The 57671-nt window shown below is 39.8% G+C and carries 42 protein-coding genes, 2 pseudogenes and 1 riboswitch (1 of these 45 running past the window's edge); of the genes and pseudogenes, 19 read left to right on the top strand and 25 right to left on the bottom strand.

Annotation, left to right across the window (positions count from 1 at the left end; genetic code table 11):
* On the bottom strand, positions 1-1196 hold the start of the coding sequence (gene fadE, locus FNZ24_RS11105; protein WP_153914551.1) for an acyl-CoA dehydrogenase FadE. It extends 1252 nt beyond the left edge of the window; the window shows 1196 of its 2448 coding nt (coding positions 1-1196); it begins with the start codon at positions 1194-1196; its stop codon lies off the left edge, out of view.
* 241 nt (positions 1197-1437) lie between these two features.
* Between fadE and FNZ24_RS11100 the strand changes: the two genes are divergently transcribed.
* Positions 1438-2223: a class II glutamine amidotransferase gene (locus FNZ24_RS11100; RefSeq protein WP_153914550.1), complete on the top strand. Its 786-nt coding sequence runs from the start codon at positions 1438-1440 to the stop codon at positions 2221-2223.
* A 159-nt stretch (positions 2224-2382) separates the two neighbouring features.
* On the opposite strand, the gene FNZ24_RS11095 is transcribed toward FNZ24_RS11100, so the two are convergent.
* The 3 genes from FNZ24_RS11095 to trhA all read right to left on the bottom strand — a co-directional run bounded on the left by FNZ24_RS11095 (position 2383) and on the right by trhA (position 4376).
* Entirely contained in the window at positions 2383-3231 is an 849-nt protein-coding gene (locus tag FNZ24_RS11095) for a DUF3108 domain-containing protein (RefSeq protein WP_228768452.1), read from the bottom strand.
* A gap of 23 nt (positions 3232-3254) precedes the next feature.
* Positions 3255-3599 carry an MGMT family protein gene (locus FNZ24_RS11090; RefSeq protein ID WP_153914549.1) on the bottom strand — a complete coding sequence of 115 codons (345 nt, stop codon included), beginning with the start codon at positions 3597-3599 and terminating at the stop codon, positions 3255-3257.
* A 96-nt stretch (positions 3600-3695) separates the two neighbouring features.
* Positions 3696-4376, bottom strand: coding sequence for a PAQR family membrane homeostasis protein TrhA (gene trhA, locus FNZ24_RS11085; protein ID WP_153914548.1), 681 nt, complete (start codon positions 4374-4376; stop codon positions 3696-3698).
* Between the two features lie 455 nt (positions 4377-4831).
* Here trhA and FNZ24_RS11080 point away from each other — a divergent pair, with 455 nt between their 5' ends.
* The 9 genes from FNZ24_RS11080 to FNZ24_RS11040 all read left to right on the top strand — a co-directional run bounded on the left by FNZ24_RS11080 (position 4832) and on the right by FNZ24_RS11040 (position 15112).
* Positions 4832-6127: a hypothetical protein gene (locus tag FNZ24_RS11080; RefSeq protein ID WP_153914547.1), complete on the top strand. Its 1296-nt coding sequence runs from the start codon at positions 4832-4834 to the stop codon at positions 6125-6127.
* A gap of 204 nt (positions 6128-6331) precedes the next feature.
* Positions 6332-6430: riboswitch (TPP riboswitch) on the top strand.
* 241 nt (positions 6431-6671) lie between these two features.
* Complete coding sequence (thiC, locus tag FNZ24_RS11075) at positions 6672-8702, top strand: phosphomethylpyrimidine synthase ThiC (protein ID WP_153914546.1); 2031 nt, start codon at positions 6672-6674, stop codon at positions 8700-8702.
* 2 nt (positions 8703-8704) lie between these two features.
* Positions 8705-10384: a thiamine phosphate synthase gene (gene thiE, locus FNZ24_RS11070; RefSeq protein WP_153914545.1), complete on the top strand. Its 1680-nt coding sequence runs from the start codon at positions 8705-8707 to the stop codon at positions 10382-10384.
* Positions 10377-11231 carry a HesA/MoeB/ThiF family protein gene (locus tag FNZ24_RS11065; protein ID WP_194945045.1) on the top strand — a complete coding sequence of 285 codons (855 nt, stop codon included), beginning with the start codon at positions 10377-10379 and terminating at the stop codon, positions 11229-11231. Before thiE ends, FNZ24_RS11065 begins: the two co-directional genes overlap by 8 nt.
* Before the next feature lie 42 nt (positions 11232-11273).
* Positions 11274-11477, top strand: coding sequence for a sulfur carrier protein ThiS (thiS, locus tag FNZ24_RS11060; RefSeq protein ID WP_153914543.1), 204 nt, complete (start codon positions 11274-11276; stop codon positions 11475-11477).
* Position 11478: 1 nt separating this feature from the next.
* A complete protein-coding gene (locus FNZ24_RS11055) occupies positions 11479-12243 on the top strand; it encodes a thiazole synthase (protein ID WP_153914542.1) in 765 nt (254 codons plus the stop codon).
* A gap of 19 nt (positions 12244-12262) precedes the next feature.
* Positions 12263-13372 (top strand): 2-iminoacetate synthase ThiH, encoded by a 1110-nt coding sequence (gene thiH, locus FNZ24_RS11050; RefSeq protein ID WP_153914541.1) that lies wholly within the window; start codon positions 12263-12265, stop codon positions 13370-13372.
* Between the two features lie 126 nt (positions 13373-13498).
* Positions 13499-13783: a chemotaxis protein gene (locus tag FNZ24_RS11045; RefSeq protein WP_153914540.1), complete on the top strand. Its 285-nt coding sequence runs from the start codon at positions 13499-13501 to the stop codon at positions 13781-13783.
* A gap of 63 nt (positions 13784-13846) precedes the next feature.
* On the top strand, positions 13847-15112 hold the full coding sequence (locus FNZ24_RS11040) for a putative metalloprotease CJM1_0395 family protein (protein WP_153914539.1): 1266 nt from the start codon (positions 13847-13849) through the stop codon (positions 15110-15112).
* A gap of 130 nt (positions 15113-15242) precedes the next feature.
* Here the strand turns inward: FNZ24_RS11040 and FNZ24_RS11035 are convergent, their stop codons facing one another.
* From FNZ24_RS11035 to cmoA, 8 genes are all read right to left on the bottom strand, one after another.
* A complete protein-coding gene (locus FNZ24_RS11035) occupies positions 15243-16166 on the bottom strand; it encodes a LysR family transcriptional regulator (RefSeq protein WP_153914538.1) in 924 nt (307 codons plus the stop codon).
* A gap of 72 nt (positions 16167-16238) precedes the next feature.
* The gene (locus tag FNZ24_RS11030) at positions 16239-17360 is read right to left on the bottom strand and encodes a DUF3541 domain-containing protein (RefSeq protein ID WP_153914537.1); all 1122 of its coding nucleotides are present in this window, start codon (positions 17358-17360) and stop codon (positions 16239-16241) included.
* On the bottom strand, positions 17338-19167 hold the full coding sequence (locus FNZ24_RS11025) for a hypothetical protein (RefSeq protein ID WP_153914536.1): 1830 nt from the start codon (positions 19165-19167) through the stop codon (positions 17338-17340). The genes FNZ24_RS11030 and FNZ24_RS11025 overlap by 23 nt, the downstream gene beginning before the upstream one ends.
* Positions 19130-20089 carry an alpha-L-glutamate ligase-like protein gene (locus FNZ24_RS11020; protein WP_153914535.1) on the bottom strand — a complete coding sequence of 320 codons (960 nt, stop codon included), beginning with the start codon at positions 20087-20089 and terminating at the stop codon, positions 19130-19132. The genes FNZ24_RS11025 and FNZ24_RS11020 overlap by 38 nt, the downstream gene beginning before the upstream one ends.
* Positions 20089-21594 carry an inactive transglutaminase family protein gene (locus FNZ24_RS11015; protein WP_153914534.1) on the bottom strand — a complete coding sequence of 502 codons (1506 nt, stop codon included), beginning with the start codon at positions 21592-21594 and terminating at the stop codon, positions 20089-20091. The genes FNZ24_RS11020 and FNZ24_RS11015 overlap by 1 nt, the downstream gene beginning before the upstream one ends.
* Before the next feature lie 8 nt (positions 21595-21602).
* Complete coding sequence (locus tag FNZ24_RS11010; protein ID WP_153914533.1) at positions 21603-22370, bottom strand: ATP-dependent zinc protease; 768 nt, start codon at positions 22368-22370, stop codon at positions 21603-21605.
* Between the two features lie 72 nt (positions 22371-22442).
* On the bottom strand, positions 22443-23435 hold the full coding sequence (cmoB, locus tag FNZ24_RS11005; protein ID WP_153914532.1) for a tRNA 5-methoxyuridine(34)/uridine 5-oxyacetic acid(34) synthase CmoB: 993 nt from the start codon (positions 23433-23435) through the stop codon (positions 22443-22445).
* Positions 23432-24163, bottom strand: coding sequence for a carboxy-S-adenosyl-L-methionine synthase CmoA (gene cmoA / locus FNZ24_RS11000; protein ID WP_153914531.1), 732 nt, complete (start codon positions 24161-24163; stop codon positions 23432-23434). Before cmoA ends, cmoB begins: the two co-directional genes overlap by 4 nt.
* Before the next feature lie 345 nt (positions 24164-24508).
* On the opposite strand from cmoA, the gene FNZ24_RS10995 reads away from it, so the two are divergent.
* The 7 genes and pseudogenes from FNZ24_RS10995 to FNZ24_RS10965 form a co-directional block, all read left to right on the top strand.
* Positions 24509-27340: a diguanylate cyclase domain-containing protein gene (locus FNZ24_RS10995; RefSeq protein WP_153914530.1), complete on the top strand. Its 2832-nt coding sequence runs from the start codon at positions 24509-24511 to the stop codon at positions 27338-27340.
* 259 nt (positions 27341-27599) lie between these two features.
* Entirely contained in the window at positions 27600-29381 is a 1782-nt protein-coding gene (gene aspS, locus FNZ24_RS10990) for an aspartate--tRNA ligase (protein ID WP_153914529.1), read from the top strand.
* 129 nt (positions 29382-29510) lie between these two features.
* Positions 29511-30257: a YebC/PmpR family DNA-binding transcriptional regulator gene (locus tag FNZ24_RS10985; protein WP_153914528.1), complete on the top strand. Its 747-nt coding sequence runs from the start codon at positions 29511-29513 to the stop codon at positions 30255-30257.
* Positions 30258-30281: 24 nt separating this feature from the next.
* Entirely contained in the window at positions 30282-30803 is a 522-nt protein-coding gene (ruvC, locus tag FNZ24_RS10980) for a crossover junction endodeoxyribonuclease RuvC (protein ID WP_153914527.1), read from the top strand.
* The gene (gene ruvA, locus FNZ24_RS10975; protein WP_153914526.1) at positions 30800-31417 is read left to right on the top strand and encodes a Holliday junction branch migration protein RuvA; all 618 of its coding nucleotides are present in this window, start codon (positions 30800-30802) and stop codon (positions 31415-31417) included. Before ruvC ends, ruvA begins: the two co-directional genes overlap by 4 nt.
* Positions 31418-31427: 10 nt before the next feature.
* On the top strand, positions 31428-32435 hold the full coding sequence (ruvB, locus tag FNZ24_RS10970; RefSeq protein WP_153914525.1) for a Holliday junction branch migration DNA helicase RuvB: 1008 nt from the start codon (positions 31428-31430) through the stop codon (positions 32433-32435).
* A 735-nt stretch (positions 32436-33170) separates the two neighbouring features.
* A pseudogene (locus FNZ24_RS10965) lies at positions 33171-34988 on the top strand (TonB-dependent receptor plug domain-containing protein); the annotation flags it as partial.
* Here FNZ24_RS10965 and FNZ24_RS10960 read toward each other — a convergent pair.
* A pseudogene (locus FNZ24_RS10960) lies at positions 34986-35629 on the bottom strand (IS110 family transposase); the annotation flags it as partial. The pseudogenes FNZ24_RS10965 and FNZ24_RS10960 sit on opposite strands and share 3 nt — an antisense overlap.
* A gap of 556 nt (positions 35630-36185) precedes the next feature.
* Here FNZ24_RS10960 and FNZ24_RS10955 point away from each other — a divergent pair.
* The gene (locus FNZ24_RS10955) at positions 36186-37082 is read left to right on the top strand and encodes a hypothetical protein (protein WP_153914522.1); all 897 of its coding nucleotides are present in this window, start codon (positions 36186-36188) and stop codon (positions 37080-37082) included.
* A gap of 380 nt (positions 37083-37462) precedes the next feature.
* Here FNZ24_RS10955 and FNZ24_RS10950 read toward each other — a convergent pair whose 3' ends face one another.
* The 12 genes from FNZ24_RS10950 to FNZ24_RS10895 form a co-directional block, all read right to left on the bottom strand.
* Positions 37463-37954 (bottom strand): tyrosine-protein phosphatase, encoded by a 492-nt coding sequence (locus FNZ24_RS10950; RefSeq protein ID WP_153914521.1) that lies wholly within the window; start codon positions 37952-37954, stop codon positions 37463-37465.
* Positions 37955-38398: 444 nt separating this feature from the next.
* Positions 38399-40135, bottom strand: coding sequence for a sensor domain-containing diguanylate cyclase (locus FNZ24_RS10945; protein WP_153914520.1), 1737 nt, complete (start codon positions 40133-40135; stop codon positions 38399-38401).
* A 183-nt stretch (positions 40136-40318) separates the two neighbouring features.
* Positions 40319-42502: an OsmC domain/YcaO domain-containing protein gene (locus FNZ24_RS10940; protein ID WP_153914519.1), complete on the bottom strand. Its 2184-nt coding sequence runs from the start codon at positions 42500-42502 to the stop codon at positions 40319-40321.
* 166 nt (positions 42503-42668) lie between these two features.
* The gene (locus FNZ24_RS10935) at positions 42669-44213 is read right to left on the bottom strand and encodes a response regulator (protein WP_153914518.1); all 1545 of its coding nucleotides are present in this window, start codon (positions 44211-44213) and stop codon (positions 42669-42671) included.
* A 131-nt stretch (positions 44214-44344) separates the two neighbouring features.
* Positions 44345-45436: a response regulator gene (locus tag FNZ24_RS10930; protein ID WP_153914517.1), complete on the bottom strand. Its 1092-nt coding sequence runs from the start codon at positions 45434-45436 to the stop codon at positions 44345-44347.
* Between the two features lie 11 nt (positions 45437-45447).
* Complete coding sequence (locus FNZ24_RS10925) at positions 45448-51348, bottom strand: response regulator (RefSeq protein ID WP_153914516.1); 5901 nt, start codon at positions 51346-51348, stop codon at positions 45448-45450.
* A 236-nt stretch (positions 51349-51584) separates the two neighbouring features.
* Positions 51585-52277, bottom strand: a complete 693-nt coding sequence (locus tag FNZ24_RS10920; RefSeq protein WP_153914515.1) for a flavin reductase family protein — start codon at positions 52275-52277, stop codon at positions 51585-51587.
* A gap of 73 nt (positions 52278-52350) precedes the next feature.
* Positions 52351-53943 (bottom strand): cryptochrome/photolyase family protein, encoded by a 1593-nt coding sequence (locus tag FNZ24_RS10915; RefSeq protein WP_153914514.1) that lies wholly within the window; start codon positions 53941-53943, stop codon positions 52351-52353.
* A complete protein-coding gene (locus FNZ24_RS10910; protein ID WP_153914513.1) occupies positions 53936-54109 on the bottom strand; it encodes a DUF2256 domain-containing protein in 174 nt (57 codons plus the stop codon). The genes FNZ24_RS10915 and FNZ24_RS10910 overlap by 8 nt, the downstream gene beginning before the upstream one ends.
* Complete coding sequence (locus tag FNZ24_RS10905) at positions 54102-55565, bottom strand: DASH family cryptochrome (protein ID WP_153914512.1); 1464 nt, start codon at positions 55563-55565, stop codon at positions 54102-54104. The genes FNZ24_RS10910 and FNZ24_RS10905 overlap by 8 nt, the downstream gene beginning before the upstream one ends.
* Before the next feature lie 57 nt (positions 55566-55622).
* Positions 55623-55913, bottom strand: coding sequence for a hypothetical protein (locus tag FNZ24_RS10900; protein WP_416384833.1), 291 nt, complete (start codon positions 55911-55913; stop codon positions 55623-55625).
* A 130-nt stretch (positions 55914-56043) separates the two neighbouring features.
* Entirely contained in the window at positions 56044-56544 is a 501-nt protein-coding gene (locus FNZ24_RS10895) for a VF530 family DNA-binding protein (protein ID WP_153914511.1), read from the bottom strand.
* Between the two features lie 209 nt (positions 56545-56753).
* On the opposite strand from FNZ24_RS10895, the gene FNZ24_RS10890 reads away from it, so the two are divergent.
* Positions 56754-57611: a PA4780 family RIO1-like protein kinase gene (locus tag FNZ24_RS10890; protein ID WP_153914553.1), complete on the top strand. Its 858-nt coding sequence runs from the start codon at positions 56754-56756 to the stop codon at positions 57609-57611.
* The last annotated feature ends 60 nt before the right edge of the window (positions 57612-57671 follow it).

The raw sequence follows: 57671 nt of genomic DNA, 5'->3' as shown, positions 1-57671 counted from the left end.
CGTGCATAAGCTCCTGTTGCTAAAGCTGCAGTTTTAATTCCACCTGCCGAGTTTGAAGGTAGGGTAATACCACGACCAACTGATAAACATTCAACCAGCATACGCCAGCCTTGACCGGCCATTTCAGGGCCACCAATAATAAAGCTAAGTGGTACAAATACTTCATTACCGCGAGTTGGACCATTTTGGAACATACAGTTAAGCGGGAAATGACGGCGACCTGTTTCAACACCTGGAATGTCCGTTGGGATAAGTGCACAAGTAATACCTAAATCTTCAGTATCACCTAGTAAGCTATCAGGGTCGCGAAGTTTAAATGCTAAACCTAATACTGTGGCAACAGGTGCTAGGGTAATGTAGCGCTTGTTCCATGTTAGTTTCATACCTAACACTTCTTCGCCTTCAAATTCACCTTTACACACAATACCAAAGTCAGGTATTGCACCAGCGTCGCTACCAGCTTCTGGACTGGTTAAAGCGAAACAAGGGACTTCTAGCCCTTTTGCTAAACGCGGCAGATAGTGATCTTGCTGCTCTGGTGTACCGTAATGCTGAAGTAGCTCCCCAGGACCTAATGAGTTAGGTACACCAACAGTTGATGCTAATTCACTGCTTAATCCTGCAAGTTTTTGTAAAACGCGTGATTGGGCATAAGCTGAATATTCAAGACCACCATATTTTTTCTTGATGATCATGGCAAAGAAACCTTCATCTTTAAGGTATTGCCATACTTCTTGTGGTAAATCAGCCAGCTCGTGAGAAACTTGATGTTGGTTAACCATTTTACAAACTGTTTCAACAGGACCATCAAGGAAGGCTTGCTCTTCAGCAGTTAAACGACCTTTTGGGTAGTTGTGTAATTTGTTCCAGTTTGGGTTACCTGCGAATAAATCGGCTTCCCACCATGTGGTACCTGCTTCAATCGCTTCTTTTTCTGTTGAAGACATTTCAGGCATGATGCCTTGATATACTTTAAGCAGTAGACGTGAAATGAAGTTTTGGCGGAATGACTTCACATTTAGCGGTAGTGCTAACACTAAAAATACAATCCATGCCACGCTACCAACAATATCTAATACGCTGCCAATCAGCATAACGGCGGCAGCGGCAATAGTTGCCGTTAATAACGACACTCGCATGTAGGTTGCTGCGCCGAGTACTGCGATCATGGCGATGATCCAAGTCAGGGTAGTCAATGTCTTTCTCCTTAAAGCATTCAAAAATTGAGCACTTACAAATTAATGATCCTATTCACAGAACTAACGGTGGTCAGACCTGTATCACATAAAATTAAACCTTACTGACCACGATTACAAGTTTTTTCAAACAATTGTTTAAAATAATTTCTACAATAAAATATCCCAAAAACGATTTGCACTAGGTACAATAGACATTAGATAAAATTTTGACTTTTAAAACTTTTTAAGGCGTTTCCCCATGTGTGAGTTATTAGCGATGAGCGCTAACGTACCAACTGATATTGTGTTTAGTTTCACAGGCTTAGCAGAAAGAGGCGGGGTGACTGGTCCTCATGTAGATGGTTGGGGAATTACTTTTTACGAAGGGAAAGGAAGCCGAACGTTTAAGGATGCGACTCCAAGTAGCGAATCCCATATCGCAAAGCTAATTAAATCTTATCCGATAAAAAGCGAGATAGTTGTAAGCCATATTCGCCAAGCAAATCGTGGCTGTGTTTCACTTGAAAACACACATCCATTCACTAGAGAATTATGGGGCAAATATTGGACCTACGCTCATAATGGGCAGTTATCAGACTACCAAGAAAAATTTTTGGTGAATCGATTTCAACCTGTTGGTGATACAGATAGCGAACTCGCATTTTGTTGGATAATGGAACAGGTGTTAGCTAAGTTCGGCCATAAACAGCCTGATGACATGACTCAAGTGTTTAGTTATATTTCCAGCCTTGCAGATGAAATTCGTGAATTGGGCGTTTTTAACATGATCTTAAGTGATGGTGTTGATTTAATGAGTTATTGTAGCAACAACTTATGCTTTATTACCCGCCGAGCTCCGTTTGGTAAAGCGACACTAATAGACACAGATGTGGTAATCGATTTCAATAAAGAAACCTCACCGAATGATGTAGTTACAGTTATTGCGACTAGGCCTCTTACTAATAATGAGCAATGGCACATACTTAAACCTGGGGAGTGGAAATTGTTCAGGCAGGGTGAACTACTAGCAACTGAGTCAATTTAATTAGTCTCCTTGTAAGTTAAACAGTAAAGTCTATCAAATGATAAAGCCGACTCGTTGATGAAACGCGTCGGCTTTTTAATAGTGATTTATAACTACATTAATTTAATCGATGAGTTAGAGGCATTATTTTGTTGTTTGAAAATTAATCTATAAATTAGCCTAATTTGTTTGTGTCGCAGTTTTTGGTATAGCAGCGGCGTTATCTTCGCTATTAAATATTTGATAGTTGTCTATTTGAATATCGAGTTGTTTACTGCCTTTAGAAAAATGACTTAACCTAACAGGAAGGTAATTTAGCTCTGGTGCCATCCAAAAAAAAGTTTGGCGCTTTTTACTGCTGCGTACCACTTCAATTTTAATCGTTTGGTAGGTACCGCTATCTAAAATCATTTGCTCTTTACCTATGATTCTAAATTTATAATCATCAAACTCTTTTTCTTTTACCATCTCATATTCTAGGGTTTCAGGGTTGGTGTACATATCCATTCTAAATTGCAGTTGTACCATTAAAGGGTCGAAGATGTTTTCTTCGTAGTCGAGTTTCTCTCGTTCATCTTTATATATGGTGTGAATCACCCCTTGAGAAGCAGCAAAAGCCGTTTGTTCACTGTAATCGCTACCAGTCCCTGAACGTTCACTTAAATAACGAATAGGTTTTAGTTTGCCATCGACTAATTGAAACTCACTTTTGATATTTCTTACATCTGACAACATAAGTAAGCTGACATCACTGTCAAAACGATAATTGTAATAACCGTTATTACTGACTGGCAATTGATAACGCGCTTTGCCCAACTCAATACTGCCGTAAAAGACTTTATATTCGGCATTGTGAGGTATCAATGGTTTAAGAAAGTCTTGATTAGTCTTAGTTACTTTAGTCTCAAGTGCTTTGGCTTCAGATACTTTGGCTTCAGATACTTTGACTTCATATGCGTTGGCTTCACTTGCCTGGGTAAAGTTTGAAAAAGCTAACATACCTGTGAAGAGTAAGAAAAATAATTTCACCAAAATAGGTCCTTTGTCAGGAGTTAAAAAGGTAACGATAAAACCAATGTCGCCATATCGGGTTTCCATTCAAATTTTGACAGTGAAATTTTACCTTTGTTCACTTCAATTCCTTCTGATCTTAGACGTTCTTGCTGATTTTGGTAATTAATCGTGTTAAGTTTAAAAGATATTTTACCTTGGCTATTGATAACTCTATGCCAAGCTAAGTTTAAATGTGGTGGTGCTTCTTGCAATGCTCGAGATACATAGCGAGCACGACCAGGAAGTCCTGCTAAATCTGCAACTTTGCCATAGGCAAGTACATTTCCTTCAGGGATCATGTTGACGATAAACCAGATTCTTTGTTTAGGTGATAGCTCGTTCATTCAATAATCATCACATTAAAAACAACAGCATAATCTATCAGTTGCTTGATAGGAATCTTTACAAAGTTAAAGTGACGCTTTATTTGAACAGAGCATTTAAATTACGGCTAAATAGATACACAGAAAGTGAGACAATGCACCAGCGAGTACAAACAAATGCCAAATAGCGTGGTTATACGGAATGCGCTTATTAATGTAGAAAATAACACCTATGCTGTAAAAGGCGCCGCCTGCTAATAGCAGATTAAAACCTAAATCTGTCATACCTTTGATGAGATCATTCATAACGGTAACGCATAACCAACCCATAACGAGATATAGGATGACACTAAAGGCTTTGAAGCGGCCGATAAAAAGTGTTTTGAATATGATGCCACCCAGTGCAAGTATCCAAATAGCAGCCAAAACAATATTTGCCTGTTCCCCGTCTAAGCTAATCAGCATTAGGGGAGTGTAAGTGCCGGCAATTAATGTATAAATGGCACAATGATCGGCCATTTTGAAACGTTTTCGCCAAAGTTGAGATTTACTTGAATGGTATAAAGTTGATGCTAGAAATAATAAAACGATACTGAGACCGTAAATCCCGATGCCAAACATCTCAGTGGTATTTAAATGTGTCGATCCTTTAACTAACATTGCAACCATGGCTGCGAGGCCTGCGAGCACTCCAATTCCATGGGTGACACTGTTTGCTAGCTCTTCAGTCGCACAATAGTCAGACTGAGAGCATGAGTTAGTTTCAATTTTTGGGGCCACATTTAACTCAACAGACATCTTGGTATACAACTTAATAAACTAATTGGAAAATTAGAGTAACAGCTTAAATTGTAAAACACTAGATTTTTAGCGTACATGTGTAAGCTAAATTTAAAAGTGTATTATTTCAGTTTGTTAGCAAAGTATTATGTGTTTTATGGTCTCTGCGATGCTTTATTGAACTAATTTAAAGATTGAGTATCAGATAATATTCATCGATTAATACTGTTGTGAGTGCTTGTAGTGAATGCCTGTAGCAAATGCCTGTAGCTAATGCCTGTAGGAATAGCCTGTAGAGACAGCAGCTGTATGTAGAGTTGAGGTTTAACCAAGACTAGAAGATCAAACCAATGCTTTATTCATCGTTTGATAAATTGTTTTAATACGGACATTTTTTAACACTAATTTTTTAACACTATATGCGATAAAGCGTTATAGCGCTTTATAATCACCAAGGCGATAGGATGCGCTAAATGACCCACAAGCATGAACCTAAGCTTTCAACACGGGAGCTATCTACTTCGTCGTTAGCTGCTGAAATGGATAATGCTTCCTCAAAACAAGACTCGCCCTATGCAAATTTTAATCAATCTTGTTCAGAAGATATTCAAAGTAATATTATTGCTAGCGATGCCGTTTCTCAATTTGTAAATGATAGCGATAATATTGAGTTTTCTGAATTAAACTTGTCTCTAGCCTTAGCCATAGCAAGCCAAAACCATAACGAATCATTAAGTTTTGATGAGCCTTTTCAACTTGATGAATCCTTTAAGTTAGATAGTGAAATAACTCGAGCAAATTATTCATTCGCAAAAGATATTGGTACCATTTCTAAATTTAAAACGATAGGGAAAGCGTTAACTCCAACCGTGTTTATGGTCGCTATTGCTCATGTTTTAGCTTTTGTCATATTGCTGGTTCTTGCTGAACAGACTGTCAACATTTTCGTAGAAATCGCCACTTCGAAACAAGAAAATCAAACTGAAACGAAAGAGATCAATGCTTATTTCATTACTGCTGAACAGTTAGATAGCCTAATCAATCAAGATACGTCAGCCTCAGACGTGAATGAAACCCAAATTATTCACACAGTTAATGAACCACAAGATAACGCCAATACAATACAAGATGCAGTTAAAGAGAAAGTCATAGAGGAACAAGTTGATGATGCAACAAGTGTAGAAACTAAAATCAATGCTGTTAATTTACCTGAAAAGGATTCACCTGATAACCAATTATCTGAAGTTAAAGAAATTCATGAAATCAATACCATAATTGAAACCAATGCAGATTTTAATTGGGCAAATGTAGACAGCATGTATTTACAGCAAGAAAAAGATGATGATTTAAGTTCTCATTTGTTTAAAGACACAAAGTTAAATCAAAACTTATTTACAGGAACAAATGCAGTTAAGCATCAAGTATTGAAAAACTTAAATGAGCAAGCGCTTAATACTTTAATTTCACAGCAAGCTCATTTAGCGACCTCAAAGAGTGGGGCAAGTTTAAGTGAGCTCACACCTGAGATGTTTGATATTGAAATTATTGAGATTGAAGACAAGCGACAAGCAACCACACTTGACCATAGATTAGACCCCAATAGAATTATGAAACATGGGGAGACATGCTATCGTATTGTGCCATTACCTACGCAAATTAATCCTCATGCAGAAGGTCTAGGTTTTGCTGAGCCCTGTGATAGTGCAAAAATGAAGAAAGCCTTGAGCAAGGCAATTCAAAATAGATTATCTAAAGTGCAATTACCTTAAACATTTGCTGACTATTTATCCGTTTTTGTAACCAATCATTGTTTTTACTCTTAATAATAATTCACTCAACATAATAATTTGATATTTATAGTTGTTATTACTACATAATATCAATAATTTATCGCGTGAATTAATTTGATTGGTACTTGTGTTCGCCTGACTTTATTTCACTTGTATTCTATTTGATTAGCTGAGTATACTGCTTGCATCTTGTCGGAGTGCCTTATGGCTGAGACCGTTTATTCGGGATCCGTTGAACCTGATCAGGTTAAAACCTGCGAAGGAAACAAGCAGTTAATTTGCTATTTCTTCTTATTGTTTATGTTCAATTTAATTGAACAAACGTTGAAATTTATGTTGAAACATATAGTGTGATTTTGATTGTTCTTTATCTTTAGAATGACCAAAAATATAAAAAGAGTATCCAAAATTTATGGATGTTTTTTAAACATTAAATGCAAATTACAGAGTTATGTATAACTCGCTCGTCATCAACACTAGTCTCCAGACAAGCAACTCTATTTAATTAATTTTGAGGTTGCTAATGTCAAATCGTCGCCAAACCCGTGAACAAGCGCAAGCTTTCATCGATACACTAAAACCGTTACAACACCCAAATTCAGAGAAGATTTATTTAACAGGTTCCCGCGATGATTTATTGGTGGGAATGCGTCAAATTCATCAAACTGACACCATTGTCGGTGGCAGCGATGATGCCCCTGTTACCGAACAAAACTTACCGATTAAAGTCTATGACTGTGCTGGAGCATACTCAGACCCAGATGCACAAATTAATGTGCGTCTAGGTTTAAACAAGTTCCGTGAAACTTGGATTGATGAGCGAAATGATACTGAGCAACTTGATGGTGTTAGCTCGGACTTTACTCAACAACGTTTAGCGGATGATGGCTTGGATCATTTACGTTTTGAAGCGTTAGTCCCCCCAAGGCGTGCTAAAACAGGTAAGTGTGTCACTCAAATGCACTATGCTCGCCAAGGTATTATCACACCAGAAATGGAATACATTGCCATTCGTGAAAATATGGCCCGTGAGCAAGTAACCGATGAGATCCTTACGCAAAAAGCACCAGGTGAAGCGTTTGGCGCTGTGATTGGACAGCCAATTACTGCTGAGTTTGTTCGTGATGAAGTGGCTCGTGGTCGTGCAATTATTCCATTAAATATCAACCACCCTGAAGCAGAACCTATGATTATCGGGCGCAACTTTTTGGTTAAAGTTAACGCCAATATCGGTAACTCTGCAGTGACATCTTCAATTGAAGAAGAAGTAGAAAAGCTCGTTTGGTCGACGCGCTGGGGCGCTGATACTGTTATGGATCTTTCTACTGGTCGTTACATTCATGAGACCCGAGAGTGGATCATTCGTAATTCACCAGTGCCAATCGGTACTGTGCCTATTTACCAGGCTTTAGAGAAAGTAAACGGCGTTGCAGAAGATCTTACTTGGGAAGTGTTTCGCGATACGCTAATCGAGCAAGCAGAGCAAGGTGTGGATTACTTTACTATTCATGCTGGTGTGTTACTGCGTTATGTACCAATGACAGCTAAACGGCTTACGGGTATCGTGTCTCGCGGTGGTTCCATCATGGCTAAATGGTGTTTAAGTCATCATAAAGAAAGCTTTTTATACGAACACTTTGATGAAATCTGCGAAATTTGTGCAGCCTATGATGTATCACTGTCGCTTGGTGATGGTATGCGTCCAGGCAGTATCGCTGATGCCAACGATGAAGCGCAATTTGCAGAACTCGAAACATTAGGCGAGTTGGTTAAAGTTGCTTGGAAATATGATGTTCAAACTATTATCGAAGGCCCTGGCCATGTACCAATGCAGTTGATTAAAGTGAATATGGAGAAGCAACTAGCCCACTGTGATGAGGCGCCATTTTATACATTAGGCCCACAAACAACTGATATCGCACCTGGTTATGATCACTTTACTTCCGGTATTGGCGCAGCACAAATGGCTTGGTACGGAGTCGCGATGTTATGTTATGTGACGCCGAAAGAGCATCTTGGGCTACCAAACAAAGAAGATGTTAAACAAGGCTTAATTGCTTATAAGATTGCTGCCCATGCAGCTGATGTTGCCAAAGGGCATCCTGGAGCTCAAATTCGTGACAACGCTTTGTCGAAAGCGCGTTTTGAATTTCGCTGGGAAGATCAATATAACCTTGGTTTAGATCCTGATACAGCACGTGCCTATCACGATGAATCGTTACCACAAGAGTCAGCAAAAGTTGCGCACTTTTGTTCAATGTGTGGCCCTAAGTTCTGTTCGATGAAGATCACTCAGGAAGTCAGGGAGTATGCAGCAAAACAAGAAAAGCTGACCTCTGCAACGGGTGTCGAACAATCTGTATCAGTTGTTGATGCAAGTGAGTTTCAAGCAACACAAACTAACGCTCCTCAATTAGATGTTGATGCCGCTATGGCGCAAAAGTCGGCTGAATTTAAAGCAACAGGCTCAGCACTTTACCATCCCGTGACTGACAAGGTGAGAAGCGGATCTGAAACCGTTAAAGCTGCTGACCTTGAAGAAGTTGAGGGCTAATCATGTCTCAGCAAGAGCATAAAAAACCAATTATCTGGACCATTGCTGGTTCAGATAGTGGTGGAGGTGCGGGTATTCAAACTGATATAGCAACCATCAATGATTTAGGTGGTTTTGCTTGTAGTGTGATTACCACAATAACAGCGCAAAATTCAGTTGAAGTAAAATTAGTTGAGCCGGTTTCTGAGGAGATGTTAAGCGCTCAATTAGCGGCACTAAGCGAAGATTTAAAACCTGCCGCAATCAAAATAGGATTAATTGCCAACCAGCAACAATTAAATCTTATCGCTGAATGGCTTATGGTTTTTAGAAATCAAAATTTAGCCAACAAAGTCATTCCTGTTATTGTCGATCCTGTGATGGTCGCAAGCTGTGGTGATGGTTTAAACCAAGTTTCTGACCTAGATTTCTCGCCATTTAAAGGGTTAATCACGTTAATTACGCCTAATGCGCAAGAGCTATTTAGGTTAGGTTCAGATAAACAATTCAATGATCAATTAGCGCAACAAAAAACTAAGCAAGACGTTTATGAAGCTGCGGTCATTGTTAATCAACAATTAAAGTCACATGTTATTGCAAAAGGTGGTGATGCGGGTCAATGGCAAGGTGAAACGGCCAGTGACTTGTTTGTTTGTCAGCAAGTTAATGGTGTGAGTGAATCACATCAGTATCAAAGTTTTTGGTTAACTTCACAGCGTATCAACACTCAAAATAATCATGGAAGTGGTTGTACGTTATCGTCTGCAATTGCCAGCTTTATGGCCCATGGTTATGTGCTTCATGATGCTATTGTCATGGCTAAAGCTTATGTATCTAAAGGCTTAATTGAAAGCACTCAACACGGTAAAGGCTCTGGTCCTTTAGCTAAAACAGCTTGGCCTGAAGATATCAGTTTGTATCCTAACATTTCAACTTATTATGGCAGCAATATAGCCGGTAACTCATTAGTTAACGGTGCATTACCTGAAGATAGCTTTACCAAAGAAACTAACAGTTCCTTAAGTGAAACCTCTGGTTTTGCTCGACTAGAGCAAGCAATTGGGGTTTACCCCGTCGTCAATGATGTCGATATGCTGGAGTCATTACTCAAAGCTGACTGTACAACAATACAGCTTAGAGTAAAGCAGTCAGACGATTTGCCACTTGATCAAATCGAGCAGCAAATTCAGCAAGCAATAACATTAGGGCGCGACTATAACGCTCAAGTGTTCATCAATGATCATTGGCAGCTAGCGTTAAAGCATGGCGCTTTTGGGATTCATTTAGGACAAGAGGATGTTGAAGTTGCTGATCTTGTGGCGATAAGAGACGCGGGTATTGCTATTGGGCTTTCAAGTCACAGCATATTTGAGATATTGCTCGCTCATCAACTTAAACCTTCATATATCGCACTTGGGCATATTTTTCCAACGACAACCAAAGTGATGCCTTCTAAACCCCAAGGCTTGCTCAAGCTAGCACGCTATGCTGCGCTACTTCAGCCTGTATACCCAACTGTTGCTATAGGGGGAATAGATGAACAGGTACTTGATGCAATTAAAGCAACTAAGGTGAGCAGTGTTGCCGTTGTAAGAGCTGTTACTGAATCAAATTGCCCAACAACGGCTTTCAAAAGGCTAGTGAATCAGTGGCAGCATGATAGTGCAGACAGTTCATTCCAAATTGGGCCAAGTTATGAGTGAATTAACTGATACACAATTTATGCGGTATTCAAGTCATGTACTGCTTGAGGATATGGGCGAGGCTGGCCAGCTCAAACTAATGAGCAGTTCAGTGCTTATTATTGGTGTCGGTGGTTTAGGCCACGCGGTGGCCCATCAATTGGCTGCTGCAGGTGTAAAACACATTCGCTTAATGGATGATGATTGTGTCGAACTATCAAACCTACCAAGGCAATTATTGTTTAATGAGGATGATATTGGTCAGCCTAAAGTGGACATTGCTGCAACCAAACTAGCAAATGCCTACCCTGAATGCGAGATAACCGCATTGCGACAACACTTTGCAAAAGATGAGCAAGCATTATTCAACACTGTTGATTTAGTGTTTGATTGTACAGATAACTTTTCATCACGGTTAGTCATCAACCAATCAGCAGTTTCTAGTAAAACGGCGTTAATAAGTGCAGCAATTAGTGCTGCAAACGGTCAATTGTTTTGCTTGGATTTTTCACTGAACAAAATTGGTAACACTGATCAATCAAGTTCAATTGCCCAGAGCGTTACTGATGATAAAGGCAGCATTGAGTTAGTTGATAAACAACTGCAAGTCACTTCAGGCTGCTATCAATGTCTTTATCCAGATGACTCTCAAGTAAATCAATCTTGCAGCCAAGTAGGGGTGTTGACTTCTGCGCTGTTATCTATTGCATCAATGCAGGCTTTGCTTGGTCTTAACTGGCTTAAAAGTAATCCTAGCCAACGGCAACAAATGCAAGGAAAACTGCATTTATTTAACGCGCAAAACTTACAGTGGCGTCAAGTCGTCATGTCTCAAGATCCTAACTGTTGTATCTGCGCAACAAGGTAAATGATGCAGTTAAATCACTCTAATAAATAATTAGGAATAAACATGATTACTATTGAATTTAATGGTTTAGTTGAGCACCTAAATAGCAATGCCAATTTACTGCAATTAATTGAATTGAAGAATTTAAATCCCAAATCATTAGCGTTAGTGCTTAATGACCAAGTTGTACCAAGAAGCCGCTGGGGTCAGATTGAATGCCAGCAGAGTGATAAAATTGATGTTTTTTCAGCTGTAGCGGGTGGGTAATATGTTATCAATTGGCAACCACAGTTTTGAATCAAGATTATTTACTGGAACCGGTAAATTTTCAGATGCGAAAACTATGCTAGCGGCAATTTCAGCAACTGAGTCGCAACTCGTGACTTTAGCTATGAAGCGGATAGATTCAAGTAAAGACTTCGATGATTTACTGACACCATTACAACAAATGGGAGTTAAGTTATTGCCAAATACCGCGGGTGCTCGCAATGCTAAAGAGGCTATTTTTGCAGCTGAATTAGCGAGCGAAATGCTGGGCACTAAGCTTATCAAACTTGAGATCCATCCTGATCCTAAGTATTTAATGCCTGATGCCATTGAAACATTACAAGCTGCTGAAACGCTATGCAATAAGGGTTTTACGGTTTTGCCTTATGTACATGCCGACCCTGTTTTATGTTATCGGCTCGAAGAAGTGGGCTGCGCTGCAGTAATGCCACTGGGTAGTCCCATAGGTAGTAATCAAGGTTTAGCGACAGAACCATTTCTAGAAATCATTATTGAACAAGCTAACATTCCTGTTGTGGTTGATGCTGGTATTGGCGCGCCATCACAAGCTTGTAGAGCGATGGAAATGGGCGCTGATGCAGTATTAGTGAATACGGCCATTGCCAGTAGTGCTAACCCCGTATTAATGGCTGAATGTTTTAATCAAGCAGTTAAAACTGGACGGCAAGCCTATTTAGCAGGCTTAGGCAATGTGACTAAGCAAGCTGAACATACCAGTCCGTTAACTAATTTTCTTAATTTGTGATTAAAGGTTTAGGCCACTAATGAGTTTTGTCGAACAATTTAAACAGCTAAACCTTGATGATTTGTCCATGCGCCTATATGCATCTAAAGCCGTAGATGTTGAACGTGCGATTAATCTTCCTAGCGGTAACCTTGATAGTTTAATGGCATTATTATCGCCAGCTGCAAAGCCATATATTGAACAAATGGCTCAAAAGGCTTATCAGATTACTAGGCAGCGTTTTGGTGCAAATATTGGCTTATATTTGCCGCTTTATCTTTCAAACTTATGCGCCAATGAATGTGATTATTGCGGCTTTTCTATGAGTAATAAACTGAAGCGTAAAACCCTTTCAGATGCTGAATTACTAGCTGAAATGAACATTATTAAACAACGGGGATTTGATTCGATATTACTGGTGTCTGGAGAGCATGAAACCAAAGTGGGCATCGAATACTTTAAACATGTTTTACCTTTGGTAAAACAGCAATTCAGTTATGTTGCGATTGAAGTTCAGCCTTTATCTCAGTCAGAGTATCAAACGCTGGTTGAATTAGGGTTAGATGCTGTGATGGTGTATCAAGAAACCTATCAACCAAGCACTTATAAAAAGCACCATACACGAGGTAAGAAACAAGATTTTAGTTATCGTTTAGCAACACCAGATCGTGTTGCCGCCGCAGGTGTTGATAAAATTGGTTTGGGTGTGCTGTTGGGGCTTGATGATTGGCGACTTGATGCGCTCATTATGGGTTATCATTTAGCTTATCTTGAAAAACGCTACTGGCGCACTCGTTACAGTATTTCTCTTCCAAGATTAAGACCATGTACGGGTGGTGTGAGCCCAAAAGTCGAATTAACTGATGAAGGTCTAGTACAAATGATTTGTGCGTTTAGGTTGTTTAATGCGCAATTGGAAATCAGTTTGTCTACCAGAGAAACCCCTGAGTTTCGTGATAATTTGATGCCACTAGGTGTAACTAATATCAGTGCAGGTAGCTCAACCGAGCCTGGAGGTTATCAAAACCCAAATTCGCAATTAGATCAATTTGAAATCAGTGATGATAGAAGTGTGAATCAAGTGATTGATAAAATGAAACTAAAAGGTTTAAGCCCTGTTTGGAAGGATTGGGAAAGCGCTTGGTATTAATGACGCTGTAAACTCCTGATTGAATTACTGTACAAAATACAGAACTTGGATGATAATTAATCGATTAGAAGTAGCTAGCTAAGGGGTCATTTATTAGGTTAGCTTTACTTACCAAGGAGTGATGAAATGCAAATACCAACTGCGGCAAACTCGGGAGTGCAAGGCTTACAAAGTGCTCAAAATGACTTAGCACAAGCAACAACAGCAGTAGCTGCGCCAGAACCTACAACTTCAACTCCGGTCAAGGTTGAGCAGGACACGGTTACACTGAGCTCTCAAGCGAGTGGGATTAGTGATAAAGTCTCTGCGTTAATTGATGCAGAACAAGCTGTAACACAAGCTCAAGCATCAGCTGAGGTCATCGATGTTGCCTCTGAAAATATAGGTACGATTATCGATTTATCAGTTTGATATTCGATTGAAACTGATTTCGATTAAAGCCTCTTATCATTTAAATATGAACATCACTTAAATATGAATATTCATGGCCAGACAGCATCTCAAGGACTAGGTTCTTCACCTAGCCTTAGTGTTGATCGCGCTATTGGTCAGTCGAATAATCATAATATCAGTACTAAAACTCAAACCAACACTAATACTCAAGCCAACACTAATACTCAAGCCAACACTAATACTCAATCTAAAGCTAATACTAATAGCCATATTTCAAATTCACAGGCTCAAAAAGCCTCTCGGCCATTATCCAGTCATAACGCACAACTTTTAAACTCCCAATCCAGTCTACTTGCAAATAATCAAAGCGTTGCTAAAAAAGTGACTGTAAACAGCTCAAACCAAATGTCAGCTCAGTTTAATATGAAAACTGGTGCAGCTTCTGTATTGGGTTTATCAGCATCGATGCAGCATAGCTCAGTTAGCGTGGCCTTAAATGGTGCAAGTGCAAGTGCAAGTGCAAGTGCAAGTGCAAGTTCAGTTACTAGTGAGCGCGTTAACCATTCTCTTAATGGGGCTAATCAAAGCGTTTCAACAAATATGAGTTTACCAGAGGCAAAAACCACTGAAGCCAGTTTGAGTGAGCAAATAGTCCCTAAACAAGAAAATGCCGGTGCTGAAGACACTAACGGCATTAATGAAGCAGAAAATGCAGATCAGGCTGAAGCAAAAGTTGACGAGCAAGTTAACAATCAACAGATAACTGAACAAGAGAAACAAGCACAGCAAGAACAACAAAAGTCGCAACAAGAGCAAGAGGCAAAGCATCAAGCTGAGGTTGACGCAGAAATTGTTAAAGAGTTATCAGCTAGAGATGCTGAAGTTAAAACTCATGAACAAGCTCATAAAGCTGTCGGTGGTAGTTATGCCCAATCGCCTCAGTATACTTATGAGAAAGGGCCCGATGGTAAACGCTATGCGGTAGAAGGGGAAGTGAGCATCGATGTTGGTGTGATTGAAGGTGATGCGCAGGCAACCTTCAACAAAATGCAAAAAGTTTATGCAGCAGCTATGGCGCCAGTTCAACCTTCTATGGCAGACATACAAGTAGCAAACGAAGCTGTGCAAAAAATGAATGAGGCAAAGAAAGAATTAACTACAGAAAGACAAGAAAAAATTATCAGTACCGAAGATACCAAGCAGATTAATGATTTAGCTCAGCACTTAGCGCTTTTTGAAGATCAAGGCTTTACCCCAAGCTATCCTTTTAACCAAACTAATGAATCAAGTGGTGAAACCGAATCACAGCAAGGACAACTATACACTCCGATAAATATTGCCGTTTAATTTATCTTCTCTACTGCCGAAACTAAAGCCAAACTCGATCCTAAAACCCAAACCTCAACTCAAACCTCGACTCGAACCCAATAAGTTTTTCCTAACTCATTTACTCCTGAGCTTCTTAGACTTTAAATATTCAAATATGAGACTCTTCTATTGATTCCACGCAATGGTTTATATCGTGCTGCTTTAAGATAAGCGATTCTAGCAGTTTAGATGCAGGTCCCTGTTTATCTCGATTAGGGACAAGTAAGGAAAGTTGGATCATACGACTCTTACTGCCTTTTAAGATTAACCTTTGTAATTCACCTTTCGCAATATCATCTGCAACTAGATATGCCGGAGCCCAACAAAAACCAATACCAGTTTTTAAGATATTTTTTGCTTCGTGAAAATTTGAAACTGTCCAACGTTGCTCAGCTTTAAGCCAGCCTGTATCAGCAGTTTTGTGAGTTGCGGTATCCTTGATAACAACTTGAAGGTATTGAGCCAGTGCTTGCTCGTCAGCGATGACTTTCTGCTTTGCTAATGAATGCGAAGGGCTGCAAACCAAAAATAATTCAGACTCACAAATAGGCTCTGCAATATGCCCTTTGGCAGGGATCCCGCATATAGCAATATCAGCAGCATTATTTAAGATTAACTCATGGGTACCCGTCATAACCGAGTCGATAATAGTCACTCGAGTGCCACGGCTATGGGGTAAAAATGCTTTTAATGCATCAACCAAATAGTGCATTGGGTAAATAATTTCACGAGCAATCGTTAAATTAGGTTCCCATCCTTCACCTAAATTATTGGCTAATTGTTCAAGCTCATCAACGGTTTGAGTTAAATGACGAGAACGGCGGAGTAAGACTTCACCTTGCTCAGTAAGGTATGCTTTACGACCTTTAACCTCAAGAAGCTGAATGCCTAATTGTGTTTGTAATTTAGCCACAGCATGATTAAGGGAAGATTGACTTTTATTGAGCTTTTCTGCGGCTTGTGCATAACCGCCAAAATCGACTACTGACTGAATGATGCGCCATTGTTCTAAAGTTGATTTTGCTCTGCTCATATTAAATTCATGTACCTTAGTCACTTAGAGAGGAAGATTGAAAAGGGCGTAAGTCATTACGCCCCTTATTAGTTAGTTTTTCTCGAGTTTCTTAGGCGTTACCTGTACTGGTAAGTATTTTTTTGTCGCCTTAGTTTCAGCAAGGTATGGACCTTGATGCAGTGTTTCTGGCCAGTCTAAAAGCATCATAGCTAGCACGTTTCGATGCTCACCCATTACCATATCAGGGTTTCCTCGAGGAGAAGGAATTAGCTGATACTCAGGGCTAAACGATGCTGCAATATGATTTTGGGTCTTTTTAATCACTTGATGATCGCGTTGGCCTGTTAAATAAAAGCTAATACCAACTTCGGCGATGATATCGTCAGTGGCATCTTTGAGAATGCGATCAATGTTGTTATCAAAATAGTCTAAGATCCATTTGAACTCTTTAGCACTCACTTCTTGTTGGTAATAACCACTTGCTGCAAAGATAAAGTGAGTCATGCCGTATAGCTTGTTTTGGAATTGTTTTTTATCAAGCTCACTATCTTCATCATCCGGGTAAGCAGCGATAAAGGCCTTTTTGTAATCTTCAACATAATTACCGACTTCAAGCTGCTCTGCCCAATATGCGTAGTTTATTAATTGTGCGGCCCAAGATTTAATCATTTTTGGATCAGTAAGGGCAGGTTTAAGATCATAAGCTTTTAATGCTTTAACCATCTGCTCGTGACAAGGACCCATAAAGCCTAATTCGTCTATGCGGCTTGAATATCGTAATAAAATATCGCTATAGAATATAAACTCTGGGAAGGGCTTTAAGGCTTTTTTACGCGCTTTGGCACGTGGACCTTTTCCTAAAACACTAATGGCTTTATCCGCTTGTTGTTCAATAAATTTAGGTTCATCAATATTACAAGCAAAGTAATTTTGTCGTTCGGTAATGGTAATTAGATCGATAAGTGCTGCATTTGTGTATTTTTCCTCTCCAGTCATGCGATACATTCTTAAGCCATAATGGCCTTGGATCCGAGGTGGAAGAGAATACATATTTTGTTCAAGGTTAACCTGAATCGCGCTTCTTACTTCTTGATGTGTTAATGGAGTCGACGAAGATGTTTGACTCTTTTCAGCAGCGATGCTTGCTGATGACATCATTAACGATAACCCTACGAGACACGATAATGATTTAATTTTGCGAATGGCCAACATTGAAGGCTCTCCTGATGATTGATGATGGATCATTGGGTGCACTAAGTATAATGATCATTTGTTCAATTAGGGTTAAATTATCTTCATTAACTACAAAAATATCAAAAACTTGACGTTCTGTTACTGAAGGTTTACTTGCATCAAAAATGATACTAACAAGACTTTGATGCCAAAGCGGCAAATAATAATCTATGCCTTCATTTGCAATGCCGTTAAAGCTAAAAGCAAAATCAGCAGCATTTTGCCATTGTTGATCAAAACTATTTTCAAATGCTAATGCAAGTTTCTGATGATTGTTAGATTCATTAAGGTAAAAGTCTAAAATGACTTTAGCACGGAATATCCGTAACTGTTGGCGGTAAGCATTGGCAACTTGTTCACGCTCAGAAAGCGTTTGCGCGTAGGCTTGTCGTAAAAACTGCGTTAGCCAAAGTGTACCAAGTTGATGATTATCAACTGAAACGCCTTGTTTATTATTTAGATAAAACTTATTCCCTCGAGCTAACCCTGCTACGGCTTCTGCTGTGACCTTTATCAGTTTATCAGCTTGTCTTCTGTTAGTAATTTTCTTTGAGTAACTGATATTTGCTTGACCATATTGGTGTCCGATCACAGGATACCGAATGATGTGTGAAGCTGTTCTCTGTGTAGAAGTGACATAAAGTTCACCTAATAAACGTTTTTGATGCCAGACTCGATAAATACGATTGCCAATTGTGTCGCTAGTTTCATTTAGCTTATCTTCGGTTTTCGAAGCTGTTTTTGTTTCAGCGTTTTTGGCAGTTCCAGTTCCAGATTCAGTTCCAGTTTCAGGTGCAGTATTCGTTTGTGCTGGTAAATTCTGCGAAGATATAACATGTTCTTCACTAAAGTGTATAGGCTCAATCTTAATTCCCAGCAATTGCAGTTGTTCAAAAAGCTTATCGAGTAAACTTAACGCTGAAGTTGTACCTGTATATTTCTCATGGGGTAATGATTTAAGCTTTTGGCCGATATTCCAAGGCGCGACATTAATATTGATAGTTTGTTGCTGTAAATAATCATCTAACGACTCAATATCAAGAAGATGAGAATCTAACGCATCGAGAATGCTTTCTTTTTTCAGTTGTTTGACAATATTTAAAGATGTGCTGTTTAGATTTTTTGCTCTTGATTGATAGGCTAACCAAGCACTTTTTCGACATGATTCTTTTGGCTGTAAAATGAGATATTTGGCTAAAGTGACTTCAATATTTTTTGGGACTAGAGGTGAAGTTTCATTATTGCTAGAGCTAGAGCTAGAGCTAGAACTGACAGCAGTATCTAAAGCACATTCTTCATCGTTAAATACAATCTTAAGTTGTTTGTTACTTAGGTTTCTTCTGATAGTGGCTTGAGCATTGTGAAGTTTAGCCTTGGTATTGATGTCCAGTTGACGTTGTTTTATCGATGCAAGTTTTAACGCTAAAGATGAATAGGGGCTTTCTGCGTTTGATAAATTACTAATGAGTTGTTCGAGTTTAGCGTCGTTAAGAATAACTTGTAGTTCATCCGCTAAATGTAACTGACACATTAAAATACTTTCTCGCTGACTACTTGATGCTAAGTCGCGATAATAATTGAGACGGTCATTGATGTTATTAAAGCCTAGGGTGAGCTGTTCAAATTGAACAGCCTGTTTTGCAACAGGCTGTGATAAATCTAATTCGGCGAGCGAAGGCTGATAGCGAAGGCATTGCTGAATAAATAAATTTAGAGGGTTAGCAACTGCCGAAGCAGTTGCTAAAAGACTAAAAGTTAGGATTACTACAAAAATGCTTCTTTGCATAAGCGACACGATCTTCCACTGATAACGTCGGCCCTTTAAGGCTTTCTACATGTTTAAGTCTACCTAAAATGCCTTTGCCATTAGCGGTTTGAATCGCTAAACCAGGTCTAGCATTTAGCTCTAACAGTAATGGGCCACGGGCTTTATCTAACACCATGTCTGTGCCTAAATAACCAAGCTCACACATTTCATATGCGCTAGATGCAGTATGTAATAATACATCCCAGTTAGGCACTTGAATTTGTGACAGCTCATAATTGGTATCAGGATGAGTGAGCACAGGTTTATCAAATTGCACTGCGTATAAACTTTTGCCAGTGGCAATATCTAAACCGACACCTACAGCACCTTGGTGTAAGTTTGCCTTACCATCTGATGCCGCAGTTGAACAGCGAAGCATGCCCATAACAGGGTAGCCCTTAAAGACGATTAAACGAATATCAGGGACACCTTCATAACTGAAACCATCAAATACAGGGTCAAACTCAATTAAACCCTCAACAAGTCCTACATCAGGAATACCACCCAGTGAAAACAAACCACTTAAGATATTCGAAACATGTCGATAAACTTCATTTGGGGTAACTTCATCGCCATTGGGCTTGTAATAACGACCATTTTCAACATGGGTTATTACTAAGATCCCTTTACCACCAGAACCTTTAGCTGGTTTAATCACAAAACCGGTTCTGCCTAATACCATTTGCGGTATTTCATTAATTTTATGTTGCTCTTCAACAACACCAATTAAGTCGGGAACAGCAATATCATTGGCTAAAGCTAATTGTTTAGTAATGAGCTTATCATCAACGCGTTTGTAAAATTTGCGTTGGTTATATTTGCCAATGTAATCGATATTGCGCTTATTCATATTCAATACGCCATTACGACGTAATTCCCAAGGCCAAGCGTAATTTTTCATTACTTTTCCTCAGCCAAAGGCTTAAAGCGTTTAAGTTCAGTTAGGCGATAACCAGTATACTGACCCATGACTAACACCAATGCTAAGATAACTAAATGGATACCTAAGAAATTAAACACCCAATGCTGGATCCAAGTATTGCTCATTGCAAGATAAGCTAAAGTTGCGACAAATAAACTGCCACCACCAGACATGAATACTGATTTTGGACCTTCTTCTTCCCATAAAATAGACATACGCTCAATTGTCCACGCAAGAATGATCATTGGGAAGAAAGTAATGGTCAGTCCTTCACTTAACCCTAATTTGTAGGAAATAAGCGTAAACAGTCCAATGATGAATATCACCACGATGATCACCGCGGATATTCGGGATATGAGCAAAAGGTTAAGCTGTGATAAGTAAGAACGGATCATCAAACCAAATGCAACAATCAGTAAAAAGCCGATTAAACCAGTTAACAACGTGGTTTGAATAAAGGCGAGGGCGATTAACACTGGCATGAAAGTACCAGATGTTTTAATACCAATAATAACCCTTAAGAACACCACAACGAGTACACCAATAGGAATCAATAAAATCCCTTTAAAAGTACTTTGCTCTTCTAGAGGCAGTTGATACAAAGAAAAGTCTAATGAATCAGTGTTCATCATCATATCAATTGATGTAGCCAATGCAGAACGTGTTTCTTGCAGCATTGAAAAATTGACTTGTGAATTACTACCGCCAATAACATCGAGCACTGACATGCTGTTGTGCTGCCATAGGACTAAGTTTTCAGGGCGACCTTGTTTGTTGTTTTCAACATCAAATAAAACCCATTCACCGTCTTGGTAAACTTGTACATATGGATTCAACTGCTGACGACGGCGCTGATCTTCAAGCATTAAACCACTCACTTGCTTTGCAGGAACGCCCTTTGATTGCAGCATTTGTAGAAAGAGTTGAGTACGAGAATTAACTGACAACAGCAAAGCAAGGTTCTGTGATTGATTGCTATCGTTAATCACATCCATTAACTGTTGAGCGTAAGAAATGTTATTTGCGCTTCTTTCCCACACTTGATTAATAATTTGCTCGGCAGCGCCACGTTCTGTAACTTGCCATAAGTAAGGCTCTGGAGTAGCTGGCTCTTCTTCTGCATCAACTTGTAATTGACCAGTAGGGACTAGCGTGACGCGATAGTATAAAGATTGACGACCTGATGCCTCCCGAATTGACCAAACTGCGCGGCGGTCCTCACCCTCAGAAATATTTAATCCATATCCCGCTGAAGTCGCGTTTTCAGCTAAAACGTCAAACGCCGGATCTTGAGGTAATGAAAGCGAAGCTTCTGCTGGCTTGTTGGTGCCGTTGAACATAACTTTTGCTTCAACTGACCAGCTTTGAACTTGCTCGCCTGGAAAGAAAGGTACGTTATGTTCAACACTACGATAGATACTCGCAGTAATCCCTGAAATGAAAAGTAGGGCAACAAAGATAAAAAATGGCTTACGAGAATGCATTTGAATTCCTATTTAGCTTCTTTAGTTGTTTCTGTTTGAGGTTGTTTACCATGAACGTAGATTTGACCGACATCTACGACAGCAATGTCTTTCATAAATTTACGACCCAGTAATAACGGGAACTCAAGATGACTACGATCAGTTAAGTTTAAGTCGGTTTCAGCGGCATATTGGCCTATTTTTAGATGAGCATGAATAACTGGACGGCGATCGTCAGGTAAATCAGAATCTTGTTTAATACGAACAAAACGTTCAACTTTGTGCTCAAAGGTATTACCTGGTTGATCAGCACCATTTGTCATCACGTCAAAACGTACCCACTGAACTCCATTGCGTTCAAATAGCACGATGTTTCTTGCATCTAATGATGATGACTCAGCACCAGTATCGATACGTGTTTCAAAAGAAGCTTTTAATTCGTCTATATAAACGTGTTCAACTTCCCCGAGTACTATCTTGTCTGAAACAACAGACTCTGGACACTGAGGTGGCTCACTAAGTTGAGCGAGCGCTGCAGCATCGTCATTCATTTTTTTAGATTGTTTAGCTAAGGCATCAGTAATTTGTAATTTTAGGTCGTTGACTTCTGCACTTAAACTTTGGATCTCAGTAGATGAAGTGACACATTGCGCATTAATTGCTTCTATAATGGCAGTTTGAGAAGTGGCAAGGTTTGCACTTAATTCTTCACTGCCAACTGGTGTGACTTTCTCACTTGATGCACAGCCTGATATTAATGCGGCGGTGACGGATAATATAATTACCTGCTTTAACATGACAATTCCTGTTTTTGTAATCTAAGCGAATTTTTAAACATTATTCTTTAATAGTTTCATGGGGTTATAGCATCAAACTAGATCGTGATTAGGTTGGTTTTTAATGGCTATAATCGTTGCCCGTTTTGGCGCAGGGTATCCTTCGACGGTTAAACTAACATCATTTGGGTCAAGATAATCAACTAATGATTCATTCTTCATCCATTGTGTCGAGCGTTGTTCAGCCATTGAAGTGATATCCACATCAACACAACGTATATCAGTGAAGTCGCACTTCTTTAACCATAACATGAGCGCATCAACGGAGGGTAAAAACCAAACGTTATTCATTTTGCCGTAACGATCTTCGGGCACAAGTACTGCATTTTCATCACCATCTATGACTAATGTTTCTAATACTAGTTCACCCCCCATGCGCAATTGATCACGTAGTTGTAAAATATGATCAATTGGTGAACGGCGATGGTAAAGGACGCCCATTGAGAAAACGGTATCAAAGGCATCTAATGGAGGAAGTTCTTCAATGCCTAAGGGTAACAAATGTACTGGATGTTCATTGCCAGCTAAACGTTTAACTGCTTCGAACTGACATAAAAATAGCGGCGAAGGATCTATTCCTACAACACGTTTAGCACCAGCACCTAGCATGCGCCACATATGGTAACCACTGCCGCATCCCACATCTAACACAGTGCGGTTATCTAATGGTGAAATATGCTCTTTTACACGATCCCATTTCCAGTCACTGCGCCACTCAGTGTCAATTTCAATACCATGGATATAAAAAGGACCTTTACGCCAAGGTTGAAATAACCCGAGTAAGTTTTGTAGTTTTTCGGTTTGACCGGCTGTAAGTTGGCTGCCATCGCCAATTGTTACACCATTATATAAATCAATATGGGTTGGAGCTGGGTAATGAAGTTTGTTAAGAACTTTTTCCCATTTGGGTAAATTGCCGTGTTTATGCTCTCTTTGCCATTTTCCTAGAATTGCTGGAAGTTCTTCGAGCCAATGCTGAAGACTAGAATCGGCAATTTGTTGGTAAAAGGAACTGAAACTGATCACTTGATAGCCACCATTGATGCGAAATTAAAACATTGAAACCACACTGTTGAATGACTAAAACCATTATCAGTGAAGCGTTGTTGGTGCATGGATAAACTGTCTGGGCGCATTACGTTTTCAAGTGCACTGCGTTTCTGGCTAATTTCTAATTCGCTATATCCATTGGCGCGTTTGAAATCTAAATGCTGCTCATCGAGTAAGGTTTGTATTACGTTATCTTCAAATCTTAACTTCTCTGAAATTACAAGAATTCCGCCTGGAAGTAATCCTTGATATATTTTGGTGATTAACTCATCTCTATCATGAACCGGCAAAAACTGAAGGGTAAAGTTCAGTACTACCATTGATGCATTGGTAATTTCTATATCTCTAATATCACCACAAATTAATTCAACATCTGTATCACTGACATAAGCTGATAAGTTCTCTTGGCAACGAGCTACCATGGATTCACTATTATCTACTGCAATAATTTTGCATTGGCGTTGCTCTATTTGGCGACGAATACTTAAGGTTGCAGAACCTAGAGAACTCCCTAAATCATAAATATTTGATTTAGGCGTAACATAACGATCTGCAAAATCACCAATGGTGCTGATGATTTGGTTATAACCAGGAACTGATCGTCTAATCATGTCGTTAAACACACCAGCAACACGATTATCAAATTGAAAATCGGATATTTTGTCTGTTGCTGCAGCGTAAATTGTATCTTGTTGAGAGTTCATCTGGGGTAACTTGAGAAAATCATATCTTCATTTTAGCCAATCCTATCAAATAGCAGCAAGTATCCTATTGGAATTTTTTGTTTTATTTTGTTTATTTACGTATTTTAGGGTAAATATTTAATCTAATTGGTCAAATAGTCGATATAAATCGGTATGATGAACAAATAATTAAAATCATTTACAAATGGCCTTGTGGTTGATTAACAATATTTCAACCTTAAAAGGGAAGTGGTTTAGAATAATTAAAACAACCTTGAAAGATCAACAGGCCCTAACAATATGACTATTAACTCAAAAAGCTAGCCAAAAGAAACTAGCTCAAAAACTTAGCACAAGGGAACGCGCTTGAAGTTAATTAGCACTATTTTTACTTTTTTACTGTTTACTCTATTGATGTGGCCTGCAGCAGCAAATGAGACTGCTGAACAAACCGAACCACTACCCATTCCAAATACACTCTCAATCTCGATGAGTGAGGATGCTTATCCTTATCAGTTTGTTGACGATAAAGGTAACCCTGCTGGTGTCATGGTTGATTTGTGGCGAGAGTGGTCTTCAGTCACTGGAATTAAAGTGTTATTTAAGCCCATGCAGTGGAAGCAATCTTTACAGGCTCTAACTGATGGAGACGTTGACGCCCATATTGGCATGGCAATCACTGAAGAAAGGCAACAACTATTCTCCTATGGAGATCAAGTCTCTTCACTTAACTCATACCTCTACCTTCATAAAGATATCGCGAATAAAAAAAGTATTGAGGATATTCGTCCTTTTAAAATTGGAATAATAGAAGGGACTTCACACAAAGATGACCTACTTGCTATTGAACCGAGTCTGACGTTTAAAAACTTTAAAACAAAACAAGCCTTATATGATGCTGTGGTGGGAGGCGAATTATACGCTTTTGCAACGATACAAGGGTATAACCAAGGCGTACCTATTAACCTAGAGCTAGCCAATAATTTTCATATATCTTCACGCATCCTAATTAAAGAAATCGAATTAGCTCCCGCAGTGGCACAACAAAATCAAACCTGGTTAGCTGAATTTAACCAAGGATTTAATCAAATACCTGATAGCCATATTGATGAAGTTGAAAAACGATGGTTTGGTTATCGCCGTGAGTCCAACGGGTTATTGATTGCCATGCAAATGAATGTCGAGCCCTTTGTCGATATTGGCTTAGATGGTTTACCCCATGGTCTTTACGTAGATTTATGGCGTCTTTGGTCTGATAAAACAGGCATCTCAATTGATTTCATACCCAGCGATATGAATGGCAGTATTAAATTAATTAAAGATGGTCATGCCGATGTGCATATTGGCTATCCAGAGAGTGAAGAGATCAATACTGGCCTCAATCGTGCCAATCACTTTTATTCTGTTAAAAGTCGATTTTTTAGCTACAACAAAGAAATCAAAGAATTAAGTGAAATCGATGGCAAACGCATCGGTTTATTTGCCACATCACCTTACATTATCGAACTCAGAAAACTATTACCTAAAGCACAGATCCGTTATTACGATTCTATGGAACAATTAATTAAAGCAAGTCGTGATGGTGATATAGCAGGCTTTGTGGCTTCAAGTGCCTACACATCTCATTACTTATTGCACCATAAATCTTGGTCTGAGTTTTATCAGTTCAATAAGGTCGACTTTAATACACTAATTTATAACCTGACTAAGGTAGAAGATGCTGAACTTGCTGAGCGTATCGCTAATGGGTTTAAGCTTATTAGCGATTTTGAGATGGCTAAACTCGAACAAAAATGGCTATTAAATAAAGCTGATAGAACATTCTCTACTGTCGATAAACAAATATTTATCAGTAACAAAGAAAAGAAATATTTAGACTCATTAGGGGCAATTAAACTTGGATATTTAACTCAATGGGCGCCAATGGAGTACCAAAATGAGTTGGGCGAGTTTTCAGGTATTAACAAAGAAGTGATAGACATCATTACTGCTCAACTTAGTATCGATATCATTCCAGTAGCATATCAAAACTGGGATAAGCTTAATAAAGATCTGCAAAACGGTAGCATTCATTTAGTCGGTAGTATGGCAAAAAATATTAATCGTGAACCCGCACTTGAATTTACTAAAGGCTACTGGCCATCTCCTTGGGCGATTGCAACCACGTTAACTCAGCAGCCGCTATTTAATCTAAGTCAATACAATGGCAAACGTATTGCAGTTGTTAAAGGCTATAACCTTATTAACTTATTACGTCAGCAATTTCCTGGTTTAGATATCGTGTTGGTTGATAGTACGCAAGCAGGATTAGAGGCAGTATCCTCTGGTCGTGTAGATTTATTTATTGAACAAGTTGTCACGCTGGCTTATGTGCTTAATGAAGGTGAATTTCCTGATTTAAAAATGGCACTAGTTGCAGATTTAACCGAACAAAAAAGTCACATTGGTGTTTACCCGAAACTGAAACAAATCGTTCCTTTACTCAATAGAGCAATAGAAACCATTGATGAAACCAAGCAGCAGCAAATGTACCAAAAATGGGTCGCTGTCGATTTGCGTTCTGAAGCCGATAAATACCAAAAATGGTTCAAAATTGTATTACTAGGTTTACTTATCATCAGTGTGATTACCTTTATTGTATTTTTGGGTAATAAACGTCTTAAGTTAGAGATTGCTTTAAGAAAAACTGCTGAGAAAAAAATTAAATTCGTTGCTGAACATGATCCAGTAACCAAGTTGCCTAATCGCGGGTTACTTGATGACAGATTAGCGGTTGCCATTTCTGCTCATGAACGAGAGCAGGTTAAGTTTGCTTTATTGTTTATTGATTTAGATAAATTTAAGAGTGTCAATGACCAGCACGGTCATCATATCGGTGATGCTCTTTTAATCAATATTGCATCCGCTCTTAAATCAGTTGTGCGCAAGTCAGACACTGTGTCTCGTTTTGGCGGTGATGAGTTTGTTATCTTACTTAATAGAATAGATAGTGCTGAATGCGCGGCTAAAGTGGCGGATAATATTATTAAGGTTTTATCTAAACCAATCACTGTTGAGGAAATTAAACTAGTCACCTATGCCAGTATTGGTATTGCTGTATTTCCTGATGACGGCGATGATGCGATTGCATTGCTGCAAAGCGCCGATAAAAAAATGTATAAAGTGAAAAAACAAGGTGGCGATCGACACAGCTTTTAATAAACAGTCACAGTTAAAAAGAAATAAATATAATAAATGCTATCGTTTGCTGTTTTTTTACTCGGTTATAAAGGGAACTTTCCCTAAAGCCTGTTCAATTGCAGTAAACTAATTGATACTTCCGTGCAAATAAGTAGTACACGATGAATAATCACGTTTTTGACGTATTATAAGTGCTATAGTTGCCTGCATTATTTTAATATAATGCCAAAATAAATTGTTTTTTAGACACCTATTTCCGAACAAAGGGTAGAGTTAAATGCGCAGTCATTATTGTGGAGACGTTAATAAGTCTCATCTTGGTCAAGAAGTCACCTTAGTCGGTTGGGTTAACCGTAGCCGCGATTTAGGTGGTGTTATATTTTTAGATCTTCGTGACAGAGAAGGGATTGTTCAGGTTGTTTACGATCCAGACTTGGAAGACGTTTTCAAAGTAGCGAGCAGCTTACGTGGTGAGTTCTGCGTGCAAGTTAAAGGTTTAGTGCGTGCAAGACCAGATAGTCAAATCAACGCACAAATGAAAACCGGTGAAATTGAAGTGTTAGGTCAAGCCCTAACAATTATTAATACTTCAGCGCCACTTCCTTTAAGTATGGATAACCATCAAAACAACAGTGAAGAGCAGCGTTTAAAATACCGCTACCTTGACTTACGTCGCCCAGAAATGGCTGACCGTTTAGTTTTCCGCTCTAAAGTAACCAGTGCAGTGCGTCGTTTCTTAGATGATAGTGGCTTCTTAGATATTGAAACACCAATCTTAACTAAGGCTACACCAGAAGGTGCGCGTGATTACTTAGTACCAAGCCGTACTTACAAAGGCCAGTTCTTTGCATTGCCACAATCTCCTCAGTTATTTAAACAACTTCTGATGATGTCTGGCTTTGACCGTTACTACCAAATCGTTAAATGTTTCCGTGATGAAGATTTACGTGCTGATCGTCAGCCTGAATTTACTCAAATTGATATCGAAACTTCTTTCATGTCAGCTGAGCAAGTCATGGAAAAAACCGAAACTATGGTTCGAGGTTTATTCAACGATTTGATGAATGTTGATTTATGTGAGTTCCCGCGTATGTCATATGCAGAAGCAATGGCACGTTATGGTTCTGATAAGCCTGATTTGCGTAACCCGCTTGAACTTGTTGATGTAGCTGATTTAGTGAAAGACGTTGAGTTCGCTGTATTTAGTGGTCCAGCTAACGATGAAGAAGGTCGTGTTGCTGCGCTTCGTATCCCAACAGGTGCCTCTTTATCTCGTAAGCAAATCGATAACTACACTAAGTATGCTGGCATTTACGGTGCTAAAGGTTTAGCGTGGATGAAGATTAACGATTTATCTGCTGGTATCGAAGGTATTCAATCACCAGTACTTAAATTCTTAAACGAAGATATCGTCAATCAAATTATCGCACGTACCGGTGCTGAAACTGGCGACATTATTCTGTTTGGTGCAGATAAAGCAAACGTTGTGGCTGAAGCAATGGGCGCATTACGTCTTAAAGCCGGTGAAGATTTCGAATTACTAGAAGGCGAGTGGCGCCCAATGTGGGTTGTAGACTTCCCAATGTTCGAAAAAATCAATGGTGGTTACCATGCAGTTCACCATCCGTTTACGGCTCCTCGTGGCGTAACTGCTGAAGAGCTAGAAGCCCATCCTGGTGCAGCAATTTCTGATGCTTACGATATGGTATTGAATGGTTGTGAATTAGGTGGTGGTTCTGTACGTATTCACAATGCAGACATGCAAAGTGCGGTATTCCGTATTTTAGGTATTGATGAAAAAGAAGCGAACGAGAAGTTTGGCTTTTTACTTGAAGCATTACGTTATGGCACGCCTCCACATGCAGGTTTAGCATTTGGCTTAGACCGTATTATTATGCTTATGACAGGCGCAAGTTCAATTCGTGATGTAATGGCATTCCCGAAAACAACAACGGCGGCTTGTCCGTTAACTAATGCTCCAGGTTTTGCTAACCCTCAACAATTAGTTGATTTAGGGATTAGCGTTATTCCACAAGAAAAACCAGCTGCTGACGAGTAATGTTAATTTGCCAATCTACAAATCTAGATGGTTTGTATAACAAGCGTTAACCCACAAACCGAGGCTTTTGCCTCGGTCTGTTTTTATGTAGCCTAAAAAAACACTGAAACACATATTCAAGGAGTTGCCATGGCTGGTCACAGTAAATGGGACAACATTAAACATCGTAAAGCTGCTCAAGATGCAAAACGTGGCAAGTTATTCAGTAAATTTATTCGAGAGCTAACGGTTTCTGCCCGTGAAGGTGGCTCAGATCCAGATGCAAATCCGCGTTTACGTGCTGCAATTGATAAAGCCTTATCGAACAATATGACACGCGATACCGTTGAACGTGCTGTTAAACGTGGAGCTGGTGAACTTGATGGCCAACAGCTAGATACCATTATTTATGAAGGTTACGGCCCGGGTGGTACAGCTGTTATGGTTGAAACCATGACAGATAATAAAAATCGAACCGTTTCAGGTGTTCGTAATGCCTTTAGTAAGTCTGGTGGTAACTTAGGTACTGACGGCTCAGTTGCTTACATGTTTACCAAATCTGGCGTAATTTCTTATGATGCGAACATTGATGAAGATGAGTTAATGGACGCAGCGTTAGAAGCAGGTGCTGAAGATGTGATTACTCATGAGAACGGCGCATTTGATGTTATGACCACGCCTGATGCATTTGGCAGTGTTAAAGATGCCTTAGATGCAACAGGTTTTGATGCTATAAATGCTGAAGTGACCATGATTGCTGGTACTAAGGCTGAATTAGATGCCGATACTGCAGCAAAATTCATGCGTCTTATTGATAACTTAGAAGATCATGATGATGTTCAAGAGGTTTATCATAATGCTGAAATTTCTGATGAAGTGATGGAAACCCTTGGATAAGATTGTATTGATAAGGCTTAAACCATGAGTATCATATTGGGCATTGATCCAGGTTCACGAATAACGGGTTATGGCGTTATTCAATGCCAAGGTAGGCAACAGCGATATCTCGGCAGTGGCTGTATTCGAACATCAGCAGAAGATTTACCCACGCGCTTAAAGCAGGTATTTGATGGTATTACTGAAATTATCAAACAATACCAGCCTGATCAATTTGCCATTGAACGGGTATTCATGGCAAAAAATGCCGATTCAGCACTGAAGTTAGGTCAAGCTCGCGGTGTAGCTATTGTCGCTGCAATGAATGCCAATCTCCCTGTTGCAGAGTACAGTGCAACACAAATTAAAAGTGCAGTAGTGGGCACTGGACGAGCTCAAAAAGAGCAAGTTCAGCATATGATCCAGCAAATTTTTAAACTGCCAGCGGCCCCGCAAGCTGACGCTGCAGATGCATTAGGTGTTGCAGTGTGCCATCACCATACTTTTCAAAGTTTAATTGCTATGGGCGGTAAAGCCCAAAGCCGAACATACGGACGTTATAAATGATTGGAAGATTAAGTGGACTTGTTGTTGAAAAACAAGCGCCAGAAATAGTATTAGATGTAAACGGTGTGGGCTACGAATTACAAGTTCCTATGACTAGCTTCTACGAGTTACCTGAACTTAATCAATCAGCCATGCTATACACTCATTTTGTCGTGCGTGAAGATGCGCAGCTTCTTTATGGCTTCATTACTAAACAAGAAAGAGCCCTATTTAGATTACTGATTAAAACCAACGGCGTGGGGCCAAAGCTTGCGCTAACGATCTTGTCTGGCATGACAGCGAGTGAATTTGTTAATTGTGTAGAGCGAGATGATATTGTTACCTTAGTGAAATTACCGGGTGTTGGTAAAAAAACTGCTGAAAGACTGGTCGTAGAAATGCGAGATAAACTTAAGAGTTTATTGGAAGCTTCAGTGGGTTCTGAGCGAGAGTTTGCTCTGCAAAGTAACTATAAACCTGCAGTCGTTGAAAATAATGCTGAAGAAGATGCCATTGCTGCATTAATCGCGCTAGGCTACAAACCTGCACAGGCGAGCAAAGCAGTATTGAGTGCGTATAGCGATGGAATGACAAGTGAGGTGTTAATTAAAGCCTCATTAAAGTCGATGTTATAAAGAGGCAGTAATGATAGAAGCTGATCGTTTAATCCAACCACAAGAATTTGAACAAGACGTTCATATTGATAGAGCCATGCGCCCTAAAATGTTGGAGGATTATACTGGGCAAGATGATACTCGTGCTCAATTAAAGGTGTTTATTGAGGCAGCGCTTAAGCGTGAAGAAGCACTTGATCATATGCTTATCTTTGGCCCTCCAGGTCTTGGTAAAACAACGTTAGCAATGATTGTGGCTAATGAAATGGGCGTTAATATCAAATCGACTTCAGGTCCAGTGCTTGAAAAAGCAGGGGACTTGGCTGCATTACTGACCAATCTTGAACACGGTGACGTACTGTTTATTGATGAAATCCACCGCTTAAGTCCGGTTGTTGAGGAAATTCTTTATCCAGCGATGGAAGATTATCAATTGGACATCATGATTGGTGAAGGCCCAGCAGCTCGCTCAATAAAACTCGACTTACCACCATTTTCATTAATCGGAGCTACAACCCGTGCTGGTGCTCTCACGTCGCCACTTAGAGCCAGATTTGGTATCCCACTGCGTTTAGAGTTCTACAATGTGAAAGATCTCTGCACAATTGTGACGCGTTCAGCAAAAGTGATGGAATTACCTATTGATGAAGCTGGTGCTTTTGAAATTGCTAAACGCTCCCGTGGTACACCAAGAATTGCCAATCGCCTTCTTAGGCGAGTTAGAGATTACGCTGAGGTCAAGCATGACGGCTTTGTTACTGAAGAGGTCGCTAAAAAAGCGTTAGATCTATTGGATGTCGATTTAGAAGGCTTTGATTACCTCGACAGAAAATTGTTACTTGCGATTATTGATAAGTTTATGGGTGGGCCAGTAGGGCTAGACAACTTAGCAGCTGCCATAGGTGAAGACAGAGAAACTATTGAGGATGTGTTAGAACCATTTTTAATACAGCAAGGATTTATACAGCGCACTCCAAGAGGTCGTATTGCCACCGATAGGGCTTATCAACACTTCAATATTATCAAGCCCGCAGAATAATTTGTTAACGAAACCACTAAGGAAAGCATAGTCTTTCCTTTTTTATTGCCTAAATAAAATGAATAACTATGCAAAATAAGATTAACCAAAATATTAACATTTGGGTTTGATTAATCTTTATTCAGATAATTTTATAAAAAAGGCAAATGTTAATATTTTGTTCTCTAGGGCTTACTTGTTCAAGCTATGTGAAGATTTGTTGGTTAATGTGCCTTTATAGAGCTTGGCAAATAGAACAACTGACCCAAAATAATTACCGTTTATTGTCGTTAATAAACCTGTTCAATTAATCAGCTTATTTACCAAACCTTCGTAGTGCCAGTACTACCGTATGTTTCAGTGTTTTGAATTGCGAAAAACTATAAAACTGTACCGAAATTGAAGATATTTGATTTAATAGAGTCATGGTTCAATATATTTATGTGATGCAGATCACACTTTTGTGTTTAGGTAAGTTTTAAAAATGTTATTTACGTCCTAGATAATAATTCTGCAATATACATATTGAGGCAGTTTATTCAGCTGCAAACAAATTTAAATGATGTTTTGAGAGATTGATCACTTATTTTACTTTACAAGTTGAGTGCATTTTTATTAACAAATAATGGGTCAAAAGTTACAAGTTAGTGGTTTGACGAAATATCTCTGGTTATTCAGTATCTAGTCCAACGCAAAATTAAATACTTATTTATTTGCGTAAACAGAATAAGAAAAGATATCACCAGGGAGCAACAAATGATTAAAAGATCAAAACTATCAAACAGCATAAACGTGGCGTTATTAGCCTCTGTTTCTGCTGCTTCAGCAGTCTCGGTTAGCGCATATGCAGAAGAAGAATCAGCTAACGTAGAAAGAATTGCGGTAACGGGCTCCCGTATTCAACGTCAAGACATGGAAACTGCATCGCCAGTAACCGTTATTGACGCAGGTGCTATCCGTGCGGAAGGTTACAACTCAGTAGATGAGATTTTACAATCACAACCTGCAATGGCTGGTATGGCAGCCGGTTCTACTACTAACAATGGCGCAGACGGTGTTGCTCAAGTTGATTTACGTGGTATGGGTTCAAACAGAACATTAGTACTTTTGAATGGCCGTCGTATGGTTAACTCAGGTTCTGGTGCTGACAGTGCTGTTGATTTAAACACCATTCCAGTAGCAATGATTGCTCGCGTTGAAATCCTAAAAGATGGCGCTTCAGCTGTTTACGGTTCAGATGCTATTGCTGGTGTAGTGAACATTATCACTAAGAAAGATTTTGAAGGTTTCCAATTTGATGTTAATGGCGGCGCAACTTCTGAAGGCGACGGCGAAAACATCGAGTTAAGCGGTTTATACGGTTTTAACACTGATGGCGGTAACTTCACATTTGGTTTAGCTTACTCTGAGCGTAAAGGTGTGATGCAGGGCGATCGTGATTGGGTAGAACAGGGCGAGAGTTCGTTTATCCCAGAAGGTACTTTAGGCGGCAAGCAGTTTGATCCTGAAAGTGGTACTTGGGGTGACCGTGAATACGGCTATGACTACACACAAGACAGCTGGTTACAAACACCGAACAAGCGTTACAGCTTCTTTGCTAACGGTACCCAAGAACTGACTGATGACATCATTTTTTCTGGTGACTTCTTATACACTAAGCGTAAGTCAAACCAAATGATGGCAGCACAGCCAGCAAACTTAGATTTAAAAGTTTGTGAAAACAATATCAAGCAAGACGATTGTATTACCCTTGATCAAGCTATGATTGACGGTGGCGTTGCTGCTGATGAAGAAGGCATGATTAACTACCGTAAGCGTATGAACGATGTCGGTAATCGTGTTTACGAGCAAGAAACAGATACTTTCCGTATTTCAGCTGGCCTTTCAGGCATGTTAGATATTAACACTGGTATGGACTGGGATGTGTCATACACATACGGTAAAAACGAAGCGGACACTTGGGTACATAATTCAATTCACCAAGGGAACATGGAAAAATCAATCTATGCTAATCAAGATGCATGGTTTGGTGGCGACCCAATGACCCAAGAAATGATTGATGCAGTTAGCTACACTGAAACGACAACTGGTGGTAACGAGCAACATGTTGTAGCTGGTGTGATCAGTGGTGAAGCATTTGACTTAGATGCTGGTGCAGTTGCTTTCGCAATCGGTGCTGAGTACCGTCATGAAAGTGGTTACTACAATCCAGATCCAGTCATTGTAGCTGGTGAAGGTACTGCTGCTCAACAAGACCCAACTGACGGTAGCTTTGACGTATTCTCGGTATACCAAGAAGTAAGCGTACCATTCACTGATAAATTAACTGGTGAATTTGCACTTCGTTACGATGACTACTCTACTTTCGGTAGCGCTGCAACGTGGAAAGTCGGTTTAACTTATGAAGCAACTGGCGACTTAATGCTTCGTACTGTTGCTGCAACAGGTTTCCGTGCACCAAGTGTGAGCGAGCTATACGGTGGTAACTCAGGTTCTTACGACTACCTAGATGACCCATGGGGCAACGAGCAAGATCCACAAATCTTAGTTAACTACACATCTGATGAAGATCTTGATGCGTTGGCATACTTGATTGTTCTTCATCTCTTGTTGAACTTGAACGTCACAACTTTAAGCCTTCGCTCAATATCATTAAACTCTTCGTACAGTTGATAGAAAATATTTCGGCCTCTGGCTGTTAATTCGTTATCAGCATTTTCTAGAATATCAGGTAGCTTTGACCTAAAAGACGCTTTTCCTTTTGTGATAATAATGCCGTACTCAGCAAGCATCCCTCTAACCTGATTAATCAGTGCTGTCGATTGYTTGTTTAGCCTTTCTCTCATTCGATGCAACATCTGAATATCTTGTTGTTCTATAGGTTTTGGTTCTACAAAGCGCATGTTAGGYCGTTGCGCTGCTTCAGCTATCGCAAGTGCATCGTTATAGTCATTCTTATTTCCCTGTCTGTAGGGCACGACATACTGAGGCGCTATCAATTTGACTTGATGACCCACTTTCTCAAACTCTCTAGCCCAGTAATTTGCGCCACCACAGGCTTCCATCACAACAAGACAAGGTTCTATTTGAGCAAGAAAAAGTACTAACTCTTTTCGCTTAATTATCTTCTTTTTGACAAGCTTTCCGGCTTTATTAACGCCAACAAAATGAAAAACAGACTTTGCGATATCAAGACCAATTGTAGTAATGTTCATAGTGGACCCGTCCTCTTTCTGATGAGTTTTAGCAACTACATCGTGGCCCATTGCGAGGCCGATTAAAAGTGGATGGGTCCATTCCATTATCCATGTCTGGACTCACGCAATTTTTTACTTGCCTCAATTCAAATGGAATCTTTTAAATGTAAGATCTACTAGCTTTAGCTCTTTAAATTCTCACCAATGCTGTCAAATCGAAGAGACAATAAACCCAGTGTAGATGCAGCAGCGAGCTTCCAAAACATGGATGTTTTGGCAGAGCTTACATGGACGTACTTGCAGCGTCTCGCAGTTGTATCTGCACAAAAGCCTGCGGCAGGCAATGGATTAGATTGAAGTGACGACTCTCATTAACAGAGCCAATACTTATGAAGTACAAAGTTGGTGCTGGTAACTCGTTTATGCCCCGTTATCAGTTAGCGCTAAAGCTCATACACTTCCTATTAATTTGATTTTGCCCTACCCCAAATTATCCAATAGCAGCGCTCTACCTGTATCGATATGCTCCATTTATGAATTCTATTTTATATATCACTAAATAATTGATTGTAAATTGAATTCAAAAGTGAAAGGCGGCATCATAGTTGAGAACACGGCTGAAACTGTTACATATTTTATTAAAGGTAGTAACTTGAAGTTAGATAAATGCGGACTTTGTTTAGAGAATAAAGAGCTTAAAAATAGTCATTTAATGCCAAAGGCTCTGTACAAAAAGCTAAAAGGCGCATTTGATGGTGATGATTTGGTATTAAACCAAAGTCACGACAAATCATCTGTATACACTGATTTCCAAATAACAGCACACTTTCTCTGTGCTGAGTGTGAATCACTGTTTTCTCGCCTAGGAGAGAATAGTGTTGTCTCAGAGTGTCACAGTGGCACTGATAGATTTCCTCTTCTACATCGAGTCAATGAAGCAAAGCACTTTGCAAGTATTCGTGGTGAGAGGTGGTTTAACCCCATAAAGTGCGAGTTTCCCAATACTGAAAGGTACCTGTATTTTGCTGCAAGTATAATCTGGCGTGCATCAGGATGGCCCGTAGCAAAAAACGCGAATCAAAAATCACTTGGTGTACATTACCAAGAAGAATTTCGTCGCTATCTTTTGGGGGAGCAAGGTTTTCCAAAAAATGCATACCTTGCTGTTTATGTAGACTCTGACGAGGATATTATACCGAAGATCTCTTTCCCAACATCATCAAAGAAATTAGGGTACCACCATCATATTTTCTACATACCGGGTATTAAATTTAGTTTAGTTGTGGGTAACGACGTCGGTGAAATCAGAAACTTGAGTTCAGTCGAGAACACTAAAGTATTTTTCGTATCTTACAGTTTCAAAAGTCACCCTGATTATCAACTTATGGTTGGGGAACTGATGCACGAGTACAAGGCGAAGGGGCGTTTAGCTCTAGAAAAAATGTATAACAACTATGACATCAAGAGCTAAGGTTCCTAATCCCAAATAGACTAGTTAGGACTCTGTCGCTAAAACGTTTCTGTCCAGAAGTGAGTTTCAAGCTTTAATGTTACTTGATGAATCTGTTGTAACGTAACCATCAAGGCTTCAGCTAGGTAAAGTTTCGAACTTTATTGTATGGCGACAGCAATCAAAACCGTAAGTGACCCAGCTAAATTCAGATACTCGGTCAGCAGATTTTTAAGTAAACGATGTGAGGATATATTCGACCAGAACTGCTTTAGATAGCGTTAAAAAACATCAGAGAGAAAAACTTGTATTAAATCGGGGTGTTTAAAAGAAGGTAAGAAGTGGTCAGTACCGCCGATCTAAAAGACACTCATTAGAAGTCGATACTGACGAAAGGAGAGTTAAGCGTAAGAATTAAAGTAAGCCACTTGCACTGGGTTTTTAAGCGCTTTAGGTCGAATACTTTGCACTTCAGCAATCACCTTATCGGCTGGTATGCCATGTGCCAACATGATTAAACCTATGACTAAACCCGTTCTACCTGTACCGCCTTTACAATGAACAGCAATGGTGCCCTTTTGAGCAACTAGCTCAAGTATTTCATCTTTGTGCGTTTGCCACGCAGCTTCAAATACTTCATTAGGCGCTGCATCATCCAATATCGGTAATTGAATCCAGCGAATATCATTGTCAGCGCAGACATTCGGTAATGACTCAGCATTATTAGCCGCCATTTCTTTATCAAACATTGACGTTAATAGCATCTGAGTTCCAGCTTGCTTTAAGGTGGCAACCGAATCAATTAATGAAGCCTCTTTCGTTCCAGGGCAAGGAGTAAAAATCAGTTGTGCGCCATTGTCTAGGGCTAAGGCATCAAATGGGTGTGAAGACATAAAAGTAATCCTACTTAACTCGTTATTATTTAATTTAATCACTCTACAGCGATATTGTCAGTCACTTTAGCTTACACGACTAAGATGAACCTATTAAGAATAAACTTTGTTACCTTCGCCTGATTTATCCTTGCAACTGCTTTGGCACGATTACTAGGGCCTGTTGATACTCCAAACTGGAGGAGTGCACAAGCCATCACTATAAAATAATAAAAAATTAAAAATAGTCTATAAAACAGTCATTATTAACGAATTATAGGCAGCTTGCTATACAACAAATTCAACACGCTTAGGGTTAATACGTAATCCATACAAATGTATTATTTTTAAATAATATTAAATACTTGAACGACAATTGAGGCTAGATATCGTCTTTACAGGCAAACGTTCTGCAGGAATATTGATGATATTGATTAGCATAAATGTCATCAATAGAAGTAGCAGTTAATTAGATATTGGCTTATTTTTATTGGCTAACACAGTGACCGTTGAGCTTTGATTCGAATCATCACTACCAAGCTCAGGTTCTGACTTCAAAGACGCTAACTGTCTTACTTCGTTATAATGTATCACTCTATTTCTACCCGCATCTTTGGCTTTATAAAGTGCTACATCGGCGATTTTGACCAAGTTACTACGATCAACTTGGCTATCAGGAAAGGTTGAAACACCAATCGAAACAGTCACCTTACCCAAGGACAAACCTTTCAACTCTAAATGTAATTCGCTAACAAGCTTACAAATCTGCAGTGCCAGTACTGTGCCTGCTTCGGCGTCCCGCCCAAGCGCAATAACCGCTAACTCTTCACCACCTAGACGACAAGCGACATCATCAACAGCAACCGAGTTCATTAACAACGAACTCACTTCTTTTAAAACATAATCACCCGCATCGTGACCAAAATTGTCATTAAATCGCTTGAAGTGATCAAGGTCGAGCATCAACAAAGACACATAACTTTGCTTGCTTTTAGCTGTATTTAAACTGGTATCTAACATCTCTTCAAAATGACGGCGATTATAAAGCCCCGTTAACGGGTCGCTTAATGCTTGGGCACGCAGTTTTTCTTGTAGGGATAAGTTAGCTAATGATAACCCTAAATGTTCAGCAACCGTAAAGGCTGACCGTAACGTTGTCTTACTGACTTTGACGCTCTTATCACCAAAATACAAATGCAACATACCAATGGTATTGCCATGGGCTGTTAACGGAATACATAACACCTGATCATCACCAGTTTCATCCATATGACCGCAGGGTAAGCAATGATACTCATCATTAGCTAAATGATATTTACCTTTGCGTAATGCCCAACATTCATGGGGACCATATGAACGACTCCCTGGCCAAGGTTTTCCCCAATCCAGTTGAATGGCTAACTGATTTCTAGAGGCTCTCATCATGGCGACACTGCCATTTATTTTACCCAAAATCCTCGGCACTATGTCTTCAACAACCTTTTGGGTTTCCTGAATGGAGTTACAAGCAGCCAGTAAGTTGGCTAATCGGTGAAGGAGTTCAATCTCAACAGTTCGATTTTTAATACGCTCATCTTGTTGGGCCTTTTCTTTATTAACTTGGTCTGTAATTCGGTATTGACTTAAAATGCTACTTACTAGAAAAATAGTTGCCGTTACAGTAAATAGACCTACTAAAATAAATAACAACTCCATCGACATTGCATCTAATACCGTCATAGGCATAGAAATTCGCACAACGTACTGTTTGTCACTAATAGTGATTGTTCTGGCGACGTAAATCATATCAACACTGAGAGTTTTGCTATAGCGAATACTCGAGCCAATGTCTCCTGCCAACGCCTGAATAAATTCGGGCCTATCCCCATGATTTTCTACAGTTTGTAAATTTGATTCAGTAAGGGAGGTGTCGCCTAGTACATTACCTTCTGCATCAATTAGCGTGATTCTTTTGCCACTTGAAACTTGAGGATATTCATGGAGGTAATGATTAAATTCATTTCTATTCGATGTTAGAAAGATTTGTTGCTCTTTTTTCAATTGATAAATGACGTCTGAAACCAAGGCATCTAAATCTGATACCATAGTTTTAGTCACCCAACGATTTACACTTGCATTAAAGAAATACAGCCCCGCCAACATCGAAAAAAATAACATGGCGATGGGTAAATATTGCCATTTTCTGCTTACAAATGTACTCATGAAATCATCCCTGACTTATTTTTAACAACAAAATAAAACCGTAACTAATTTGATATTTATCATAAAAATTAAAGCAGATTTTTATCAATTTGCCAGTGTCAGCAAATAAAAAACGGCCCCAACCACAGGTTGAAACCGTTTAATTCATTTAGTAAAAATGTAGCTTAGTTAGCTAATAAAACACTATTTAGCGGCTAGCTTTCTGGCTTGATGCAGCTTTTTATAGCTTTCAATCAAACGTAAATGTGGCTCTATCCCTTCAAGGTTCATGCTGGTTTTGGTTAAACCATAAAAACGCACGCTACCGTTTACACTGCCGACAACGTTTGTCATTACTTCTTCCCCGAACATACGGTTAAAGCTATGAAGGTAATGTTCAAGCTCTAAATCTTCTTCTAGTTCAATTTCAAGTACGGCGTTTACCGCTTGATAGAACAAGCCACGTTCAACCGTGTTATCGTTAAACTGTAAGAAGTCACCGACCAATTCGCTGGCTTCTTCATGGGCACCCAATGCTAGGTAAATAAGGATTTTCAGCTCCATAATAGTCAGCTGTCCCCACACGGTATTTTCATCAAATACAATGCCAATCATGGTGCGGATGTCAGTGTAGTTATCTTGCTGACTTTCATCTAAACGATTCACTAAATCCACTAATTCTTCATCTGATAATGAGTGCAGATTTAAAATATCTTCGCGGTAATCCAACGCTTTATTGGTGTTATCCCAGATTAAGTCTTCTACTGGGTACACTTCAGAAAAATCAGGTACCAACATACGACATGCTGACGCGCCTAATTGATCAAATTCAGCGGTATACACTTCTTTGCCTAATGCTTCTAAAATGCCGAATAAACCGTTGGCTTCTTCCTCTGAGGTGCCAGAGAAATCCCACTCGCAAAATTCATAGTCGTGATTACTGCTAAAGAAACGCCATGAAATAACACCCGTTGAATCAATAAAGTGCTCAACAAAGTTTTCCGGCTCGCTAACAGCCATGCTGTTAAAGGTTGGCTTAGGGACATCGTTTAACCCTTCAAAGCTGCGACCTTGCAGTAACTCAGTAAGGCTTCGCTCTAATGCCACTTCAAAGCTTGGATGCGCGCCGAATGAAGCAAACACACCGCCAGTTTTCGGGTTCATTAAGGTGACACACATGACTGGGAATTCACCACCCAATGAAGCGTCTTTAACGACAACGGGGAAGCCTTGTTCTTCTAAGCCTTTAATACCCGCAAGAATACTTGGGTATTTCTCAAGCACTGACATTGGCACATCTGGCAGGACTATTTCTTGCTCAATGATTTGACGCTTAACTGCGCGCTCAAAGATTTCTGATAAACACTGAACTTGGGCTTCTTGCAGGTTATTACCCGCGCTCATGCCGTTACTTAAGAATAGATTTTCAATTAAGTTTGATGGGAAATACACCGTTTCGCCATCAGAGTGACGGGTATAAGGAATCGTGCAGATACCACGCTCAATATTACCTGAATTAGTATCAATCAAATGCGAGCCATGTAGCTCTTCATCTGGATTATAGATATCTAAAGTGTACTCATCCAAAATCCCCTTAGGCAGCGCATCATCTTCTTCAAGTTCAAACCACTTCTCATTTGGGTAATGTACAAACTCGCTGTTAGCGATCTCATTGCCAAAGAACTGGTCGTTATAAAAGAAGTTACAATTTAAGCGTTCAACAAATTCGCCTAAAGCTGAACATAATGCACTTTCTTTGGTTGCGCCTTTACCATTGGTGAAACACATTGGTGATGCAGCATCACGGATATGTAATGACCACACGTTTGGCACTATGTTTCGCCAAGATGAGATTTCAATTTTCATCCCAAGGTCGGCTAGCATGCCCGTCATGTTTTTAATGGTTTCTTCTAGGGGTAAATCTTTACCCAGAATGAAGGTGCTTTCGTCACCGTCAGGTTGACCCATTAGCATTGCATTGGCATCAGCATCGAGGTTTTCAACGGTTTCGATTTTAAATTCTGGATTGGTTTGTACGACTTTTTTCACCGTACAACGGTCAATTGAGCGTAAGATCCCAGTGCGATCTTTTTCAGAAATATCATCAGGCAGTTCAACCTGAATTTGAAAGATCTGGTTATAACGATCTTCTGGATCAACAATATTATTTTGCGACAAGCGAATATTGTCAGTCGAAATATCACGCGCCTTACAATATACCTTGATAAAGTACGCCGCACACAGCGCAGATGATGCAAGGAAATAATCAAACGGACTCGGCGCTGAGCCATCACCTTTGTAGCGAATCGGCTGATCGGCCGTGACCGTAAAATCGTCAAACTTGGCTTCAAGCCTTAAGTTATCGAGAAAGTTAACTTTGATTTCCATTGAATACACCCACAACTGACTAGCAAAATATAGTTAAAACAGCGCTAACGATCGCGCTTATCTATCGAATTAGGGTGAATTATCGGTGTTTTTAGCGCATTAGTCTTGGGTTAATTACCAAATACTGGCAATTACAGTAAATAAAGCGGCGATTATTGGCTTTTTATTAGTTTGCTCGTTTGAGTTTTACGCTTATGGTCGTGCCACGTTTTTCATCAGATGAGAAACGAATATCTCCGCCTTGGGCTTTTGCTGATAACAAAGCCGAATAGGTGCCAATACCTGTGCCGTTACTTTTCCCTGAAGTCACATACTTATCAAAAAAGCTTGATTGGATCTCAGCAGGTATTGCGCCTTGGTTATGTATATTAAATTTTATCCATTGCTCGTCGGCAATGTGAGTCAGTTGAATATCGCTATTTTCAGGTGCGGCTTCAACGGCATTAACTAACAGGTTATGGAATAAATTAAAGCTTAAGGTTCTGTCGCCTAAAAAACATAATTTTTCAGGCACATCTATAGTGATGCTTTGTCGATTACTTGTCAGTTTTTGGGTTAATCCCAGCTGTAATTCAGCAAATAACTCACTGACATCAATGACATTTAACGCTATCTTTTGACTATCATTTCCGAGGTGATGAATCAGCAAATTATCATCCACCATTTGCTCGATAAACAGCACACTGTTTTGCAGTATTTGCACTTCTTTGTCGCAGCCTACATTTTTTTGTTCAATCAATTCTGTCGCGGCAATAATTGTCGACAGCGGCCCTTTGAAGTCATGATTCACTATTCGATCAATTTCATCTTTTAAACGGGCATTTTCAATTAAAGTATCAAGCTGTCGCGCCATATCTTGACGCTGCTCGACTAGGCGGATGTGGGTTGCGACCCTAGCTTTAGTAATTTCAGGGGATATGGGCTTGGTAATGTAATCAACCGCGCCTAAATTGAGCCCTTTAATGACATCTTTATCTTGAGATAATGCCGAGATGAAAATCACTGGAATATGTTCAGTTAATGGGTCAGATTTAAGCTGCTTGCATACCGTTAAGCCATCCATGTCTGGCATCATGATATCCAATAAAATGAGGTCGGGCTGATTTTCTTGCTGGCATAAATCAAGGGCCTTTTGGCCTGATAAACATGCTTTTAATTTATAGTTCTGTTTAAGTAATTCAGTCAGCACAGTCACGTTACTAGCATTATCATCGACGATTAAAATTGTGGCAGGCTCACGCGCTGCAGTTTGTGTTTCATTGGAGCTAGTTTCTGTCGTTTGAATTTGCTGAGAAACTTTTCTTGAAGGAGAATTAAAGGCGCTGGCCACTTTTTGCTTTAAAGTGGTTTGATTAAATGGCTTGATTAAGTACTCACTCACCCCTGATGTTACCGCATCTCTTACATCATCTTGATTTACATTGGCAGTAAGCATCATAAACGGCACTTTAGCAAAAGGAAGCCCGCTGTTTCTGACTTCACGTAAAAGCTCCAAGCCATTCATTTTGGGCATATTCCAATCAGAAATAATCAAATCAACTTGCTCAGACTCCAGAATTTGTAGTGCCTCTTTTCCGTGAGCGGCTTTGTGAACCTTATTAAACCCGACAGAAGTAAGCATACTGCCAATGGTCTTTAACATAGCAGGAAAGTCATCGACCACTAATGCCGTTTTATTCGCGTACTGGTTCACAAGCTGAAATGGTGGCAAAGCATTACTCCCAAATAAGTCTTTATATTTTTATTATTAATCTGATTTCAATAAAGCCAAACAATCGTTTTTAAGTGAACCTTTATTGAGAAAAAAACATCAATCAACTAATGCACTAGCACAGCTCGGTATTAGCCTTCATCTAAAAATTTTTTAGCAATATTATCAAACTCTTGAGTGATTTCCATAAAGCAGTCCACCATAATAGGATCAAAGTGAGAACCTCTCCCTTCGCTGATAATACTGACCGCTTTTTCGTGAGTGAAAGCCGGTTTGTATACCCGTTTGCTAATTAACGCATCGTACACGTCAGCCACAGCCATTAAGCGTGCAGATAATGGAATATCTTCACCAGCTAGCCCTTCTGGGTAACCAGAACCATCCCACTTTTCTTGGTGTGAATAGGCAATTTCTTTGGCGAATACCAGAAAGTTATCTGATATATCCATAGTTTGCTCTGCAGCACTAATCGCATCACGGCCATAGGTTGTGTGCTTTTTCATGATTTCAAATTCTTCATCGGTTAACTTTCCAGGTTTGAGCAAAATACTATCTGGAATACCAACCTTACCAATATCATGCAACGGCGCAGACTTATACATGGCAGTTATCACTTCAGGGGTTAAAATCTGTTCAAAAGCAGGCTTTGTTGCCATAGCTTTAGCGAGTGCTTTTACATAGTGCTGAGTACGTCGAATATGGTTGCCAGTTTCAGGATCTCTCGACTCAGCCAACGCGCCCATTGCCACCATCGCCACATCTTGAATTTCAGCAAGTTGTTTAGTTCGCTCGATAACTCGCTCTTCAAGGATTTCATTTTGACGCTGAACTAAATCACGTGAGGCTTTTAATAATAAATGGTTTTTAACCCGTTCTTTCAAAATAGCAGGGCTAATAGGTTTAGTGATGTAATCTACGGCACCTAACGCTAAGCCTTTGGTTTCGTCTTCTTCTTGCACTTTTGCGGTAAGGAAAATGACCGGAATATCTTTGGTGTCTTCATGGGATTTAAGGTGCTGACATACTTCGTAACCATCCATTTCTGGCATCATTACATCCAGTAAAATTAAGTCTGGCTTACGTTTACTGATAATTTTTAACGCAACTTTGCCACTCAACGCAGCCTGAATAAGATAATCATCAGACAAAACACCTTTAACGACTTCGATATTGGTGGCCGTATCATCAACAGCCAGAATCGTTGCTTTCTTGGACTCAACCATTTTTTATATCCCTATTTATCATTGTCGCTTGATGACGAGTCATTCATGAATAAAGTCATCATTTGCTTAATTTGTGTTTCAGCGCTATCAAAATCATATTCACTGACCGTATCCAGTAATGTATTCAGTGATGACTGAATATCTGATGAGATATTCAGCGCTAACAAGGCTTCTACATTGTCTCCAACCGTTGAGTCAAAATCTTCAATTTGCTCAGCTATCTCGGTCAATTTCTGGACTAGCTCATCTTTGTCAATGCTATTGCTGTCTTGAGTATCATTCGAAGACGTGACCTTATCCAGCCCAGTTAACACTTGCTGTTTAAATTGAGGTAACAGCTCCTCGGCTTTGTCGAAGTCATATTCTGATAATGCATCATAAAGCGCTTGGCCATTATCCAAAGGCATACCATTGAGCCGCGCTAGCACCTCTGAAATGACATCAACTGCAGTACTGTCCATCATGTCTACTTGTTCAACTAAGTTGTCATACTCTGCAATAAAGGTCTCAGCACTAGGCCATTGCTGCCCGCCTGATTTCTGATTTGCTTGTTGCTGACTGACTTGATCCATGTCTTGCTCAATGCTACTTACCATTTTGTTGATTAGCTCACTACAGTTATCAAGCAGTGGCTTAATCGCATCTGACTCTCTGCACTCATTAGCTTGTTTTTGCTCGGTGAGCATTGCTTCAATTTCTGCAGCAACAGGAACCACAAAGTTAGCGCCAATATTGCCAGCAACCCCTTTTACAGTATGAATTGCAATAATGGCTGCGGTAATATCTTGTTCGCTAATTGCTTGCCTTACTTGTTTGATCGCATCTCGTTGTGATTTCGCTACTTTTGCCAGCACTTTTCGATAGGCTTTTACGTTACCAGACATACGTCCAAGTGCTGTTTCTGTATCAAAGTCAATTAAGGCTAGAGCTGGAATATCTGGTTGTTCTGACGCCTCATTATTTTGTGGTTTTTCAGCTAAAGTTTTACCTGTTGGCTCAATCCATTTCGCTAGGGTTTGAAACACTTGCTGAGGATTAATAGGTTTAGGGATATGGTCATCCATTCCCGCAGCTTCGCATTTTTCTCTATCACCACTCATGGCATTGGCCGTCATGGCAATGATAGGTAGTTTCTGTAAGTGCTTAGACTCTCTAATTTTGCGCGTGGCTTCATAACCATCCATTATCGGCATTTGAATATCCATTAATATGGCAGCATATTCATGTTCCAGCGCCATATCCACGGCTTCTTGACCGTTGCAGGCACATGACACTTCTAAGCCAGCCATATGCAATAACTCAAGGGCGATTTCCTGATTGATATCATTATCTTCAACTAATAAAACATGAGCACCAACGATGTCTTTTGCCGCAGATACATCCAATTTATTACTACTATGAGTTTGTGTCCCTGTGCCTTTGCCCATGACATTCAATACAGTATCTAACAAGGTCGAGGCACTTACAGGCTTAGTAATTGCGTTATCAATGCCAACATCGCTGGCTTTTTTCAGCATTTCATCGCGATCATATGCTGTCACTATCACTAGTTTAGGTTGTGTAGATAGCGTTGCATCTTCACGGATCAAACGACTTAACTCAATTCCATCCATATGTGGCATCTTCCAGTCAGCCAATATCAATTGATAAGGAGTATCTTGTGCATCTGCTGCTTTGATTTTTTCAATGGCTTCACTTCCTGATGGTGCAACATCAGGTGAAAAGCCTAAACTCTCAGATAAGGTGAAGAGAATCTCACGTGCAGCGACACTGTCATCAACCACTAAAATAGGTAAATCTTGTAAACTCTTTATAGAAGTAGGTTGTTCTTCAAGCTTTTCTTCTGATAGTTCAAATAAAGCGGTGAATATAAAGGTGCTGCCTTTTCCTGCTTCACTTTCGACCCAAATATCACCATCCATTCGCTCAGTTAGCGTCTTACAAATCGTTAACCCAAGTCCTGTGCCGCCATATTTACGGGTTGTTGAGGCATCTGCTTGGCTAAAGGATTGGAACAAACGAGACTGCTGTTCTGGCGTCATGCCAATACCAGTATCTTTGACTGAAAACTCAACAAAAACCTGGTCATTTTTTTGTTCTCGCATTCGGGCGCTGACAATAATTTCACCTTGGTCGGTAAACTTCATCGCGTTGTTCGCTAAGTTAATCAGAATCTGCCCTAACCTTAATGGGTCCCCTTTTAGGGTTCTCGGTAAGCTCGGTTCGATATCAATTAACAGCTCAAGCCCTTTTTGCTGAATTTTGTGGGAGATGACTTGTACTAAATTATCAAAACAATCGTTCAAGTTGAACGGAATCACTTCTAGTTCAAGCTTGCCTGCCTCAATTTTAGAGAAATCTAAAATATCATTGATAATGCCTAATAAAGACTCAGCGGAATTTTGGATTTTGGCAACATAGTCAGACTGCTTACGAGTTAAATCCGTTTGCTGTGTTAGATAGCTCATACCAATAATGGCATTCATTGGGGTGCGAATTTCATGGCTCATATTGGCTAGGAAATCACTTTTAGCTTTTGTTGCTTCATCAGCAGTTTTAACCGCTTCTTCTAACTGACGAGCATTTTCTTTTTCACTGGTTATGTCAATGAAGTTGCCCACTAAACCGGCAGGTTGATCATTACTGTCTTTAAAACCTGTAACCCAATATAGGGTGTCATGCACTTTTCCATCTCCAAACGGAATACGCATTTCTTTTTTCAATGTCGACTGATTTTTTATCACGTCTGTATCTTCGGCGTGATAAAGCTGCCTATCTTCTTCACTTAAGTAAGTTAAGTCAGTCACTTTTAGGCCAATTAAGTCCTGCGCATTGACTTGAAATGTCTCTTCATAAGCCTTATTGAAACCTAAAAAGTGCCCTTCAGCATCTTTATAAAATAACGGTAATGGCACTGTATCAATCAATAATTGTTGAAGTTTCATCTGCTCAGCAAGTGAGCGCGTTGCCTGTTCCGCTTTTTGTTTCGCCGCTTTTAACGCTTCTTCAGCTTCTTTACGTTCAGTAGTGTCTCGGACAATACCTGTAAAGACTTGTGCTTGTTCGATTACCGCTTCACCAATGGCGATCTCAACCGTGATCTCTTGGCCATCATCACGAATACCAGTAAACTCATACACTGATTGCCCATTGCTACTGGCCTTATCATCTAGGTATTGTTTGTGAAATGCAGGCTTAACCAGTTGTTCAATACTACTGTTAATGACTTCCTTAGCAGAGTAACCAAATATCGCTTCAGCAGCTGGGCTAAACTCCTCGATTAAACCTTGACCATTAACAACAATGATCCCATCAGAGGCATTGTCGATAATAGTGCGATTTCGTTGCATTGAAACTTCTAAAGCCTCTGTACGATCGTGCACTAGTGTTTCTAGTTCTTTGCGTGAGCGTGTTAATGCTCGAGTGGCACGTGTTCCCACACGCAATGTAAATAACGTGCTGCCCAACATGAGTGCCAATGAGATAAACACTACCGACCAAACCGTTTTCTTAAAGGTATTTATCAGCGCAAAGGACTCTTCAGCATCAACTTCAGCGACTAAGCCCATTGAAAGTTTGTCATCCCAAAGCCAACTGCCGACCACTTTTACACCACGATAGTCGTTATAACCATATAAGTTTTGAGCGGAGCTTTTATTGGCAATTGACTTGGCCATGTAGGTTAACGGCCAGTTTTTATCGGGCTTAATGACTTCACCCGCTTCGATTAAATTAACCCCAGGATTACTAATACGAATATTTAACGATGCATGTTCGTTTTCTTCAAGCAAACCAATATCGCGTAATTGCTTTTCAAAACGTACATTCGATAGCAACACGCCTTTTTGATCTATCGCATAGGTTTCACCGCTATGACCAATAAAACCTGCCGATAATATCGATGAAAAAATGCCATTAAAATTGATTCGTTTGGTTAAAATCGCAATCACTTCATTGTCACTATTGACTACTGGGGCAGCGAAAAATATCGTTGTGGGCTTTTTATCTACTCGACTCTCGACGTTTTCAGAGAAATACACATCGGAACGTATTGGTGGAATAAACACATTCTCACCAGCAAGCACTTTTTGTAATAATTCAGGGTGATGTTCATTAATCAAGTTAATGTCACCAATATTAGAGTTACGGCGAGATGAAAGGCTTATCATATCTGGCGCTATTATAAAGAAGCCGTATGAGCCTGGCTCCCCTTCTCTATCACTAAAAAATCGACGTATTTTTGATTGAACTGGTGACTCTAAAAGTGCATCCCTGTCTCTTGGAATAACCAACAGCTGCTCGACCATACCGACTAACTGTTCATTTTTAGCAACTTGCTCTAATCCGTCTAACTCATAATCTACCCAATAGAACAGTCTTTGATGCGTTGAGTTTAATAAAGTCTGTAAATTGTATTCGACTTCGCTACGATTTTTTTGCTCGGTATATTGGGTAATCATCGCAATAAGCACTAATAAAATTAACGCTAAAATACTAAGACCAATAAACACCGAACGTTTAAAGCTATTTGAACCAAACTTGTTCGCTAAATCTTCATCACTTGCTTTAAGCACTCTAGAGCTCACCAGCATGGCCAATACTAGTAATCCAATGACAACCAAAATACCTGTGAATAAAGAATTCATTAGTTGCGGTTCAGCTTGTGCGGGAGCTTGAGTGTTGTTGGCTAGCCAATCATTTTTAGTGAGCATTAAATCACGTAATTTTAGAGAGTTAAGTCCCTTTTGTAATATTGAATGCAAAATTGGATGCTTAATACTGCTATACAAATGTACTGATGTTGGAGGGAAAATATCTTCATTAATGGCGCGAATTTGCTTCTCTAATTGATTTTGTGCAAGCGCATGTTGAATAGCGATCTCAGAATCGAGCAGAGCATCGACCTCTCCAGAGATCACCCGATTAATTGAGTCCTGCATACTCGCTGTCTCAACAATTGTCATTTTCGGGTAAAGGCTTTGTAGTTTACTGATTGATGTATAGCCACTTGGCACAGCAACTCGCGCAGTGGCGAAATCGATACCATTTTTAAAACGAGGGTTATCAGCTTTGACGTGAAACAATTCTCTTACTAAGAAAAAGGGTGTGGTGTATAAACCAAACTCTTTACGCGCTTCTTCCATGTAGGCATCAGGTATAAGGTCTATTTCACCTCGGTTAAACGCTGCAATGTTACTGTTCCATTCCCCTTCAACAAACTCAAGTTGTAGCCCTGTGTTATTGACTATCTTATTAATTATGGCTCCTGCAAAGCCACCAACCTCATCATCGTCTTGCATAAATAGCATCGGAGGCCAATTATCAATCGCCACAATCACTTTATTTTCTTCGATCCATTGTTGCTCTTCAGCGGTTAAGCCAACTTGCTGAACTTGTTTGTTGGCTAGCTCATTTGATGAAGAACGCTGTTTTATTTTTTCGGCGATCTCAAAAAGCAATTGGATGTATTTGTGTTTCAACTGATGATAATCATCGCTATTAATCAGCGCCATCGCTTGTTTACGATTATCATTTTTAATCAAAGATATAGTGCGATTTTCAAGGATAACTAGTTGTTCATTTATCCCTTCTAACTCAGTAATCAAGGCTTTATCATCTACATGCTGTCTGGCTAATAACGAGCTAATCAATTTTGTTAATTTAGGCTCATACTCGTAATAGCGAGTAAGCCACTTTTCATCACCAGAAAAAGCATAGCTCAGCACCGACGAAGTTAAAATTTCATCAAAATACTGCAATTCAGTCGTGAGCGTTTTTATTTCAGCTTGGGATAAATCGGCATAGGCCGTTGGTGCAGGCTCAGAATAGCTGCTAGGAATGAAAAAAAATAAACTTGCCAATAATACCAATGAAACACGAATAAAAGTATTCAGATGATTGCCTGAAGGCATAGTATTGCGTCCTTGTTATACGCCAAAAAAACCTCTTTAAATTTACACTTAAGACTCACAATTAACAAGAGATCAAACAATGTATAAAATACTGATTTTAATAATAATGATGTGAGCTTAAGATTTTGAATCAAAGATTAATATGAGCGCGAAAATAAAATCCAAAACCAAAAATCAAACCCATAGCGTTCAGTTTGATAAAAACAGCCTAACTACCTTTTTACCAAGTATAAAAATTAATCACCACTTACAGTTAGCATCTTAGTATTTTTACCTACTTTAGCGTAACTTTGCCTCGATAATCTTTCAGTAACATGATAACTATCAAGCCCTGATACAGCAGTAGTATTAAGCGCTTCAATATCGATATAGCCATCAGCTTTTACCGCTTTATCATCCACCAATACATGGGTTACTTCACCGATAATTAATATCGTGTTGTTAATTTTTAGCGGCGTGATTTCTCTTACCGATAATGAAAATTTAAGCTGACTTTCTAACACAAAGGGAGCAGCGACACCGTCTAAGTAACTTTCTGTCAGACCAACAGCATCAAATTCTGAAACCTCAGCATCATATCGCGCTGAAGTTTGGTGCGCTTGTTGGTATATATCTACACATACATGATTAAGAGTATAGACTCCTGTTTGCTCAATATTGGCTAAAGTATCCCTTGGAACAGATTGAGGGTGAGTTGCTGTTTGCGCCTGTTCTTTAACCTGAACAGCTGTGGGTCTGATGATCATGCCCAACAACGCGGGCGATGCCCCGATATGAAACACTGAGCTTACTATCGACAAATTGGTAACCCCTTTATTATCGATAGTGCCAACCAAATTCGCACTTTTAAACCCTGACAAACTATTAATAAAGCGCGCTCGCTGTCGTGACTCTAACTCACCTATTGCCTTTGTGCTGAAATGTTTCATTGCCATCTGTTTAACTCACTGATTTTGATATAACTGTTTGGATTAATTTAATTTATGTGACTTATTGTCCCAATTAAAGCGCGTCTAGATTAGCTAATAGCCCTTGAGCATGTTCAAGAATACGAGCCTTATCAGCCTGTGGCTTTTTAAGCCAGTTGGCATACACCATTCTTGTTCGCGGATTACCATTAAAACTGTGTTGGTGTTTGTCCATAAAGTGCCAATATAAAGAGTTTAGCGGGCATGCATCATCAGTATCGATTTTATTGACTTTGTAATGGCAACTTGAGCAATAGTCGCTCATTTTATTGATGTAGTTACCACTGGCAGCATAGGCTTTTGAGCCAACAATACCACCATCAGCGAACTGGCTCATGCCTCTAGTATTAGGCATTTCAACCCACTCGATTGCATCGATGTAAATGCCTAAATACCAATCATCGACTTCATCAGGGTTAATGCCAGTGATTAGGCAAAAGTTCCCCGTGACCATCAACCGCTGAATATGATGGGCATAAGCATGATCAAGTGATTGTTTGACCGCATGATGCTGGCAGTTCATCTTGGTATTAGCATCCCAAAACCATTGAGGTAAATTGCGTGTAGCATCCAAATGATTTAGTTGACCATATACAGGCATATTGGCCCAATAAATCCCCCGAACAAATTCACGCCATCCTAAAATCTGCCTAACAAAGCCTTCAATTTGCGCGAGAGAAATGGGGTTATCGCCATGCAGGCTTTGCTGATAAAAACCAATAGCGGTATCAATAACTCGCTGTGGACTGAGTATTTTGCTGTTCAACGCAAACGATAGCCTGCTGTGATATAAGCTCCATTGACGCTGTGCTAACAAGGTATCTGCTTTTGAGGTCATTGCATCTTGAAACGTTCCGAAACGAATTAAGCAATTACGGCAAAAATGCTCTAGTAATTGAATAGATTGCTGGCGTGTGACTGGCCAAAGTAAGCTAGATGACATCCGCCCTATTGTTTTGATGTTATGCCGCGTTATCCTGTCGATAATCGCACTAACATCATTCTCGAAAGCAAGCGGTTCAGGAATATCAGGCAAGTCATTTGATTTAAGTTTTTGGCGGTTATCCGCATCAAAATTCCATTTACCTCCCGCTGGCTCCTGGCCTTCCATTAATAAGTTAAACCGCTTCCTCATTTTGCGATAAAAGTGCTCCATCCTATGCTTTGTAGATGCATTAAAATCATGACTTAATTCAGCATCAGACAAATAAAAATGTTCGCTTTCATAGGCCAAACTTTCAATAGCATGACTTGCACAAAAACAACGCAGTTGCTCCCTTAAGCGATACTCATCTGGCAACTGATATTCAAATTGCTTGATACTATATTGATTAAATAACCCATTGAGTAACTCCACAAGATCTGAATACAAAGCATCTGAATACAAAGCGGTATCATCTAAGGTCAAGTGCAATACCTGATGCCCAGCTTGCCTAAGCGCTTTTGAAAATTGCTCCATGGCGGCAAAAAATGCGCATATTTTTTGTCCGTGATGAAGAGTATAATTTGCCTCTTGCTTTAGCTCAGCGATGAGATAAACAGTGTCAGGATGTTTATCTGCAAACCAAGAATGTGAAGCATTAAGCTGATCGCCAAGAATAAGACGTAAACGTTTCGCTTTAATCATGCTTACTCCTGTTACGCTCACCAGCACATCGCTTAGAGCAATACTTCACATTAGCCCAGTCTTTGTGCCACTTTTTACGCCAGCTAAATGGTCGCAAACAGACAGGACAAGTCTTATCAGTAAATGACGTTCTGCTCGCAGAATTTTCACGACAGGCCTTATTCATGGTGAAAGTCACACTTATTTGGCTTGCTCTTACTAAGCGACTTTTTATCCACTAGAACATCTTCTATAGGCCTGTGTTCAATAAGCTCAGAGTCAATAGGCCAATCATCAATATCTACTGAATCCAGATGTGTGTTATCAAGGCTATAATCATTGGCTGACGAACACCAACGAGCAATAAAGTCTCCGTTTGGATCATATTGCTGAGTCTGCTTCTCGATATTGAAGTGCCGCCCTCCACGAGGATCGACGCCAACTCCTGCAATGTATTGCCAATTTCCCCAATTAGATGCCACATCATAATCAATCAGCTGTTGCTCAAAATAGGCTGCGCCAAAACGCCAATCAACACCCAGTTCATTGACTAAACAACTGGCCACAATTTGCCTGCCTCGATTTGACATATATCCAGTACCATTCAGTTGCTTCATGCAGGCATTCACTAATGGATAAGGAGTGTTACCTAAACACCATTTGCTAAATCGCTCTGGAAAAAAGCTGGTTAATGGCGGCTTGGACGCTTGGCCTTTAAAGCGATAAAGCTGGTTACCGTGTTGCAATGCTAACCAATGAAAATACTCACGCCATAACAATTCAAACCCTATCCAATAGGTGGAATCGTTAGCACCATGAATTTGCTCATATTGCTTAAGCTGCGCCCATATTTGCCGTGCTGATATATTTCCCATAGCGAGGAAAGGGCTAAATTTAGTCGAGTTTTCAATGCCATCTAATTCATTACGAGTCTGTTTATATTCGCTTGGGTAAGATTTTGAAAAGTAGTGTGATACGTGCTGTTGAGCCGCTTGCTCACCACCAGAAAACAACGCCGAATTCGTTGCTTGAAATTGGCTTATATCGGTTACTGCATCGCTAACCAACGATAACGACTGCGTACTAATACCATTAAATGTGTTGCAAGGTTGCTCGACTGATAGCCCTGTTTTTTCCACTTTTCGACGAAATTGCGAGAAGCTCGTCATCGCATTTACATAAGGGGTAATTTGCTGCTGGTTAAATAATCCATTATTCCATTCTGATATTAACCGTAATTGGGGTTGTTGCTCAGCGACTTGTTGCCAAATTTGCCTTTCATCCCAGCCCACTTGTTTACTGTACCCTAGGGTTTTGATGCTATTTTGCTGCACTAAATCGCTAATGACAGTCACAGGATCGCCAATACACAAATGTAGTGTGTGCCCTACTGATCCAAGTTGCTGCTGTAAGTCTGTTAACGATTGCAGCAAAAATGCCAGCTTGTGCTGTCCCATAGATTGTTGCTGGTATCGAATGGATTTGAACCAACGTTCATCGAATACATAAGCAAAGGCTACGGGCAGCTCAGTTTTAAGCTGAGACTTTGATGTTAAAACATCAACCAATAACGCATTTAGCGCCAAATTATCCTGCAAGCGGAGATCTTGAGTAAATACAAATAAGGAGCGATCGTCTGACAAAATATACCCAAAGATGATTCAAACATATCTTTGATACGAACCAGAAAGGGGAAAGGTTTACTTAGATGATTTAGGTTGGGCTTGGGACGTTTTATCTTGCTGTGAATTTGCAGATTCAAGTTCACGCTGATGATTTTCATGATTAACCAGTAGCAAGGTTAAATACATTTTAGTCGGCAGTGATAACACCATACCAAAGGCAACACACATGGCGCTGAGGATAATGCCTTTAATGCCCATCAGCTCGACAGTTTGATTAAAGTTATGCAGGTAAATACCCAGTAAAATAAGGCAAATACCACAGCAAATACTGATCCTGAGCATTAAAATCAGTGTTGATGCTTTTATCATAGCTGATTATTCCTCACTTTCATTCAGTGCTGAATTTGGTTGATTTGTACCCTTATATTAGCTCAACTAATATTTAAACGAATAACTTTAATCAGCTGCAATTCAGCAGCTGATATTAAAAATAAACTTATTTACCCCAAGGGTTAGATGGGTCTTGTGATGGCGCGGGGCGATTGCCTTTAGGTTTGTTTTGCGCGTAACCGTCCTGTGCTCTTGGCTTGTCTTTACCAAACTTCTTAGGGCGATCATTATTGTTACGCTTCATTTCTTCGTAATCAGCGGTGGCTTTTTCACGCATTTCAGCAATCAACTCAACCGTCAATTCTTGTGGTTTTCGAGGCACAATCCCGTCAGCAAAACCGCGCTCGCGAGGTTTTAATTCAAACTGGGCCGCACTGCCTTTTGGCATGCTTTTAAAACGATATAGGTAAAAGCTTTCAACGCGTTCTCGCGCCCATTCCGTTTTCTTTAAAAATTTAAGGCAAGACTCTAGGCTTGGGTTATTGTTAAAACACTCTAAACGCAGCGCTGCATATAGAATCTTCCAATCATAAAAATCCACTAATTCAGAAACCATAGTTTCTGATTTTAATCCATGTAATGGGTTATTTTGTTGTAGTTCAATCATGAGAGATCCCAGTAGCCGCGGTGCGGTATCAATAATGCCAATAAGAAGCGCAAGAAGTAATAGACTAATGATAGCAAGCAACTAGCCAGCATAGCTATCATCAACCTATGTTAATCCCAAAAAGCCTCATCTCAACCAAAACTAGCCTTTTAAGGTTATTCTACTGATTGAGCATTCCATCTCCACGCTATTTACGGTATAACGGCGCAATGAAAATCCCCAAAAGAATCCAACCTCTGGTTGAAGAAGGCTTAGTCGACGACGTCCTGCGCCAATTAATGAGCGGCAAGGAAGCCAGTGTCTATGTAGTGCGCTGCGGCGATGATATTCGCTGCGCCAAAGTCTATAAAGATGTTGATAAGCGCAGCTTTAAACAAGCTGTTCAATACCAAGAAGGACGAAAGGTCCGCAATAGCCGCCGCGCCAGAGCGATGGAAAAAGGCTCTAAGTTCGGCCGAGACCAACAAGAAGAAGCTTGGCAAAACGCCGAAGTTGATGCGCTGTACAAATTAGCCGCTGCGGGGGTTCGCGTGCCTGAGCCTTATGGTTGTTTTTCAGGGGTGTTACTCATGGAGCTAGTCACTGACAGCGATGGTGTTGTCGCTCCTAGACTTAATGATGTTGTTTTCTCTAAAGAAGATGCCATTCGCGATCATGCCAGCATGATTGAATACGCTAAATTGATGCTGTGTGCTGGTTTAATCCATGGTGATTTATCAGAGTTTAACGTGCTTGTTGATGACAAAGGCCCTGTGATTATCGACTTACCTCAAGCTGTTGATGCTGCTGCCAACAATAATGCTGTGTGGATGTTCGCCCGTGATGTTAATAACATGACCAACTACTATAGCCAGTTTGCACCTGAGCTTGCCAAGACCCAATATGCCAAAGAAATGTGGGCGCTTTTTGAAGCTGGCGAGCTAACACCAGACACCGAGCTCACTGGCGAATTTGCAGAAAGTGAACATATCGCTGATGTGGATTCTGTACTTGAAGAAATCAATGCCGCACGAGAAGAAGAACAAGAAAGATTACAGCGCATCGTTGATGCCAATGAAGAGCTGTAATATTGAATTAATATGGTTTTTGGCATCATATTAACTCACTTTTATGCAACTAAAAGTGAG

Origin of the sequence: Shewanella sp. TC10 (genome assembly GCF_009663145.1) — a bacterium.
GTDB lineage: Bacteria > Pseudomonadota > Gammaproteobacteria > Enterobacterales > Shewanellaceae > Shewanella.
Note: the sequence above shows the minus strand (reverse complement) of the source record. Positions and strands in the feature narration are given on the sequence as shown.

Excerpts from the sequence above, each read along its gene's own strand:
- FNZ24_RS11100 (WP_153914550.1), top strand. The coding sequence starts at position 1,438 with ATGTGTGAGTTATTAGCGATGAGCGCTAACGTACCAACTGATATTGTG.
- FNZ24_RS11090 (WP_153914549.1), bottom strand. The coding sequence starts at position 3,599 with ATGAACGAGCTATCACCTAAACAAAGAATCTGGTTTATCGTCAACATG.
- trhA (WP_153914548.1), bottom strand. The coding sequence starts at position 4,376 with ATGTCTGTTGAGTTAAATGTGGCCCCAAAAATTGAAACTAACTCATGC.
- FNZ24_RS11080 (WP_153914547.1), top strand. The coding sequence starts at position 4,832 with ATGACCCACAAGCATGAACCTAAGCTTTCAACACGGGAGCTATCTACT.
- thiC (WP_153914546.1), top strand. The coding sequence starts at position 6,672 with ATGTCAAATCGTCGCCAAACCCGTGAACAAGCGCAAGCTTTCATCGAT.
- thiE (WP_153914545.1), top strand. The coding sequence starts at position 8,705 with ATGTCTCAGCAAGAGCATAAAAAACCAATTATCTGGACCATTGCTGGT.
- FNZ24_RS11065 (WP_194945045.1), top strand. The coding sequence starts at position 10,377 with ATGAGTGAATTAACTGATACACAATTTATGCGGTATTCAAGTCATGTA.
- thiS (WP_153914543.1), top strand. The coding sequence starts at position 11,274 with ATGATTACTATTGAATTTAATGGTTTAGTTGAGCACCTAAATAGCAAT.
- FNZ24_RS11055 (WP_153914542.1), top strand. The coding sequence starts at position 11,479 with ATGTTATCAATTGGCAACCACAGTTTTGAATCAAGATTATTTACTGGA.
- thiH (WP_153914541.1), top strand. The coding sequence starts at position 12,263 with ATGAGTTTTGTCGAACAATTTAAACAGCTAAACCTTGATGATTTGTCC.
- FNZ24_RS11045 (WP_153914540.1), top strand. The coding sequence starts at position 13,499 with ATGCAAATACCAACTGCGGCAAACTCGGGAGTGCAAGGCTTACAAAGT.
- FNZ24_RS11040 (WP_153914539.1), top strand. The coding sequence starts at position 13,847 with ATGAATATTCATGGCCAGACAGCATCTCAAGGACTAGGTTCTTCACCT.
- FNZ24_RS11035 (WP_153914538.1), bottom strand. The coding sequence starts at position 16,166 with ATGAGCAGAGCAAAATCAACTTTAGAACAATGGCGCATCATTCAGTCA.
- FNZ24_RS11030 (WP_153914537.1), bottom strand. The coding sequence starts at position 17,360 with ATGTTGGCCATTCGCAAAATTAAATCATTATCGTGTCTCGTAGGGTTA.
- FNZ24_RS11025 (WP_153914536.1), bottom strand. The coding sequence starts at position 19,167 with ATGCAAAGAAGCATTTTTGTAGTAATCCTAACTTTTAGTCTTTTAGCA.
- FNZ24_RS11020 (WP_153914535.1), bottom strand. The coding sequence starts at position 20,089 with ATGAAAAATTACGCTTGGCCTTGGGAATTACGTCGTAATGGCGTATTG.
- FNZ24_RS11015 (WP_153914534.1), bottom strand. The coding sequence starts at position 21,594 with ATGCATTCTCGTAAGCCATTTTTTATCTTTGTTGCCCTACTTTTCATT.
- FNZ24_RS11010 (WP_153914533.1), bottom strand. The coding sequence starts at position 22,370 with ATGTTAAAGCAGGTAATTATATTATCCGTCACCGCCGCATTAATATCA.
- cmoA (WP_153914531.1), bottom strand. The coding sequence starts at position 24,163 with ATGAACTCTCAACAAGATACAATTTACGCTGCAGCAACAGACAAAATA.
- aspS (WP_153914529.1), top strand. The coding sequence starts at position 27,600 with ATGCGCAGTCATTATTGTGGAGACGTTAATAAGTCTCATCTTGGTCAA.
- FNZ24_RS10985 (WP_153914528.1), top strand. The coding sequence starts at position 29,511 with ATGGCTGGTCACAGTAAATGGGACAACATTAAACATCGTAAAGCTGCT.
- ruvC (WP_153914527.1), top strand. The coding sequence starts at position 30,282 with ATGAGTATCATATTGGGCATTGATCCAGGTTCACGAATAACGGGTTAT.
- ruvA (WP_153914526.1), top strand. The coding sequence starts at position 30,800 with ATGATTGGAAGATTAAGTGGACTTGTTGTTGAAAAACAAGCGCCAGAA.
- ruvB (WP_153914525.1), top strand. The coding sequence starts at position 31,428 with ATGATAGAAGCTGATCGTTTAATCCAACCACAAGAATTTGAACAAGAC.
- FNZ24_RS10950 (WP_153914521.1), bottom strand. The coding sequence starts at position 37,954 with ATGTCTTCACACCCATTTGATGCCTTAGCCCTAGACAATGGCGCACAA.
- FNZ24_RS10945 (WP_153914520.1), bottom strand. The coding sequence starts at position 40,135 with ATGAGTACATTTGTAAGCAGAAAATGGCAATATTTACCCATCGCCATG.
- FNZ24_RS10940 (WP_153914519.1), bottom strand. The coding sequence starts at position 42,502 with ATGGAAATCAAAGTTAACTTTCTCGATAACTTAAGGCTTGAAGCCAAG.
- FNZ24_RS10930 (WP_153914517.1), bottom strand. The coding sequence starts at position 45,436 with ATGGTTGAGTCCAAGAAAGCAACGATTCTGGCTGTTGATGATACGGCC.
- FNZ24_RS10925 (WP_153914516.1), bottom strand. The coding sequence starts at position 51,348 with ATGCCTTCAGGCAATCATCTGAATACTTTTATTCGTGTTTCATTGGTA.
- FNZ24_RS10920 (WP_153914515.1), bottom strand. The coding sequence starts at position 52,277 with ATGAAACATTTCAGCACAAAGGCAATAGGTGAGTTAGAGTCACGACAG.
- FNZ24_RS10915 (WP_153914514.1), bottom strand. The coding sequence starts at position 53,943 with ATGATTAAAGCGAAACGTTTACGTCTTATTCTTGGCGATCAGCTTAAT.
- FNZ24_RS10910 (WP_153914513.1), bottom strand. The coding sequence starts at position 54,109 with ATGAATAAGGCCTGTCGTGAAAATTCTGCGAGCAGAACGTCATTTACT.
- FNZ24_RS10895 (WP_153914511.1), bottom strand. The coding sequence starts at position 56,544 with ATGATTGAACTACAACAAAATAACCCATTACATGGATTAAAATCAGAA.
- FNZ24_RS10890 (WP_153914553.1), top strand. The coding sequence starts at position 56,754 with ATGAAAATCCCCAAAAGAATCCAACCTCTGGTTGAAGAAGGCTTAGTC.